General features: G+C 49.5%; 48 protein-coding genes and 1 riboswitch (2 of these 49 only partly in view). Of the genes, 10 read left to right on the top strand and 38 right to left on the bottom strand.

Annotation, left to right across the window (positions count from 1 at the left end; all coding sequences use genetic code 11):
* From B4V02_RS04075 to B4V02_RS04065, 3 genes are all read left to right on the top strand, one after another.
* Nucleotides 1-1112, top strand: partial view of an MFS transporter gene (locus B4V02_RS04075; protein WP_094153841.1) — the 3' portion only. Its footprint begins 121 nt before the window's first position; 1112 of the gene's 1233 nt are visible here — the last part of the coding sequence; the start codon falls outside the window, past its left edge; it ends in the stop codon at nt 1110-1112.
* 211 nt (nt 1113-1323) lie between these two features.
* Nucleotides 1324-2457 carry a virulence factor gene (locus B4V02_RS04070; RefSeq protein ID WP_094153840.1) on the top strand — a complete coding sequence of 378 codons (1134 nt, stop codon included), beginning with the start codon at nt 1324-1326 and terminating at the stop codon, nt 2455-2457.
* A gap of 122 nt (nt 2458-2579) precedes the next feature.
* A riboswitch (Lysine riboswitch) is annotated at nt 2580-2782 on the top strand.
* Between the two features lie 135 nt (nt 2783-2917).
* On the top strand, nt 2918-4384 hold the full coding sequence (locus tag B4V02_RS04065) for an amino acid permease (protein WP_007432151.1): 1467 nt from the start codon (nt 2918-2920) through the stop codon (nt 4382-4384).
* A gap of 110 nt (nt 4385-4494) precedes the next feature.
* On the opposite strand, the gene B4V02_RS04060 is transcribed toward B4V02_RS04065, so the two are convergent.
* Together B4V02_RS04060 and B4V02_RS04055 are read right to left on the bottom strand one after the other, a co-directional pair.
* Entirely contained in the window at nt 4495-5877 is a 1383-nt protein-coding gene (locus B4V02_RS04060) for an MFS transporter (RefSeq protein ID WP_094153839.1), read from the bottom strand.
* A 49-nt stretch (nt 5878-5926) separates the two neighbouring features.
* On the bottom strand, nt 5927-7054 hold the full coding sequence (locus B4V02_RS04055) for a transglutaminase domain-containing protein (RefSeq protein WP_094153838.1): 1128 nt from the start codon (nt 7052-7054) through the stop codon (nt 5927-5929).
* A 280-nt stretch (nt 7055-7334) separates the two neighbouring features.
* Between B4V02_RS04055 and B4V02_RS04050 the strand changes: the two genes are divergently transcribed.
* Genes B4V02_RS04050 through B4V02_RS04040 form a run of 3 tightly spaced genes read left to right on the top strand, consistent with a single transcriptional unit; the run spans nt 7335 to nt 9793 of the window.
* Nucleotides 7335-7580, top strand: coding sequence for a FeoA family protein (locus B4V02_RS04050; RefSeq protein ID WP_094156933.1), 246 nt, complete (start codon nt 7335-7337; stop codon nt 7578-7580).
* Entirely contained in the window at nt 7571-9580 is a 2010-nt protein-coding gene (feoB, locus tag B4V02_RS04045) for a ferrous iron transport protein B (protein WP_094153837.1), read from the top strand. Before B4V02_RS04050 ends, feoB begins: the two co-directional genes overlap by 10 nt.
* 36 nt (nt 9581-9616) lie before the next feature.
* Entirely contained in the window at nt 9617-9793 is a 177-nt protein-coding gene (locus B4V02_RS04040; RefSeq protein ID WP_014278129.1) for a FeoB-associated Cys-rich membrane protein, read from the top strand.
* Between the two features lie 116 nt (nt 9794-9909).
* On the opposite strand, the gene B4V02_RS04035 is transcribed toward B4V02_RS04040, so the two are convergent.
* The 3 genes from B4V02_RS04035 to xylA all read right to left on the bottom strand — a co-directional run bounded on the left by B4V02_RS04035 (nt 9910) and on the right by xylA (nt 14124).
* Nucleotides 9910-11034, bottom strand: a complete 1125-nt coding sequence (locus tag B4V02_RS04035) for a transglutaminase domain-containing protein (RefSeq protein WP_094153836.1) — start codon at nt 11032-11034, stop codon at nt 9910-9912.
* Between the two features lie 192 nt (nt 11035-11226).
* Nucleotides 11227-12750 carry a xylulokinase gene (gene xylB / locus B4V02_RS04030; RefSeq protein ID WP_094153835.1) on the bottom strand — a complete coding sequence of 508 codons (1524 nt, stop codon included), beginning with the start codon at nt 12748-12750 and terminating at the stop codon, nt 11227-11229.
* 57 nt (nt 12751-12807) lie between these two features.
* Nucleotides 12808-14124, bottom strand: a complete 1317-nt coding sequence (gene xylA / locus B4V02_RS04025; RefSeq protein WP_094153834.1) for a xylose isomerase — start codon at nt 14122-14124, stop codon at nt 12808-12810.
* A gap of 170 nt (nt 14125-14294) precedes the next feature.
* Between xylA and B4V02_RS04020 the strand changes: the two genes are divergently transcribed.
* The gene (locus tag B4V02_RS04020; protein ID WP_094153833.1) at nt 14295-15467 is read left to right on the top strand and encodes an ROK family transcriptional regulator; all 1173 of its coding nucleotides are present in this window, start codon (nt 14295-14297) and stop codon (nt 15465-15467) included.
* Nucleotides 15468-15532: 65 nt separating this feature from the next.
* Here the strand turns inward: B4V02_RS04020 and B4V02_RS04015 are convergent, their stop codons facing one another.
* Together B4V02_RS04015 and trxB are read right to left on the bottom strand one after the other, a co-directional pair.
* Nucleotides 15533-15763, bottom strand: coding sequence for a glutaredoxin family protein (locus B4V02_RS04015; protein WP_094153832.1), 231 nt, complete (start codon nt 15761-15763; stop codon nt 15533-15535).
* Nucleotides 15764-15823: 60 nt separating this feature from the next.
* Nucleotides 15824-16765 (bottom strand): thioredoxin-disulfide reductase, encoded by a 942-nt coding sequence (gene trxB / locus B4V02_RS04010; protein ID WP_094153831.1) that lies wholly within the window; start codon nt 16763-16765, stop codon nt 15824-15826.
* Between the two features lie 280 nt (nt 16766-17045).
* On the opposite strand from trxB, the gene B4V02_RS04005 reads away from it, so the two are divergent.
* Nucleotides 17046-17777, top strand: coding sequence for a ZIP family metal transporter (locus tag B4V02_RS04005; protein WP_007432164.1), 732 nt, complete (start codon nt 17046-17048; stop codon nt 17775-17777).
* A 78-nt stretch (nt 17778-17855) separates the two neighbouring features.
* Here B4V02_RS04005 and B4V02_RS04000 read toward each other — a convergent pair whose 3' ends face one another.
* Nucleotides 17856-18341 carry a hypothetical protein gene (locus B4V02_RS04000; protein WP_094153830.1) on the bottom strand — a complete coding sequence of 162 codons (486 nt, stop codon included), beginning with the start codon at nt 18339-18341 and terminating at the stop codon, nt 17856-17858.
* A gap of 10 nt (nt 18342-18351) precedes the next feature.
* Nucleotides 18352-18906: an NAD(P)H-dependent oxidoreductase gene (locus B4V02_RS03995; protein WP_094153829.1), complete on the bottom strand. Its 555-nt coding sequence runs from the start codon at nt 18904-18906 to the stop codon at nt 18352-18354.
* A 131-nt stretch (nt 18907-19037) separates the two neighbouring features.
* Between B4V02_RS03995 and B4V02_RS03990 the strand changes: the two genes are divergently transcribed.
* Together B4V02_RS03990 and B4V02_RS03985 are read left to right on the top strand one after the other, a co-directional pair.
* Nucleotides 19038-19673: an HlyD family secretion protein gene (locus tag B4V02_RS03990; protein WP_094153828.1), complete on the top strand. Its 636-nt coding sequence runs from the start codon at nt 19038-19040 to the stop codon at nt 19671-19673.
* Between the two features lie 9 nt (nt 19674-19682).
* Nucleotides 19683-21206 carry a DHA2 family efflux MFS transporter permease subunit gene (locus B4V02_RS03985; protein ID WP_094153827.1) on the top strand — a complete coding sequence of 508 codons (1524 nt, stop codon included), beginning with the start codon at nt 19683-19685 and terminating at the stop codon, nt 21204-21206.
* 139 nt (nt 21207-21345) lie between these two features.
* Here B4V02_RS03985 and B4V02_RS03980 read toward each other — a convergent pair whose 3' ends face one another.
* The 29 genes from B4V02_RS03980 to B4V02_RS03845 form a co-directional block, all read right to left on the bottom strand.
* A complete protein-coding gene (locus tag B4V02_RS03980; RefSeq protein ID WP_244188527.1) occupies nt 21346-23328 on the bottom strand; it encodes a heavy metal translocating P-type ATPase in 1983 nt (660 codons plus the stop codon).
* Between the two features lie 320 nt (nt 23329-23648).
* Complete coding sequence (locus B4V02_RS03975) at nt 23649-25100, bottom strand: PEP-utilizing protein (protein WP_094153825.1); 1452 nt, start codon at nt 25098-25100, stop codon at nt 23649-23651.
* 336 nt (nt 25101-25436) lie between these two features.
* Nucleotides 25437-27767, bottom strand: coding sequence for a heavy metal translocating P-type ATPase (locus tag B4V02_RS03970; protein ID WP_094153824.1), 2331 nt, complete (start codon nt 27765-27767; stop codon nt 25437-25439).
* Nucleotides 27768-27953: 186 nt separating this feature from the next.
* Nucleotides 27954-28322: an ArsR/SmtB family transcription factor gene (locus tag B4V02_RS03965; protein WP_007432172.1), complete on the bottom strand. Its 369-nt coding sequence runs from the start codon at nt 28320-28322 to the stop codon at nt 27954-27956.
* 157 nt (nt 28323-28479) lie between these two features.
* Entirely contained in the window at nt 28480-29601 is a 1122-nt protein-coding gene (locus B4V02_RS03960) for an NADH:flavin oxidoreductase (RefSeq protein ID WP_094153823.1), read from the bottom strand.
* Nucleotides 29602-29786: 185 nt separating this feature from the next.
* Nucleotides 29787-30122 carry a cytochrome o ubiquinol oxidase subunit IV gene (gene cyoD, locus B4V02_RS03955; RefSeq protein WP_007432174.1) on the bottom strand — a complete coding sequence of 112 codons (336 nt, stop codon included), beginning with the start codon at nt 30120-30122 and terminating at the stop codon, nt 29787-29789.
* Nucleotides 30123-30731 carry a cytochrome o ubiquinol oxidase subunit III gene (gene cyoC / locus B4V02_RS03950; RefSeq protein ID WP_007432175.1) on the bottom strand — a complete coding sequence of 203 codons (609 nt, stop codon included), beginning with the start codon at nt 30729-30731 and terminating at the stop codon, nt 30123-30125. It lies immediately after the preceding gene.
* Complete coding sequence (locus B4V02_RS03945; RefSeq protein WP_007432176.1) at nt 30731-32707, bottom strand: cbb3-type cytochrome c oxidase subunit I; 1977 nt, start codon at nt 32705-32707, stop codon at nt 30731-30733. Before B4V02_RS03945 ends, cyoC begins: the two co-directional genes overlap by 1 nt.
* A gap of 25 nt (nt 32708-32732) precedes the next feature.
* A complete protein-coding gene (gene cyoA / locus B4V02_RS03940) occupies nt 32733-33710 on the bottom strand; it encodes a ubiquinol oxidase subunit II (protein ID WP_094153822.1) in 978 nt (325 codons plus the stop codon).
* Between the two features lie 340 nt (nt 33711-34050).
* Nucleotides 34051-34299: a hypothetical protein gene (locus B4V02_RS03935; RefSeq protein ID WP_007432178.1), complete on the bottom strand. Its 249-nt coding sequence runs from the start codon at nt 34297-34299 to the stop codon at nt 34051-34053.
* Between the two features lie 214 nt (nt 34300-34513).
* The gene (locus B4V02_RS03930; RefSeq protein WP_007432179.1) at nt 34514-35860 is read right to left on the bottom strand and encodes a GH1 family beta-glucosidase; all 1347 of its coding nucleotides are present in this window, start codon (nt 35858-35860) and stop codon (nt 34514-34516) included.
* On the bottom strand, nt 35857-38337 hold the full coding sequence (locus B4V02_RS03925) for a glycoside hydrolase family 95 protein (protein WP_094153821.1): 2481 nt from the start codon (nt 38335-38337) through the stop codon (nt 35857-35859). The genes B4V02_RS03930 and B4V02_RS03925 overlap by 4 nt, the downstream gene beginning before the upstream one ends.
* A gap of 103 nt (nt 38338-38440) precedes the next feature.
* Nucleotides 38441-40135 (bottom strand): ABC transporter substrate-binding protein, encoded by a 1695-nt coding sequence (locus tag B4V02_RS03920; RefSeq protein WP_094153820.1) that lies wholly within the window; start codon nt 40133-40135, stop codon nt 38441-38443.
* Between the two features lie 49 nt (nt 40136-40184).
* Nucleotides 40185-41087 carry a carbohydrate ABC transporter permease gene (locus B4V02_RS03915; protein ID WP_068503294.1) on the bottom strand — a complete coding sequence of 301 codons (903 nt, stop codon included), beginning with the start codon at nt 41085-41087 and terminating at the stop codon, nt 40185-40187.
* 15 nt (nt 41088-41102) lie between these two features.
* Complete coding sequence (locus B4V02_RS03910) at nt 41103-42116, bottom strand: ABC transporter permease (protein WP_094153819.1); 1014 nt, start codon at nt 42114-42116, stop codon at nt 41103-41105.
* A 497-nt stretch (nt 42117-42613) separates the two neighbouring features.
* Entirely contained in the window at nt 42614-42778 is a 165-nt protein-coding gene (locus tag B4V02_RS25810; protein WP_157739704.1) for a hypothetical protein, read from the bottom strand.
* A 232-nt stretch (nt 42779-43010) separates the two neighbouring features.
* On the bottom strand, nt 43011-43796 hold the full coding sequence (locus tag B4V02_RS03905) for an ABC transporter ATP-binding protein (protein WP_094156932.1): 786 nt from the start codon (nt 43794-43796) through the stop codon (nt 43011-43013).
* Nucleotides 43797-43814: 18 nt separating this feature from the next.
* Nucleotides 43815-44633, bottom strand: a complete 819-nt coding sequence (locus tag B4V02_RS03900) for an ATP-binding cassette domain-containing protein (protein ID WP_244188447.1) — start codon at nt 44631-44633, stop codon at nt 43815-43817.
* Nucleotide 44634: 1 nt separating this feature from the next.
* Nucleotides 44635-45438 (bottom strand): nickel transporter permease, encoded by an 804-nt coding sequence (gene nikC, locus B4V02_RS03895; protein ID WP_094153818.1) that lies wholly within the window; start codon nt 45436-45438, stop codon nt 44635-44637.
* Complete coding sequence (gene nikB / locus B4V02_RS03890; protein ID WP_094153817.1) at nt 45435-46376, bottom strand: nickel ABC transporter permease; 942 nt, start codon at nt 46374-46376, stop codon at nt 45435-45437. The genes nikC and nikB overlap by 4 nt, the downstream gene beginning before the upstream one ends.
* The gene (gene nikA, locus B4V02_RS03885; RefSeq protein ID WP_094153816.1) at nt 46373-47884 is read right to left on the bottom strand and encodes a nickel ABC transporter substrate-binding protein; all 1512 of its coding nucleotides are present in this window, start codon (nt 47882-47884) and stop codon (nt 46373-46375) included. Before nikA ends, nikB begins: the two co-directional genes overlap by 4 nt.
* A 209-nt stretch (nt 47885-48093) precedes the next feature.
* Entirely contained in the window at nt 48094-48510 is a 417-nt protein-coding gene (locus tag B4V02_RS03880) for a cupredoxin domain-containing protein (protein WP_094153815.1), read from the bottom strand.
* Nucleotides 48511-48640: 130 nt separating this feature from the next.
* A complete protein-coding gene (locus B4V02_RS03875) occupies nt 48641-49309 on the bottom strand; it encodes a response regulator (RefSeq protein WP_094153814.1) in 669 nt (222 codons plus the stop codon).
* Complete coding sequence (locus B4V02_RS03870) at nt 49306-50145, bottom strand: sensor histidine kinase (RefSeq protein ID WP_094153813.1); 840 nt, start codon at nt 50143-50145, stop codon at nt 49306-49308. Before B4V02_RS03870 ends, B4V02_RS03875 begins: the two co-directional genes overlap by 4 nt.
* Before the next feature lie 216 nt (nt 50146-50361).
* Nucleotides 50362-52170 carry a thiol reductant ABC exporter subunit CydC gene (gene cydC / locus B4V02_RS03865; RefSeq protein WP_094153812.1) on the bottom strand — a complete coding sequence of 603 codons (1809 nt, stop codon included), beginning with the start codon at nt 52168-52170 and terminating at the stop codon, nt 50362-50364.
* The gene (gene cydD / locus B4V02_RS03860; RefSeq protein WP_094153811.1) at nt 52151-53956 is read right to left on the bottom strand and encodes a thiol reductant ABC exporter subunit CydD; all 1806 of its coding nucleotides are present in this window, start codon (nt 53954-53956) and stop codon (nt 52151-52153) included. The genes cydC and cydD overlap by 20 nt, the downstream gene beginning before the upstream one ends.
* Nucleotides 53956-54969, bottom strand: coding sequence for a cytochrome d ubiquinol oxidase subunit II (cydB, locus tag B4V02_RS03855; RefSeq protein ID WP_094153810.1), 1014 nt, complete (start codon nt 54967-54969; stop codon nt 53956-53958). Before cydB ends, cydD begins: the two co-directional genes overlap by 1 nt.
* Nucleotides 54956-56362 carry a cytochrome ubiquinol oxidase subunit I gene (locus B4V02_RS03850; RefSeq protein WP_094153809.1) on the bottom strand — a complete coding sequence of 469 codons (1407 nt, stop codon included), beginning with the start codon at nt 56360-56362 and terminating at the stop codon, nt 54956-54958. Before B4V02_RS03850 ends, cydB begins: the two co-directional genes overlap by 14 nt.
* Nucleotides 56363-56734: 372 nt before the next feature.
* Nucleotides 56735-57671, bottom strand: the 3' portion of a protein-coding gene (locus B4V02_RS03845) for a response regulator transcription factor (protein WP_094153808.1). The gene runs 704 nt beyond the window's last position; the window shows 937 of its 1641 coding nt (coding positions 705-1641); its start codon lies beyond the right edge, outside the window — the gene reads right to left on this strand; its stop codon occupies nt 56735-56737.

Genomic DNA, 57671 nt, shown 5'->3' with positions numbered 1-57671 from the left:
CGGTGCCTCTGGTTCCCCTCTTTGCCGATGTATTTGGAAAAACGCTTGCCGAAGCAGCCTTGCCGGGCAGTATCTTTTCCTTGGGCTTTGCGATGGGCTGCCTTATTTATGGGGGACTGTCTGACCGCTTTGGACGAAAGCAGGTCATCGTCTCCGGACTGCTCGCATTAACGATTATTTCGTTATGCCTCGGCTTAACCAGTCAGTATCCGGTATTAGTGGCACTACGCCTGCTACAGGGCTTGGCGGCGGCCACCTTTTCTCCCGTAGCTCTCGCTTACGCTGTAGATATGTTTCCGACCGAAAAGCGGGTAACGGCTATCGGCTTTATCAGCACCGGTTTTCTGATAGCAGGTATTGCCGGACAGGTATTTAGTATTGTCATCAGTGAACAAATGGGATGGAATATGGTCTTTTGGATGCTGGGGGTACTGTACGCCATAACCTTCCTGATCGTCCTTTTTTTCCTGCCTAAAGCTCCCTCGCCTCAACGAGGCGTCCGCATTTTAGCAGCCTTCAGTCAGTTGGGTACTGTTGTGCGCTCGTATCCTTTGTGGCTAAGCTACACGGTCGCTTTTGTGCTCCTGATGTCCTTTGTGAGCATGTATACTGTTTTGGGCAGCTATCTGGGCGGTCCCGAATTTGGCCTGAACAGCACGCAGATGCTTTATGTAAGATCCGCTGGCATCATCGGCATGCTTCTATCACCTTTTGCCGGAAAGCTAGCCCAAAAATTGGGTGTGCATCTTATATTACGAGCAGCCCTAGCTCTCTCCATTCTCAGCTTGGCGCTGACGGGAATGACGCATTCTCTTATTGCTATCGTCGTGTTGAGTGTATGTTTTGTAAGCGGCATTGCCTTGAGCGTTCCTTCACTCATTGCAATTGTCGGCCAGCTGGGAGGTTCAGCAAGAGCGATAGCGGTCTCACTTTACACCTTCATTCTGTTCGCAGGTACGAGCCTGGCACCTATGCTTTCTATTCGTTTGATGAGTAACAGCGGAAATCAGGCGGCTACATTTATGCTGCTGGCAGCTGTTCTGTCTGTGGGCTTTATCGCCTCCCTACTCATTCGTCAGAAGCAAAATGATTCATTGAAGCGGAGTGCATAAAGCTATAAAGTGAACTTAAAAGTTACTATAGTGCCACTGCGCAGTGGCGCTATAGTAACTTTCATCAGACATGTTTATATGATTTATGTGAAATATGTCATTGCATTTCCCTCAAGATTACAAACTATCTCTTTGGAGACATCCATAGAATGAGGTACAATACAGATAAGCTATATATGGAGAACTTTTGAACAGGAGGCTGTACCGAGCTATGAAGATCACATCTATCGAGCCGACTCCCAGTCCGAACACCATGATGCTGCATCTGGATGAACGACTGGAAGCAGGTATCCGCAGAACATATACACGGGACAATGAGCGTTCCGCCCCCCCATTCATCCGGCGCATGCTGGCCATTGAAGGGGTCAAAAGCGTGTTCCACACGACGGATTTTGTCGCCCTTGACCGCAAAGGCAATGCAGACTGGTCTACCATTCTGGGTCAAGTCCGGGATCAGCTGGGCGAGGAAGGCGCTGACGCCAATTGGGATTTGCCGGAAGAAACCTCCGGGGAAGCGTTTGGCGAAGCACAGGTCTTTGTGCAATTTTTCCGCGGCCTTCCGATGCAAATTCGGGTTAAGGCGGGACAGAAGGAGGAACGGATTTCCTTGTCCGACCGCTTTGTGCAAGCCGTTACGCGTGTAGCGAGTGCTACACTGATCAAGGAGCGCAAGCTCAGTGATTACGGCGTTCGTTATGGTGAGCTGCCGGATATTGCGCGCGAGGTCGAGCAGGAGCTGGAAGCCGCCTTTCCGCAGGAACGGCTGGAGCAGATTATCCAGCAGGCGATTGCCCACGGCGCGAACAACAGCGAATTCGTGGAGGAACGCCGCGAATGGAGCGATGCCGAGCTGGAGCAGGCCCTGCAGCACGAGGATTGGCGCACACGCTACGCTGCGCTGGATCGGCTGGAGCCGACACCCGAGCGCTTGCCGCTTATCCGGCAAGCGCTGCATGACGACAAAATGCAGCTGCGGCGGCTGGGTGTCGTCTATCTGGGCGATATCCGCTCACCGGAGGCGATGGAGCTGCTGGCCGAGGCGCTGCGCGATCCTTCCGCCGCGGTGCGCCGTACCGCAGGCGACACGCTGTCGGACATCGGTGATCCGGTCGCTACCGGTGCGATGATTGAAGCGCTGTCGGATAGCAGCAAGCTGGTTCGCTGGCGGGCGGCCCGTTTTTTATACGAGGTCGGGACCGAGGAGGCGCGTGACGCGCTGGAGAAGGCTGTCGATGACCCCGAATTCGAGGTCAGTCTGCAGGCTAAAATGGCGCTGGAGCGCATCGAGTCAGGCGAGCAGGCCGCAGGCACAGTCTGGCAGCAGATGGCCAAGCGCAATTCATGATTTTATACTTTACAGCGGCAAATTCAAAAAATTGTCGATTGTCAGAAGATGTACAGGTACGATATACTGTAGTTCGCTATACAATAAAATATCATGTCATACACCTCATCAACCCTGTTTTATGATGAGGTAGAGGTCGCGGATGTAATCAGTACACCGGAGGAGACGCCAAGAGCCGTCTGTGATTCCAGTGGAAAGGTACACCCGCCGAAGTATGCGGAGCTGACTCTTTGTAAATACTCCGAATGCTGGGGCTGCTGACCGAAAGGAGCAGAACTGTCACGCGATGTCCTGACACAGACACGTGTGTTGAGCTATCTTGTTATAGAAGAAGGTATGGTGCGGAATGCATAGACAAGACCGCAGGCGTATTTCCTGCGGTCTTTTGATTTATATACTTCCCCCTCCTTCTGGCTCTTGCCCTGACATGAAATACAATTTCATGAAGGAGTGTTTGAACGTGCAACACAAAGCAACACCTGACGCAACCTTGCGGAAAAGTCTCAAAGCCCGACATATGACGATGATCGCCCTCGGGGGTTCCATCGGAACAGGCCTGTTCCTCGCCAGCGGAGGCGCGGTTGCCGAAGCCGGACCCGGCGGAGCCCTGCTGGCCTATGCTGCAGTCGGACTCATGGTCTACTTCCTGATGACCAGCCTCGGTGAATTGGCTACATTCATGCCTGAATCCGGCTCTTTTAACACCTATGCAGGTCGCTTTGTTGATCCGGCTTTCGGTTTCGCCATGGGCTGGAACTTCTGGTATAACTGGGCGGTGACGATTGCCGCCGAACTGGCGGCAGCAACAGTGCTGATCAAATACTGGTTCCCGGAAAGTCACTCCGCCTGGTGGAGTCTGCTATTTTTGGCCGTCATCTTTACGCTGAACGCGTTGACCGTCAAAGGCTATGGCGAATCTGAATACTGGTTTGCCATGATTAAAATTGTGACTGTGGTCATCTTTTTGGCTGTGGGTGTGCTAATGATCTTCGGCATTATGGGTGGCCCGGCGGTTGGCTTCGCCAACTTCACGGTCGGAGACGCTCCGTTCCATGGCGGATTCTTCGCCGTATTGGGTGTATTCATGGCTGCAGGCTTTTCCTTTCAGGGAACAGAGCTGATCGGGGTAGCGGCTGGAGAAAGCGAAAATCCGCGTGAAAATGTGCCGCGGGCCATTCGCCAAATCTTTTGGCGCATCCTGTTCTTTTATATTCTGGCGATTCTCGTCATTGGATTGATTATTCCGTATACGAATCCGAACCTGCTGCGGGGAGATATCAGCGACATTGGAGTCAGTCCGTTTACGCTTGTGTTTGAAAAAGCCGGGCTTGCGATTGCCGCCTCTGTCATGAACGCCGTTATTTTGACCTCCGTATTGTCAGCAGGCAACTCGGGGATGTACGCAGCAACACGTGTGCTGTTTGCTCTGGCACGCGAAGGCAAAGCTCCCCGCTTCCTCGGACACGTCAATCGACGCGGCATTCCTATGAATGCCTTGCTGATCACGACTGCAGTCGGTATGCTGGCCTTTCTTGCCTCTCTGTACGGGGATGGTGTCGTCTACAACTGGCTGCTAAATGCCTCCGGAATGTGCGGGTTTATTACGTGGGTCGGTATTGCGGTCAGTCACTATCGTTTCCGTCGTGCCTTTATGGCACAGGGGCATAGTCTGAGTGAGCTGCCATACACAGCACGCTGGTTCCCGTTTGGGCCGTTGTTCGCCTTCGCGCTGTGTATCATCGTTATTATCGGGCAAGGTGCGGATGCCTTCACCGGACAGGAGATCGACTGGAAAACGATGATTGCTACGTACATGAGTGTGCCACTGTTCCTTATTCTGTGGTTTGGCTACAAATGGATCAAACGTACCAAGGTCGTTCCATTAAAAGAATGTGATTTGAGCTCAGATGCTTCTGCGAATAAATAAAATAGTAAAAAGCCCGTCTCCACATATCATGGAAAACATGCTGTTCATTCTGGTCCCAGAACGCTCAGTCGCATGTTTACCTATAGATGCCCGGAGACGGGCTTTTTGTTTTATTTGGAGGAAGGAGCTGCGGCTACTGCAGCTGTTAAAGACATATCTAAGGCACGTCGAGTGAAGATGCCATAAATTACAGCGATCAGTGTCAATAATGAGGAAAACAAGTACAAATTAACGATGCCCAGATGATCTGCAATCCAGCCCATTAAGAGCAGCGAAATGCAAAAGGTCAGACTGGTCAATGTGGCCTGGGCCGACAGTACCTTAGGCAAATCATGCACAGACACGCTCATTTGCATCATCGTGCGGCGGGATACGACCGACATTTCCGCAGGCAATCCCATCAACAACACGATAAGCAGCGTCAGCGGCGGTAATGTGTTCAGCGCATACCAGGCTGTCAGCAGGCCGTAGCCTGCCATCCCCGCCAGCATGGCGGGCAGCAGTCTGGGCTGCAAATGCTTGACGCAGGCGAGGACAACGATGCCTCCACCGATCGCGCCCGCAAAATACGCTGCATTAATGTATCCCCACCATGCCTCGCTCTTGTGCAGAACCTGCTGAGCGAAAGCAAGCGTGAACGCGCCGACCCACACGGATCCCCCCAGCAAGTCAATCATATCCATGAAAATAAGAGCTTTGAGCCTTCGACTGGCTCCGATAAGGCTCCAGCCTTCACGCAATATTTCTTTTTTACGCTTTGGAGGTAACGCCGGGCTTTCCGACTCCGGGCCATGAAGCATTTCTTCCAGCTGTACGGGAGGCAGGTCATAATGTCCTTGCCCCGACTCAGATACAGCCTCGGACGCTAAATCCTCCCCACTTCGTACCCGTGTTGCGGGCTGCAGCAAGTAATGAGCCTTGCCCTCTAATGGATCTCGGATCAGGCTGGTGAACATCAGGGCTATCATATATAGTCCGCCGGCCACCAGCAGTGTCTTTTCAGAGCCCAGCATGGCTACAAGCACGCCACTAAGCCCCCAGCCCGCTAGTTGTACCGTCTGATCGCTGACGGATACAAAACTGTTTGCCCGCATCAGCTCTTCGCCGGAGGCAAGACGAGGAATCAACGCATTACGTGCAGGTGTAGTCCAGCCGTCCAGAAAAGACATGGCTGCTACCATCGTAAATACGATCACCCATATCGGCTCCGTGCCCGCTAACCACAGGTGGCCCAGCAGAACAGCAAAGAAAGCCAGTTGCCCAAGCTGGGAAACGAATAAAATAAAAGGCAGCTGGAATCGGGCCAAAATCAGCGGTGCCAAAAAGCCGCTAATCATCTGTGCTCCCATCCGCAGCAACGGAACGAGCACCGAGGAAAAGATCGAATCCGTCTCATGAAAAACGAGCGATACAAGTGCCATAATATAAAGAATATCGGCCGCATTTGACATGGTCTGGGTGCCAAGCAGATAAGTAAAGGAACGCTTGTGCATATCAATAAAATACTCCTTTAGTAGTGTAGCTTTTTTACTGCAAGATGGATTAGGTCCATTTCAACGTTACACGAAGATTCCCGGTACTGCCTAAATTCGTAATCTGATAGGAGATGGACTTCAAACCGAGCTGATATAATGGCTGCAAATCTTCCTTGAGGCTTCGCTCTGTCCCCTGATATCCGAAGGTAAGCGTCGCCCCGCCTTTATTTATAGCCGTGCGAACCTGCTCCTTGATGTCGGCCGATGATTTAACCAAACCCTTGCCGTCCTGGAGCGGGTATTCCAGGTTATTATACAGCTTTTGATACACAGCGGCCTTCGGTCCTCCCGCAGCGATCATTGCTGATAAGGTTTGCCGGTACGATGTGTTCGCCTGAGGATACGGTTTAACCCATGAGTGGTCCCGGCGCATTTCGATGTCGGTCAGCAGATAATAGGAAGTGCTTACCTCGTTCCCGCGATCCGGGGTTGGATCATCCCAGGTCGTATCCATGTGATACCAGTGACCATCCAGCAAAACAAGATTCCATGCATGCAGCTGGCCCCCTGCTCTTCCTTCTACAATCCGGTTCGTAATCCCTGCGCGTTCCAGCATTTTGTAGGCTAGCAAGGAATATCCCTGACAGACGGTGCTCCCGGTTTTCAGACCATCGTAGGCTGTATACTTTTGTTGTGTTTCATCGTATTTCAGACGAACCACAATCCAGTCATGAATGGCCTTCACCTTCTCATGATCGGTCATGCCCTTCGTAATGATATCCCCCAGCACGGATTGAACGGTGCTATTCACGTAGGCCGTCTGTTCCTTCGTTTCACGGTAGCTCAAACGAATCGTGACCTCAGCGGACGTGGTAGTGCCAGTATAGCTGAATGCATAGCTTTTGATCGTATAATTCACATACGGATCGCTCTCCATGGCCTGTTGAATGGCCGTCTCCAGCTGCTGCTTGAGACCGTTCACCCGCCCTTGATATGTAAAGGTCAGCGTTTCACTCCGTGTATCCATGGCCTGTAAAAGCTTATTCTGAAGCTGCTGCGACGATACGGATGAAGTCGGCTTGACCGACGCCGCATATACACTGTTGCCCCACTCCACAGCCTGCGGCAGCAACACAGCCAGCGCTGCACCTGCAACCAGACATTTTACAAGCCTAACCCCGATTTTTCTGTTCATACAGAGCGTTCCTGCCCTTCTTAACATAGTTGTTAACAGCTCTATCTTACCATAAAAACAGTTGCCCCAAACGCTCTAGTTTTGTCGGTTGCAGACGAGTAAGACACCTGGCTACAGACAAGTTGTGACACCATGCCCACCTTTATAACAACGGAGCAACAGGTACAAATATCGCTCTCAGAGAATTTTATCACAGCAACAAAGCACTTCTTATGATATGGTACTTGCATTGGAAGTAAATGATATTGATTCTCATTCTACATCGGAAAGGCTGAGCACCATGCCAGAACATATCTCTCTCCTTCGTATACCAATGGGCCAGACTGTGCGTTTGCAATCCCTTGCCTCTCTCCATCCCTCATTGCGCCGCCGTCTAACGGACATGGGCATTGACGAAGGTTCTATTATACGATTAAAAAAAATCAGTTTGTTGGGCGGTCCTATTGTCATTGAATGCAACGGTCAATTGATCGGCCTCCGTCAAAATCAAGTGAAGCAATTGGAGGTCGTCCCAACATGGACATGATCGCTCTGTTCGGCAATCCCAACACAGGAAAAACCTCATTATTCAACAAGCTGACTCGTACCTATGCTGAGGTAGGCAACTGGTCCGGGGTCACGGTGGAAAAGAAAACAGGGCTTCTGCGCGACAAGTCTGCCGTTTTGGTGGATTTACCGGGTGCCTATTCCTTGCTTCCACTTTCGCTGGATGAGGGTGTCGCAACTCGGTATTTGCTGGAGGAACCGCCCGCGGCCCTCATTAACATCGTGGATGCCTCCCAGCTCCAGCGAAATCTGTATCTGACCGTACAGCTACTGGAGTATGGACGCCCGCTTGTACTCGGCCTCAACATGACCGACGTAGCCGATGCGACAGGTCTTTGCGTAAACAAAGAATTGCTGGCTGAGCAATTGAACGTTCCTATTATTCCGATGGTGGCTCGCACAGGCAGCGGAAGCAAGCAAATGCTCGCCACTCTTCGAGAGGTACGGCGTACATCGAATAATTTCCAACTGGATTACGGCCCCGCCGTCGAAGCCGCCATTACGGATATCAGCAGCCTGCTGACGGATGCACCTATACCGCAACTGCGATGGGCCGCACTGCAATGTCTGGAAAACAATCCTGTCGTTATGGAATGGATGACCACTGAGGTGCAGCGTGAAAAGGTAACTGCACGTATCCAGCGTTGCGGGGAAGATCTTCTCGGCGAAGGCTATGCAGCCACCCCTGCCCAGCATATCCGTTCTGTACGTGCAGCATGGATCGCTGACCTGTGCACCAAGGCGCTCGACACCTCCAGGTTCAAGCCACACAGTCTGACAGATAAGCTGGACGCAGTGCTAACCCATCGATATCTGGGGCTTCCGATCTTTTTGCTGCTGATGTACGCTACCTTCAAGTTTACCTTCGATTGGGCAGGTACGGTCCTTTCAGATATGCTGGACGGATTCTTTTCAGAGACACTAAGCAGCTGGATTTCGGAAGTGCTCGTGCAATTGAATGCATCTGCTTTTACACAAAGTCTGGTCGTGGACGGCATCGTGGCGGGCGTCGGGGGCGTACTCGTGTTTCTGCCTCAGATCGCTATTTTATTCTTGATCATCTCGGTGATTGAGGATTCCGGATATATGGCACGGGTCACGATATTAATGGATCGGCTGATGCAGGCTGTTGGCTTGAACGGGAAAAGCTTCATTCCCTTTATCATCGGATTTGGCTGCAATGTTCCGGCGATTATGGCGGCACGCACCATTGAGCAGCCCAGAGAACGCCTTATTACAACGCTGCTGGTGCCATTTATGTCATGTTCGGCCCGCCTGCCGGTATATGCGTTGTTCACGGGAGTGTTTTTCCCGACACATGCGGCCAGCGTTATCATGCTGATGTACGTGCTAGGAATTACCGTGTCGCTCATACTTGCCAAAATTTTTTCCAAGGTATCCATTTTGTCGGGCGAGCCGTCCCTCTTCATCGTCGAGCTCCCTCCCTATCGGATACCGCAAGCTCTCACCCTGTTTCGCAGCACATGGGAAAAGGTCAAGGGCTTCGTCCGCAAGGCCGGAACGATTATTCTTGCCGGCTCCGTCGGCATCTGGCTGTTGTCCAATTTCGGACCACAGGGCTTCGGTGCCGAAATGGATGACAGCCTGCTCGCCACGATTGGAGGATGGTTTGCGCCCATATTGGCTCCTCTCGGTTTTGGCACCTGGCAAGCAGGGGCGTCCCTGCTCACAGGCTTTATGGCCAAGGAGGTCGTGGTATCGACGATGAATATCATTTACCACGTTCCGGACATGCAGGGACTAGAAATGCAAGTAAGGCATGCCTTTACGCCGTTAGCCTCTTTTAGCTTCATGGTGTTCATTCTGTTGTATGTACCATGTCTGGCTACGGTAGCGGTCATTCGTAAAGAAACCCTTTCGTGGCGCTGGACCGGATTCTCTGTGATCTATCCTTTGACCGTTGCGTATCTCATTGCCGTTGTGATCTATCAGTGTGGCAGGTTATTAGGCTGGGGTTAAGTTAGAGCCCTATGAAAATAGAAGGAAGTGGATTCCGTGATCAATATCATCATTTTATTGGTGATTCTCGGTTATAGCGCGTGGGTGTTTGTTCGTTTTTTACGGAAAAGCCGTCAAGGTGCTTGTGCCGGATGCTCATCAAGCAAGTCATGTCCGGGATGTGCCGGAAGTTCTATGAATGAGGATCATACGAAAATCAAAGAAAATATCTAATCAAACCCACATCAAATAAATAAGCTGCTTCGGATCTATCCTGCAACCGAAGCAGCTTTTTTATATTTTATATCAGATAAAAGTAATATAGTTCTTCGTTCTGGATATGACCCTTCTTATCGTGTCCAAGTTATACTTACACGCAAGTTCCCCGTGCTTGGCACTAAGGTATATTGATAATTCAGATTTCTGATACCTAGCTGATACAGCGGAGTCAAATCCTGTACTAAATTTCTTTCCGTCCCCTGATAGAGAAAGGATACCGTGGATTGCCCATTGAGGACAGCCTGTCGGGTCAATTCCAAAATCTCACGCGCAGATTTAGGGGCGCTATCACCATACGATGCATACTTCAGATCATCATACAGTTTTTGATACGCATCCGTCCTGCTACCACCCTCCGCGATCAGTCCTGCCAAGGTCTGCTGGTACGATGTGCTAGCGGCTGGATATTTGTGAACCCATGTATGATCCTGACTCAATTCATCATCCGTCAGCAAGTAGTAAGACGTATTTACCACATTAGCGCGATCTGGCACAGGATCATCCCAAGTCGTATCCAGATGGTACCACTGACCATCAAGTAAAACCAGATTCCATGTATGGTCCTGTCCACCTGCAACCCCTTGCACTATACGGTTCTCAATTCCCGCGCGCTCCAGCATTCTGTATGTGAGCAGCGAATAACCCTGACAAACCGTACTGCCGGTGGTCAACCCTTCGTAAGCTGTGTACTTTTGCTGTGGAACATCATATTTTAAATTTAAAACAACCCAGTCATGAATAGCCTTCACCTTCTCATGATCGGTCATGTCATTCGTAATAATGTTACTGAGAACGTCCTGAACCGTATTGTCCACATAATCCGACTGCGCTTTGGACTCCCGGAAGTTCATACGTATGGTCACATCAACGCCTGTAGATGTACCCGTATAATTGAATGTGTAGGTTTTGAGTATAAAATTTACATATGGGTCACTTTCCATCGCCCGATTGATCGTATTTTGTAATTGCTTCTGGAAGTCTCTCATGTCACCGGAGTATGTAAAAGTAAGTAATTCATTACGCGCAAGCATAGCTTGCAAGATTGTGCCCTCCAACTGCTGTACTGACGACGCTTGTTCGGCCTTGACCGAAGCTGCGGATACGCTTTCCCAAATCATAGTCTGTGGCAGTGCGGTAGCCAGAGCGGCTCCAACAACCAGACATTTCACTACCTTAACCCCTATTTTCCTATTCATATAAAATGTCCTTTCCCTTCTAGTTAAAGTTATAAACAGGTATATATTACCACGAATGATCATTTGATAAAAAAACATTATTTTCCAGTTTTAAAAGAAAGATACGTTTAAAATGAAAAAGCGGCTTGGGGTCTATCCTGCACCCGAAGTCGCTTTTTCATTTCATATGAAGTTTGAGGAGATTTGCAGTATTCAGCGATATTTCGCCAAATGTCCGTTGAGCTCCCGCGTGTGCGGGTAAACTACACGATACAGCTCATACAAACTTTCATACCGTGCCACATGCTCCGGGTTCGGTGAATATCTCGCAGCCTCACGCAGAAATGCTTCAGCACATGCCTGCAGCGATGCAAACCAGCCGCTGCCGTATGCAGCCAGCATGGCCGCCCCCAGGGCAGGTCCCTGCTCACTCTCCAGCTTGATGATATCCGCATCGAAAATATCCGCCTGCATTTGCAGCCACGCCTCGTTGCGCGCTCCACCACCGATGGAGATGACTTCCTTCACCGTTTTGCCCGTGCCTCTGAGAATATCAATGGATTCCTTAAGCGAAAACGTAATTCCCTCCAGCACCGCCCGTGTAAAATGCACAAGCCCATGCCCCGCATCCATCCCGATAAAGCTGCCCCTGATGGTTGCATCCGGATGAGGGGTACGTTCGCCGACAATATAAGGCGTAAACAACAGTCCGCTGCTGCCCGGTTCCACAGAGCTGACACCTTCCAGCAGCGCATCAAAAGAAAGCCCCGGCGCAAAGGTTTCCTTAAACCAGGTTAGGCTGTATCCGGCCGCGAGTGTAACCCCCATGATATAATAAGCATCCTGCTCACTATGATTAAAAAAATGCGCCCGTCCCTGCACATCAATATCCTTGCGCTCCTCATAGGAAAGCACAACACCCGAGGTGCCGATGCTGCACATGGTGCGGCCTTCGCTCAAAATGCCTGCGCCAATCGCGCCACATGCGTTGTCCGCTCCCCCTGCATACACCTTGGTTGCAGGCGAAAGCTCGCTCTGCTCCGCAATCTCCGGCAGCAGTGTCCCCGTCTGGTCAAAGGATTCCACCAGCGGCGGGAACAACGACAACGGCAATTCAAACGCAGCGGCGATCTCCTGGCTCCACTGCTTTTGAGCAACATCCAGCAGCAGCGTACCCGCCGCATCTGAATACTCCATCGCCAGTTGTCCAGTCAGACGGTACCGCACGTAATCCTTCGGCAGCATAAAATGCGCTGCACGTGCCAGCACGTCCGGCTCATGCTCCTGCACCCACAGCAGCTTAGGCAGGGTGAAGCCCTCCAGCGCGCGATTGCGGGCGATGCTCAGCAGCTTCGGCCCAAGCTGCTCTTCAATGCGGCGACATTGTGCCGTCGTGCGCGTGTCATTCCACAGAATGGCCGGGCGAAGCACTTGGCCTTCCTTGTCAGTCAGCACAAGCCCATGCATCTGTCCCGAAAAGCTAATGCCGTCCACGGCATCGGTACCGCCGATTCCGGCCTTCTCCACAAGCTCCTTCAGAGATGCCAACGTACCACGGACCCAGTCCTCAGGATGCTGTTCGCTGTACCCAGCCTTCGGCTGATGGAGCGGATAGGACTGGGAAGCTTCATAAGCCACTTGTCCCTTGCGGTTGACCAGTACCGTTTTGACTGCGCTGGTCCCTAGATCGATGCCGATGACATGCCGCTCCTGCTCCTGTTTTGGCTCCTTCTGCATCGAAGTTCCCCCTTCCCTGCTAACGTGTAGCCTTTATTTTATATATAGATCCTGGTTCTAATCCACCAAAATGTATTGATTTAATGTCGCCTTCAAATATTCCTGACGACCAGACGCGTTTTTGCGTGGAGCTTCGTTCGCCAGTGCATATTCAGCCAGCGAAGCAAGCGTTGCTTTTCCAGAAACGATGTCTGCTCCAATGCCTTCTTTAAAGCTGCTGTAGCGCTTCTCGATAAAGTCCTCAAATACACGATCCTCGATCAGCTTGGCGGCGATCTTCAAGCCTTTTGCATACGTATCCATCCCTGCGATGTGTGCGAGGAACAAATCCTCCGGCTCAAACGATGCTCTGCGTACCTTGGCATCAAAGTTGATACCGCCACGGCCCAGGCCCTCGTTTTGCAGCACTTCATACATGGTCAGGGTCGCATCATACAGGTCAACCGGGAATTCATCCGTGTCCCAGCCCAGCATCAAATCTCCCTGGTTGGCATCCAGTGATCCCAGCATACCGTTAATCCGCGCCACACGCAGCTCATGATCAAAGGTATGACCTGCCAACGTCGCATGGTTAGCTTCCAGATTCAGCTTGAAATGCTGATCCAGATCGTATTTTTGCAGGAACGCAATCGTCGTCGCCGCATCGAAATCATACTGGTGCTTGGTTGGCTCCTTCGGTTTAGGCTCGATCAGGAACTGAGCGTCAAAGCCGATTTCACGCGCATAATCCACAGCCATATGGAACATACGGCCCAAATTGTCCTGCTCCAGCTTCATATCCGTATTCAGCAGTGTTTCATAGCCTTCACGGCCGCCCCAGAAAACATAATTGTCTGCACCCAAGCGCTTGCCTACTTCTAGGCCCTTTTTAATCTGGGCGGCTGCATGTGCGTATACGTCCGCATTGCAGGTTGTCGCAGCTCCATGCAAATAACGAGGATGGCTAAACATGTTCGCTGTGTTCCACAGCAGCTTTTTCCCCGTAGCCTTCATATGCTCCTCAATCAAATCCACGATCGTATCCAGATTGCTGTAAAATTCCTTCAGGGAAGCGCCCTCCGGGGCAATATCCACATCGTGGAAAGCAAAATAAGGCAGATTCAGCTTATCCAGCAGCTCAAAGGCAGCTTCCACACGAGCCTTCGCCAAATCCAGCCCGGTGAACTTGGACCACGGACGTACCGCTGTCTCTACTCCAAACGGATCGGTGCCGCCTGCGACGAGTGTATGCCAATAAGCCATGCTAAAACGCAAATGCTCTTCCATCGTTTTTCCTGCCACAATTTCCTGTGGATTATAAAATTTAAATGCAAAAGGATTATTGGATTGCTTGCCCTCAAAATGAATTTTGGATACCTGCTCGAAATAAGCCATCAATAAGTTCCTCCTTTGTAGTAACCGTTATAGCAATCGTTATAATAAAGAATGAAGTAACCGTTTACAAAAAGATTCTAGCACAGACAAATAACTTTGTCTATTGCTTAAACTAAGTTTGTTTTTATGATATAATATCGGGAATTACACCAACAGGAAGTGAAAAGGTCATGAATGTCACCGGCGATCAGGCGCTTGTCAAAAAGCTGAATAAATCCATTGTGCTGGAGCGTATCCGCCTCCATGCCCCGCTATCCCGGGCACAATTATCAAGTCAAACCGGGTTAAACAAGGCCACCGTATCCAACCTGGTAGCAGAGCTAATCACCGAGGGACTTGTATATGAAACAGGATTAGGCGAATCCAGTGGCGGGCGTAAGCCTTTAATGTTGCTGTTTAACAGCCGCGCCGGTTTTGTGCTTGGCATCGAGGTTAGCGTGCAGTATATCCAGGGTGCTCTGACTGATTTGGCAGGAGCCATTGAGGCAGAGCTTGTCCTCCCCCTGGGGCAGCATGATCCTGCCTTTGTCATGGAACAGATTCGAAAGCTGGTTCAGCAGCTCATGCAGGTCACTCCTCCCTCCCCTCATGGCATCGTTGGCATTGGACTGGGAGTACCGGGTATGGTGGATGAATCGGGAACTGTTTTGTTCGCACCCAATTTGGGCTGGGAAGAGGTTCCACTGCAGCAGCAGCTTGAGACAGAGCTTGGCCTGCCCGTCGTAGTGGATAACGAGGCCAACGTCGGCGCTCAGGGCGAGCTGTACTATGGTATGGACGGCGAGCATCGGCAACTGGTGCGGGATCTGGTTTACATCAGTGCAGGTTCCGGGATCGGGGCCGGAATTATCATTGACGGCAAGCCGTATCAGGGGGCTTGGGGGTATGCCGGAGAGACGGGTCATATGACCATTGACTGGAACGGACGTTCCTGCACCTGCGGCAGCCGGGGCTGCTGGGAGCTGTATGCTTCGGAAAAAGCATATACAGCGCCCGCCCTCTCCCTGCCCGCACACAGTACAGCGAAATTACTGCCGTTTGCCCGGCAAGGTGACGCGGATACGTTAAGCGTCTTTCGTGATATCGGGCGATATTTGGGTGTGGGCATTACCAACATTGTGAACAGCCTCAACCCCGGCATGCTTATCATCGGCGGTCCACTGGCCGAAGCCAGACCTTGGCTGGAGCAGAGTATGCGTGAGGTAATTGATGAACGCGCCCTGCCCTATCACCGTCGACAGCTGCAAATCCGTTTTTCCACACTTGGCAGCCGTTCGACTATGTTAGGCGCCGCCTATGCAGCGACAGCCCCTTTTCTCGGGCGTGTACGGGTATCTCTGTAAAAAAAGGCGTACAGGAACACTAAAGTTCCTATACGCCTTTTTATTTTCAATATTCCCTAAGCTGATTAAGCGTTCAACACTTTTTCAAACTTGGTTTTGTTCATACCGGAAATACGTTCGTCCCCGATCAGAGTTAATGGAACAGCACGAATTCCCATATCCCATACTTCTTGCGCGAAGGCCTCATTCGTTTCGATGTTGCGTTCTTCGTACTCTACGCCCTTTTCACTCAAATAGCTTTTGACTTGACGGCAATGCGGGCAGTTTGTAGATGTGTATACAATTGCTTTTTCCATGAATATCACCTCATCAATTATGGTTATAAATATTATATTTATTCGGACCTGAACGAATTATTACAGAGCCATTGCGCTGTGCTCCAGGCTTTCGATATACTTCTCGCTGTCCATAGCGGCCATGCAGCCGCTGCCTGCTGCTGTAATCGCTTGTCTGTAGCGTGTATCCTGCACGTCGCCGCAAGCGAATACGCCAGGTATGTTCGTTTCAGAAGTGCCAGGTTTCACCACGATATAACCGTTCGCATCAGTTGTTATTTGACCTTCGAGGAAGCCTGTGTTCGGATGGTGACCGATCGCCACGAATACGCCGCTAACCGTAATGATTTCCTCTTTGCCTGTTGCATTGTTCAGCATTTTCAAGCCGGTTACCCCGTTCTCGTCAGCAATCACTTCTACAGGCGTACGGTTGAGTGCCCACTCAATTTTGCTATTGGCACGAGCACGATCCTGCATAATTTTGGAGGCGCGCAGTTCTTCACGGCGATGTACCAGCGTTACTTTGGAGGCAAAGCGTGTCAGGAAGTTGGCTTCCTCCAGCGCAGAATCCCCACCGCCGATAACCACAATTTCCTTGCCGCGGAAAAAGAACCCGTCACAGGTTGCGCAAGTGCTCACGCCGCGTCCGATGTTGTCCTGTTCGCCGGGAATCCCCAGGTATTTCGCAGTTGCGCCTGTGGAAATGATCAGTGTGTCGGTAACCAGTTCACCCAAACCCTCAACATCCAATGTAAAAGGGCGAGCGGTTGTGTCTACCTTGTTCACCCAGCCTGTACGGAATTCAGCGCCAAAACGCTCCGCTTGCTTACGCATATTATCCATCAAATCCGGTCCCATGATTCCTTCAGGAAATCCAGGGAAGTTTTCAACCTCTGTAGTTGTGGTCAATTGTCCGCCTGGCTGTGGTCCCTCGATCACCAGTGGGTTCATGTTGGCACGTGCCAGATAGATCGCAGCGGTCAGACCGGCAGGGCCTGTACCTATAATAATAGACTTGTACATATCTTGGTTCCTCCTAAAATATCATAAGTATTATATAGCCAGTTTTCGGTCCCGGGCGCTAGGCTGCTGCATATACTCTAAAAGCAGTTCTGCCAGAAGCTCATCCCAAAATATGGGCACCGGCTGTTGCAAAAACAAATCTCTTGTTTAATAGCTTCCTGTGACTTAGACTGATTCTAAATCCTAATTTCATTATGCGGAAATAGCTGTAAACAGTCAAATGAAGTTTTCATGAAGCGACGCTGGAAGATTAATCAGGTATGGAGGGGTTATCCCGATTATGAATGATGTTTTTGTAGGCAGTCTTATTTCTGCCCTGTCCACTGGACTAGGCGCTGTGCCCATATTATTTATGCGCAATGTTACGCATCGGCTTCGCGATGTTCTGCTGGCTTATGCCGCAGGAATCATGACCTCTGCATCCGTGTATAACCTGATTCCCGAAGCCATCCGGCATTCCAATTGGTTTGTGCTGTCTGCCGGTATTTTGCTCGGCTGTCTCGTATTATTGGTGATGGAAAGGTATATCCCCCATGCCGACCTGGAGGACCCGGATTCCAAGACCTTTCAGTTGGAGTCCAAATCTTTTCTCATCATTGCGGCTATTACGCTGCACAATTTGCCGGAGGGGCTTTCCGTCGGAGTCAGCTATGCAAGTGAAACCCAAAATCTCGGCGATCTGATCGCCTTTTCAATTGGCTTGCAAAATGCCCCGGAAGGCTTTATCGTAGCCTTATTTCTCGTGAATCAAAATATCGGCCGTTTCAAGGCATTGGGTATTGCCACCCTTACCGGAGCTGTGGAAATCATCACGAGTCTGATCGGTTTTTATTTGAGCAGCTGGGTGAACGGATTGGTGCCTTATGGCCTTGCTTTTGCCGCCGGAGCCATGATGTTTATCGTCTACAAGGAGCTGATCCCCGAAAGTCATGGAGACGGCAACCAGCGGATCGCCACATTCTCTTTTATTCTCGGCCTGATTACGATGATTGGGCTGACCGAATGGCTATAGCCGGACAGCACAAAAAGGCTGCCTTCTGCCTGTAATCCAGACAGAAAAGCAGCCTTTTAGCATGTTCAATGAACAATCTTATTTGTTCCGGTTCATGGAGCGCAGTGCTTCACGGTACTGCTCGTCCTTACTTTTCGGAGTCTCATTCTCTCCATGGGTCATTTTGGAGCGTCCATCCTTTTCCTCGCTCTTTCCAGCAAATCCACGTAAAGCCGCCCGATAATCCTGATCATCGTAAGTATCCTGAGAAGTATCCCGGTAAGCATCCTGGTGATCTCTACGCTCCCCTTCCAGCTTCACATCCGCATGGGTATCAGGCACTTTGTGATGCTCCTCGGCATGATGTTCGCTGGCATCAATAGCCTTATGCTGTGCCTCTCGCGCATGATCCGGCAGCTCCCGTACCTCGGGCTCCACCTGCACAGGATAAGGACGCTTGCTTCTTTGCCGTGAAGCCTCATCGGCTTGGCGAGCCTTGGGTGAAGACTTGCGCACCATCTTCGTATTAAATACCAGCAAAAAAATAAGGGCAACCACAGCTACTCCGATAAAAGCAATGGTCATGGGCGGCCTCCTATTCTCTTGCAGCGCTACGGTACCGTCCCGCCATCTCAGCGACCCGTTTGCCCAAAGAGCGACCTAATGCAAGATCATCGCCTGTTGGAAAATTTGGCGGCCCATTGGGGTCTGTCTCCACCGGACAGGTTACCCCTACGCCGTAATATGAACCGTAGAGTGCATTTTCCGCAATATTGGCGGGCAGTCCTACAATAATCATGCCTTGATGAAGCATCGGGGTGATCAAATTCAGAAGTGTTGATTCCAGGCCGCCATGAACTGTAGCGGTTGTGCAGAACACCGCGCCGATCTTATCCACCAGCTTGCCCTGCGCCCACAAATACCCGAGCTTATCAATCCAGCTTTTCAGACCACTGCTGATCGTGCCAAAATGGCCCGGGCATCCCCATATAATGGCGTCTACATTCCCCAGCTCTTTCACATCGGCCTCATTCACATGCTTTAGCAGCACTTCCGTGTGCTCCTGGCGCGCGCCCTCTGCGATTGAACGAGCAAGACGCTCGGTATGCCCATTTTCACTGTCATATACAATCATGATTCTGGTCGTCATTATGCGCATCATCCTTTGTCTGCAAAATCATCCTTTTCGCATGCGCTCTTATCCTCTCCCGAAATCCATCTGAATATTATGAAACATATGGCGCATACTTTGAAAATCCAAGAACTAGGGAGGCATGCAACATGAATTCACGCGCCATATTAGTCAATCTGCTGGTTATTATCATTATTCTGGCAGGAGGCGGAGCCGCCGCCTATTACTACAATCAATCCGCCAGCTACATAAAGACCGACAATGCCCAAGTAAGCGGACAAGCGGTTACCGTTGCCTCTCCAGGCGCGGGCAAGCTCACAGGCTGGAATGCCGAGGTCGGCAAAACCTATACCGCCGGAAATACACTCGGTACGGTAGAGGGAGGCGGAGGCCGGATTAGCATCACAATTCCAACCGATGGCACCATTGTGCAGCAATCAGCGGTGAACAACTCGATTGTTGGGGTGGGTACACCCTTGGCGAAGGCTTTTGATCTAAACAATTTGTGGATAACCGCCAATATAGACGAAACAGCTGTAAAAGATCTTCAAGTTGGACAGACAGTGGATGTATATATTGATGCATTTCCGGACACTTCCCTTTCCGGCAAGCTCGAAAAGATTGGCCTGGCGACCGCATCGACCTTTTCGCTACTGCCTACCTCCAACACTACTGCCAACTATACCAAGGTGACACAGGTCGTACCTGTCAACATATCCATTCAAGGCTACAAAGGGTTGGGTATTATCCCGGGGATGAGTGCAACCATCAGAGTTCACAAGTAGGAGGCTGTCATGGATCAAAAAATGTCCGTCGGACGCATTCTGTCCGTACTGTTGCTGGGAGCCTTCATTTCCATTTTAAACCAAACACTGCTTAACGTGGCTATTCCACACCTGATGAATGATTTCAATGTGTCAGCTACTACCGTTCAGTGGCTATCCACCGGATATATGCTGACGAACGGGATTCTGATTCCAATCACCGCTTTTTTGATTGAATCATTCGGAACCCGTGCGCTTTTTATCTCCGCGATGGGGCTGTTCACCGCCGGGTCTGTCGTCTGCGCTGCCAGTACCGGCTTTGCACCGATGCTGGTCGGACGCGTCATTCAGGCCAGCGGAGCGGGCATCATCATGCCTGTGGTCATGAACGTATTCCTGACGGTGTTCCCCCCAGAAAAACGTGGTGCGGCCATGGGGACGATGGGCATCGCTATGATGTTTGCCCCGGCGGTCGGACCGACTTTATCCGGCTGGATTGTAGAGCATTATAGCTGGAGGCTGCTATTTTTGCTGGTTATCCCGCTGGCAGTCATTGATATTCTGTTCGCCGTACGCTGGCTCAAAAATGTGTCCAAGCTGACGAAGCCGCATTTTGACCTGATGGGAACCATTTTTTCCACGCTGGGCTTCGGCCTGCTGTTGTATGGCTTTAGTTCCGCCGGAGACAAGGGCTGGAGCAGCAATACAGTTATACTTTCACTCGCTGTCGGGGTCGTATTTATTGTATTTTTTGTCGTACGTGAGCTAAGCATGTTAGAACCTATGCTGGAATTTCGGGTGTTTAAATACGATATCTTTACGGTTTCTACACTGGTTGGGGCTACCGTCAATATGACAATGTTCGGCGGGATGCTGCTACTGCCGATTTATTTGCAAAATATACGCGGCTTCACGCCGCTGCAATCCGGTCTGCTGCTGTTGCCAGGCGCATTGCTGATGGGGGTAATGTCACCGATCTCAGGGGCGGTTTTCGACCGTATCGGTGCGAGGCCATTGGCGATTATCGGATTGATCATTACAGCAGTGACGACATGGGAATTCAGCCTGCTGACCGATGCCACCACCTACGGACACATTATGGTGATCTATACGATTCGCAGCTTTGGTCTGTCGCTGCTGATGATGTCCGTACAGACGGAAGGGCTTAACCAGTTACCTCCCCATCTTGGCAGCCACGGCACAGCCATGTCCAATACAGTGCGGCAAATCGCCGGTTCCATCGGTACCGCTTGGCTTATTACCGTCATGAGCAGTCGGACTACGATTCATTTGGCCGATTATGCGAATGTCGCTACCACGGCCAATGCCTCTGTTACGGAAGGGGTGGCACAACTGGGACAAACTCTCGCGCAAACGGCTGGTGTTTCGCCGGAAACCGGCTCTGCGCTGGCACTGCAGCAGGTATACCGAAGTGCCGTTACGGAATCGACGATCCATGGCATTAATGATGCCTTCATCATCGCTACAGGGATTGCGTTAGCGGGACTCGTCTTTTCCCTATTCTTGCGGCGCTCTACACCGCGCCGAAGATAGACGTCCAGCATCGGCGAGCCAGATGTATAGATGGGCTTACTTTGTATACAAGATAGGCTGGCACGGCACAAGAAGGAGCATTCACGCCCTTGGATATTAAGGGAGTGAATGCTCCTTCCTGTTTTGTGATTTTATTAGCTTATGACCTCAGCAAGCGCAAGCCGTTTAAAATAACAAGCAACGTGCTGCCCTCATGCCCAATCACACCAAATGGCAGAGCTATATCCTGCACAAAGTTGCTGACCACCAGCAGCAGAATGACGCTTATGGCGAAGATCATATTTTGCTTGACCACCCGCTGCGCCTTGCGCGCCAGTGCTATCGTCGGAGCGATCTCTTCAATTCCGTCGTTCATCAGCACGACGTCCGCAACCTCGAGTGCAGCTCCGCTGCCGTTCATTCCCATGCCGAGTCCGACAGTTGCTGCTGTCAACGCCGGAGCATCATTCACACCGTCGCCGACCATGACGACATGCCCGTATTGCTCCCGCAGCATGCGAATATGGCTGACCTTGTCCTCCGGCAGCAAGCCGGCATATACGGCGTCGACTCCAGCCTGCGCCGCGATCACGGCGGCGGTTTCCGGCCGGTCTCCGGTCAGCATGACGACCCGGATGCCCTGTGCTTGCAGGCGTTTCACGGACTCCTGCGCCTGTGGACGCAGCTCGTCACGCAGCGCCAGCATTCCGGCAATCCGGTCATCCGCGAGGATGATCGATACCGTTTTGCCCTCAGCCTCCAGCCGGGTGCGAGCCTCTATCCACTCCGGCTCTGCCAGAGGGCCGGGTTCATCCAGCACATCTGTGCGACCGATTTTCCACTTCACCCCGCCGATGATGCCTTCCATCCCCCATCCGGTGAGTGCCTGCACTTGCTCAGCTGCGAGAAGCTCCCTTTGTCCCAACTTGGCTTCGGCTTTATCTACAATCGCTCGGGCCAGCGGATGCATTGAATAGCTTTCAATCGTGGCGACAATGTGCAAAAGCTCGTCGGAATCGTAGTCTGCAGCGGTTATCCAATCGGTTACGACAGGTGCTCCCATCGTTAGCGTGCCTGTTTTGTCAAAAGCAACAACAGAAGTCAATGCCATATTTTCCACATGCGCGCCGCCTTTGAACAGGATACCCCGGCGGGCACGGTTGGAAATGGCCGACAGCATCACTGGCATAATGGATGACACAAGGGCACATGGCGAGGCTACGACGAGAAACACCATGGCCTTGTAAAACGCCGCTGCCCACGTCCAGCCTAATGCGATAGGTGCACCTGCAATGACGATCAGCGTGGCCACAACAACAATCCGGGCATACATCGACTCGAACCTTTTGATAAACCGTTGCGAATCAGGAACTTCAGTCTGAGCTTCTTCGACCATGCGAATGATTTTCGAAAATAAAGTGTTTTCAGAGGACTGGCTAACCTCTACGTACAGCACGCCTTCCCCATTAACGGTGCCTGCATATACCTCGTCACCCTCCACCTTATTCACCGGAACGGATTCCCCGGTAATGGATGCCTGATTCACCGCCGACACGCCCTTGGAAATTCGGCCGTCCGCCGGAATCAGTTCGCCCGGCTTTACCAGCAGCAGATCACCTGGCAGTAATTGCTCAATGCCGACTGTTTCTGTTCCCTCAGAGGACAATCGCAAGGCTGTCTCCGGCTTCAATGCCATCAGTTCGGAAATATCCTTACTGCTGCGCTCGGTGGTATAGCTTTCCAGCGCACCGCTGAGTGCAAAAATAAAGATCAGCATGGCTCCTTCATTCCAATAGCCGATCGTCGCAGCCCCCAGGGATGCTGCAATCATGAGCAGATTAACATCCAGATCACGCTCACGGATCAGTGTTTCTACTCCTTCTCTGGCCTTGGACCATCCCCCCAGGGCATAGGACACCACATACAGGATGACCGATAGCCATTGCGACCAATGCGAAATGCCCCATGCCATCAGCATCAGCATTCCGCTGCCGAGAGCTGCCTGCATCTCCTTGTTTTTTAGCATGCTTTTAAGCTGAAACTGTGGTTTGCGATTCGGGCCGGGCCGCCCGCTGCCACTGCTTTTTGAACGTATCTGAGCAGAAGAAGATAAGGTCTCTTGAAGTTGTTGAACAGCTTGCATCATGTCACATTCCTTTCCGTATTTGATCTTTTTACCTGCATCTCATTGAGAATGATATCCATTGTTAAGGCCCTTAAAATAGCACATGCTGCTTCGGGAAGCCCGAAGCAGCATGTTTGGCAAATGAGAATGATAATCATTTTTGCATTAATACAATTATTTTGGTTTAATGAAACTTTTGTTTTATTATATACCCTCTTTTTCTGGTTGTAAACCCGCAAGGTCCCAAATTAAAAGGATACCCACGTAAATAACGCAGGCACCCTTTTGATTTTACAGCAGTCCGCATTTGAATTTCGTGTTACCTTCGAGCTTTGGTACTACAGTGGAAATTGCTGCGCATGTTTGTGTAAAGCATCCGATGAATGCTGCTGCTCCGAGCACTGCAGAATTCCACAACGCGCAGTCCCTATGCGTGCAGCCGGAACGGCTTCATTCGGACAGATGATCCCCGTCAGCTCGTTTTCCCAGATTGCAGCCCCATCCAGAAACGGATAAATTTCAGCTAACGCCAACCAGATCGGAAGCTCAGGCTTTACACACCGAATAGCCTCCGTTATGCCATTGAGCGCAGCGGCACTGTTTCTACGATCATTCGCGCAAGCCGAATTTAACCGCTCCTCAGCCTCACTGTTAGCGGATACAATCGGGGTGACCTCTAAAATCATCATATCAGCAAAGCGTGTCATATCCGCCGCTTGAGACGCCTGCTTGATCTGTTGTGCGTTCACTTCCGGCATATGATTGGCGCTGGCGTGCTCCCCGGAATGTCCATTCCGCGGTTGGCTTTCGTCAGGCTTCATAGACACATCTACCGTCAATAAAACGCCTACCCGATACGGAATACAACGCAGGCGTCCACATAAGGTTTGCTCGGCAACACCGTCAATCCAGTCCCGGGTTACCCGAAATTGGCTAACGTCAGCCGGATTGCGCACCAAAATCTCCAGGCGAGGCTCTCCTCCCTGGCGAACGCTTCGCAATGCTGCACGCAGCAATGCTTCCAATTGCATATCTTGCAGGCTGCCGATGCCCACTGCGTTATTCTGTTCGATCAGGGCTATACTGAGCGGTGATCCGTTCAAAGATTCGAACAAGCCTTCATACTCCGTTTCCAGCAGACCGATGATTCGGCGGGACAAATGTTCACACAAACCAGGCAAGCCAGACGCCTTATTAAACGTTTTGTACGTGTCTGATGCACAGGAGCCTGGAATAGGGATGGGGTTGGGCTTCCCATTAGGGACAGGATTCATCTGTCCAGATTCTGCAGCATCCAGATAGGCATAGCATAATTCCCCAACACGGCTGGACGTCTGTGACAAGGGGCCGTGCAAAAGGCTGTAGCCGTCAAAGCTTTCTATATCTGGGATAGATGCCGGCATGGTGCTTAAACGATTCACATTTTCAGGAGCATCCCCATAAATCCGTATCGGTGTATGTCTGTATTCATCGCTCCATTTTAACAGTGTATCTATCGCTTTCCTGCTATCGGTGTTACCCTTATTCAGCGTTATTTCCCCAAGCAACTCCGGGGTCACAGCCAGCAATGCCTCCTCTTGGCTGATCTTGCCCTGTTCGACTATTCCGATCAGCCAGCCCAACGGGTCTTCCTGCTGTGAGGCAGATACTTCATTGCGCCCGGCGAGCACCGACTCGATAGCCAGTCTCTGTGCAGCAGCAGCCTCCCTTCCCGGCTCGGGGTCTTCGCGATCCCCGCTGTTTTTGCTATCCCACAGCCCTGTGAATATATGCATCAGTTTAGCCTCCATGCTACTAATCCTTCCTTTCTTCCGCCAGCAGGTTGGCATACAAGAATTCGAGTATCCCACCAAAAAAAGAAAACGCTTACTAATTAGACGCCAAATGGAATTCAGATGAGCTTTGCTGTAAAGTCCCTACCTTAACGTATTAGGTACAGCCCACATTTATACATCTCTGTACAACGATCGGAAATCATAAAATCAACCTCCATTACTGCTGACAACAAACACCATTCAAAACGTGCTGGTTAAAAAAAAACACCCCCGGATTTCACAGGATGCATACATCCAATGTTAATCCAGGAGTGTTTGATTTTGTACTACGTAAGTTTTAGTTCGTAAGTTTTATTCGTAAGAACGGGCCTTTAATACACGCATCACATTCAATACAGCCAGCAATGTTACACCTACATCGGAAAATACAGCCTCCCACATGGTAGCAATACCGAACGCGCCCAACGTGAGAAATACCGCTTTGATACCTAACGCAAATATAATATTTTGCCATACGATACGACGTGTATGCTTGGCGATATGAATCGCCGTAACCAGTCTTGCAGGCTCATCGTTCATGATTACGATATCCGCTGCCTCAATCGCAGCATCCGAACCCAAGCCGCCCATCGCTACACCTACGTCCGCCAGCGCCAGTACAGGGGTATCATTGATCCCGTCGCCCACAAATAAAACCTTGTCGCCTGTTTTCTTAGTTGCAGACAGCTGCTCAATTGCTTCGGCTTTATGCTGAGGCAACAGCTCTGCCCGTACTTCATCCAGGCCCAGTTGACGCCCTACAGCCTCAGCAACCGTCCGATTGTCACCCGTTAGCATGATGGTTTTCACCACACCCAGCTTTTTCAGTGAAGCAACCGTCTTCGCCGCGTCCTCCTTGACCTCATCCGAGATCAGAATACATCCGGCATAAACACTATCCACAGCCACATGAACGACCGTTCCCTCATCCAGCGTCCCTGCCTGCTGCGCTGCGTCAAAAGCAACATGCTCCCGCTCCATCAGCTTCGCATTCCCGGCCAACACCAGACGACCATCAATCTGTGCCTGAATCCCGTGACCGGATATTTCACTATATTGCTGAACCCGCTCAGGTTGAAGCTCTTGACCAAAGGATTCGCGCAGAGATGCTGCGATAGGATGCGTGGAGTGCAGTTCCGCCAATGCAGCAGTTTCCAGCAAGCTTTCCTTCGTAAAGCCATCCGCAGGGTAAACCCCTGTCACGCGGAAAACACCTTTGGTGAGCGTACCTGTTTTATCAAAAACAGCATATTTTACATGATTCAGGGCTTCAAGATAGTTCCCGCCCTTGATCAGGATACCTGAACGTGAAGCTGCCCCGATTCCGCCAAAGAAGCCGAGCGGAATGGATACCACCAGCGCACACGGACAAGAGATAACGAGGAAAACGAGCGCACGATATACCCAATCTGCAAACTGTGCACCCGGTACGACAAGCGGCGGAATGACCGCCAGCAGCAGCGCGACGATAACTACAACAGGAGTATAGTATCTGGAAAACTTGGTGATAAACTTTTCAGTCGGCGCTTTTTTGGCGCTCGCATTTTGTACCAGCTCCAAAATTTTGGAGACTGTGGATTCACCAAATTCCTTGCTGACCTCTACGGTCAGAAGCCCGTTCGTATTCATAAATCCACTCAATACGCTGCTTCCCGGCTCAACGGTACGAGGCACAGATTCACCTGTCAACGCCGAGGTATCCACATGCGACTTACCGTCCACAACCTTGCCATCGAGCGGAATCTTCTCTCCCGGCTTAATTACGATCAAATCACCTATCCGAACGTCCTCTGGCGAAACCCTCCGTACAGAGTCAGCCGTCTTCAGGTTGGCATAGTCCGGTCGAATATCCATCAGATCACTGATGGATTTGCGGGAACGGTTGACAGCAATGCCTTGGAACAGCTCTCCGATTTGATAAAAGAACATGACGGCTACGCCTTCCGGGTATTCCCCGATTGCAAAGGCTCCAACAGTTGCCAGCGTCATCAGAAAGTACTCATCAAAGGCCATTCCCCGTACCAAGCTGCGTGCAGCCTGTAGGACCACATCACCGCCGACGATGATATATGCCAGCAAGAACAGCGCCAGCTTGCCTATACCTTCCACGGGCAACCACCAGGCAACAGCTGCAATGACTGCACCTGCAGCCAAACGTACAATCATGCGGCGCATACCGTCCGTACCGTGATCATGTGTATGCCCGGCATGGCTGTCATCTCCATGCGAATGAGCATGGGTGGCATGGTCATGCCCGTTGTGCACATATGCTTCCTCGCCATGTGCTTCATGGCTATGAGTATGACCAGCATGCTCATGACCGCATGCGCAGTCCTCCGTGCTGCCTGTATGCACTGTGCCAGCTTCACTTCGGCTATCTTCACGCAACCGTCCCCGAGCATTTTTGACAATCATCCGAACATGAGGCTCCAGTCTGTGAACCTTTTGTTCTGTTTGGCGAAAAATCTCTTCTTTTTGGTCCGAGCTTGCGGTCATCGTCAACGTCTTCGTAACAAAATTGACCGAGCAATCAAGCACGCCTTCTATTTTACTGACTCCATTTTCAATCTTTAGAGCGCAGTTGGCACAATCCAAGCCATCCAGAATCCATTCGTGACGTTCCGTTCTTTTCAGAGCATCCATATTTATTGGCCTCCAATAACTATATATGAGCACTTGTTCATATATGATTTGTTAAGGCCATTATATTCAGAATCAGGATCAGAAGTCAATGATAATGGCCCATGTTCATAAAAAAATCAAATTCACCGGACATACACCAAAAGAGCGCCAATTCTTTGGCGCTCTGCTGATGTTTATCCAATAAACCTATTGATGTGAAATGTGCTGATGGGTTTGCAAAAAGATCTGCTCCACATGATTATCATCCAACGAATAAAACACCGTCTTGCCTTCCTTCCGCCGTTTGACAATACGCAGGTTGCGCAAGTAACGAAGCTGATGGGATACCGCAGATTGCCCCATGTTCAACACCTGAGTCAAATCATGAACACACAGCTCCTTTTGAGCCAGGGCGTATATGAGCTTGATCCGTGTCGGATCACCCAGTGCTTTGAACAGCTCCGACATTTTGTATGCGATGGAATCCTCAACAAGGGAAGATTTTATGCGCTCAATTTCTTGGTCTGAACCGTGACAAGCCGGCTCGCAATCCAAAGCTTCCGTTTCAGAATTCATCCTTTTCACCCCATGTGTTTCGACTTGATACTCCTATTATAGCAAATTCGTAGAGTTTACGAATAGCTTATATTACAGCTTGCCCTGTAACAGGGAAATTTCAAGTCTCCATTGACTGGCTCTGCCCGCGCTCTATGACATTGCATTCAAAGCAAGCTTAATTCAATGATTTCAAAACTTCATCACTGTAAGGGATAATTTCTTCTGTCTGATGATCGCGCAGCTTGACCGCAAATGCCGGGTCTACCAATAAAGCCCGTCCAACCGCAACCAAATCAACCTCTTCCCGCTCTACCAGACCAACAAGCTGTTCCAGTCTCGCCTGTACGCTATTGGATCTATCGTTCTCTCTGTGATTATTTTCCCGTTCACTCAGAAAAGCCTTTTCCAAGCCAACGGAGCCTACCGTAATAACGGGTTTGCCTGTTAGCTTTTTGGTCCAGGCCGCCAAATTCAAATCAGACCCTGCAAATTCCGGTTCCCAAAAGCGCCGGCTAGAGCAGTGAAATACATCCACTCCGGCCTTGACCAACGGAGCCAGAAACTGTTCAAGCTCCTCCGGTGTATGTGCCAATTTTTCATCATAGTGATACATTTTCCACTGGGAAAACCGCAGTACGATCGGGAAATCCGGCCCCACTGCACGACGGCAAGCCTCAATAACCTCCACCGCAAACCGGGTACGCTGAACCAAATCGCCCCCGTATTGGTCTGTACGTTTGTTCGTTTTATCCCAGAAAAACTGATCAATTAAATAGCCATGCGCTCCATGAAGCTCAATACCGTCAAAACCCACCCGCTTGGCATCAGCGGCAGCCTGTGCAAAGGCTGCGATAATATCAGCAATCTCGGTCACGCTCAGCGGCTCAACAACTTTTTCACCGGAAGGTGAGATCCCGGACGGACCGACAGGCAGTGCTTCAGGATTCGGCTGGTTATCCGCACCTATTTGGCGAGCTGTGCCCACATGCCAGAGCTGCGGTATAATCTTGCCGCCTGCCGCATGGACTTCTTCAACGACCTTCGCCCACCCTTTCAATCCATCACCATAAAAGTTGGGAATACCTGTGCTTTCCACAGCCGCTGGGTGATTAATTGCAGTTCCCTCCGTAATAATCAAGCCAACAGCATTTTCCGCACGGCGACGATAATACTCGGCAACCTCAGGCCCCGGGATGCCTTGAGGCGAAAAATTCCGTGTCATGGGAGCCATAACGATCCGATTGGGCAGAACTAAATTACCTGCTTGAAAAGGGCTAAACAATAACTCGGTATTCATTACTTTGTTCCTCCACTCTCAATAGTATTATCGTTTTTACTCATCTGTTATACAATTCCATTTTACACATATGTAAACTTGAGTTCAAGGAGCCACAGTTTGTATTTTTAAATAGATTTCACGAAAAAAGAGGAATCAGCTGAATGCCAATTCCTCTCTTACTACAGTGTTGCTCGCACCATTAATTAGTGTGCTACCATGTTGTATTCCATAATCCACACGGAACCACCCACAATGGTCAACAGGATAACTACCCCGAAGATCAAAGTCATGACATTCCAGCGTGGTCCATTGCTCTCACGGATGTGCATGAAGAAGAAAAGCTGAACCAGGAATTGCAGCACTGCCGTGGCCAAAATAACGACCATGGTTGAAGTGCGGCTCAACATATGATTCATAACCACACCGAGAGGAATGATGGTCAGTACGATGGACAGAATAAACCCGATAACATAGGATTTCACTGAACCGTGAGAATCATCATGACCATGCGAACCTGCTCCTGATTGATGCTGTGCCACCTACATCACCCCCATCAAATAGACAACTGACAGCAAGAAGATCCAGACAGCGTCCAAAAAGTGCCAGTACAAGCTCAATGCTGAGACTTTACCCTTCGTTTCAGGAGTAAGCCCACGCTTTTTCACCTGGAACATGAGTCCGATCATCCACACCAGACCCAAGGAAACGTGAAGTCCGTGCGTACCGACCAGTGTGAAGAATGCCGACAGGAACGCACTGGTTCCAAAATTGGCTCCTTCGTGTACCATTTCAACAAACTCGTAAACTTCAAAACCGATAAAACCAAGACCCAGGATCGCCGTCACGATTAACCAGCTGATTAATCCCTTCAGGCTTCCTTTGTTCATGGCCAACACGGCCAGACCACTTGTAAAGCTGCTTGTAAGCAAGAGGAACGTTTCAATAATAACCCCTGTCATGTTAAACAGCTCTGCGCCCCCCGGCCCTCCGGCCGTATTGTTCCGAAGGACAACGAAGGTTGCAAACAAGGTACTGAACAGGATCACGTCCGTTACAAGGAAGATCCAAAAACCAAGCATCTTCAATTCTTGCGGATCGTGATGCCCGTGGTCATGATCATGGCTGTGATGTGCTGCAGCTTGTGCCATTATACAGACCCCCTTATTGCGGCTTCCGTGCGTTTTACTTCATCTGCAGGAATATAGTAATCGGCATCATAGGAGAAGAACGAGCGGCAAATCATACAAATTGCCACACCGATCAGCCCTGGAATATAGAAGAACGACCAACCGAATACGAACCCAAAGCCTGCGATGAAAAAGAACACTGACATAATGAACGGAATCGCCGAATTTTTCGGCATATGAATTGCTTCAATTGGTGGTTGCTTTCTGAAAATACCTTTTGCACGTTTGTCTTTTTCTGCCCACCAGTCGTCACGTTCTTCTACTTGCGGGATGGTAGCAAAATTGTACTCCGGTGCAGGTGAAGGAATCGACCATTCGAGCGTATGACCACCCCAAGGGTCGCCTGTTGTATCCTTCAGCTTGCGGAAATTCTTGATACCCAGCAAAATTTGAAGAACCTGGAACAAGAAACCGATCCCCATCAGGAATGCCCCAATGGTTGAAACAAAGTTAAGCGGCTGCCAGCCGGTATCCCAGCCGTAAGTGCTCAGACGACGTGTCATACCCATCAGACCGAGGGAATACTGCGGAATGAAACATACATAGAAACCGATATTCCAGAACCAGAAAGCCCATTTGCCAGGCGTTTCAGGCAGCGTGAAGCCGAACATTTTAGGCCACCAGTAGTACAGACCTGCCAGATAGCCGAACACTACACCGCCAATCAGAGCGGAGTGGAAGTGAGCGATCAAGAAGTAACTGTTATGGAACTGGAAGTCCGCAGGTGCTACAGACAACATGACACCCGTCAAACCTGCAATCAGGAAGTTCGGAATAAAAGCAATAGACCACATCATCGGAGTTTTAAATTCGATTTTACCCCGATACATCGTGAACAGCCAGTTAAACACCTTAACACCTGTCGGGATTGCGATAACCATCGTCGAAATCGCAAAGAATGCATTGACATCTGCGCCTGATCCCATCGTGAAGAAGTGATGCGCCCAGGTGAAGAAGGACAGGATCGCAATAATGAACATGGCGTAAACCATGGATTTGTAGCCAAACAATTTCTTTTTGGAGAATACGCTAATGACCTCGGAATAAATACCGAAAGCAGGCAATACTACAATGTATACCTCAGGATGACCCCACATCCAAATCAGGTTGATATACATCATCGGGTTGCCGCCAAAGTCAAGGGTAAAGAAGTGTCCTCCTCCGAAGCGGTCAAGGAATAGCAAAGCCAAAGTAATCGTCAGAATCGGGAACGCGAAAATGATAATAACACACGATGAAAATACGGACCACGTAAAGACAGGCATTTTCATCCAGGTCATACCAGGTGCGCGCATTTTAATAATGGTAACAATAAAGTTGATCCCAGTAGCCAATGAACCTATACCCGAAATCTGAATACCCCAGATATAGAAGTTCTCGCCGACGCCGGGACTAAATTGCAATTCGGAAAGCGGCGGATAACTCAACCAGCCTGCATCTGGCGAACCGCCAATAACGAAGGACAGGTTGAACAACATCGCTCCCATAAAGAAAAGCCAGAAGCTCAGTGCGTTCAGGAAAGGGAACGCTACGTCGCGCGCACCAATTTGAAGCGGTACCGCGATATTAAACAAACCAAACATCAAAGGCATCGCCATAAACAAGATCATGATCGTGCCATGTGTTGTAAAGATCTGATTGTAATGCTCAGGATGCAGCAATGTAACATCCGGTGAAGCAAGTTGAATACGCATCAATAAGGCATCCACACCACCGCGGAATAGCATCAGGATGGACGCGAGGATATACATGATACCGACTTTTTTATGGTCAACAGTCGTCAACCAGTTTTTCCAAAGCCAGCCCCATTTTTTGAAATAAGTGAGCACAAACACGATCCCGATCGTCGCAAGAGCGATGGAAACGTCCGCTCCATAAATCATCGGATCTCCAGTGACGAAGAAAGTGGATGCAAACTCTTTTATTTTATCAAGCATTGGGAGCCTCCTTCCCTATAATCATTTAATTGTGTCCGCTCATATTCATATGACTCATGTCCATTGCACCTTTATCTTCTGTGCCGGACTTGGAAGAATCTTCAGTGGATGCTCCATGTCCTGCATGCGGGTTGGAAGCACCGTCTACTACGTATTTGGTTACGATGTTCTGGAACAATCCGTCGGGAATCGAAGAATACTCATCAGGCTGGGACAAACCTGGTTTTGCAAGCGCCAAATAGCCGTCCTTTGTCAACGGTTTGGACTGCTTCTTGATGTCAGCGACCCAGTTTTTATACGCTTCATCCGACTGGACTTCTACATCAAATCGCATTTGTCCAAAATGCTCACCGCTAAAGTTTGCACCCGAGCCAAAGTAAGTTCCTTCATGATCGGCCTGCAAATGCAGTTTCATAGCCATGCCTGACATGGTGTAGATTTGACCGCCCAATTGCGGAATCCAGAACGAGTTCATCGGGGCATCGGCAGTCAGTTCAAAACGGACTGGAACACCTTTAGGAATGTGAACCTGGTTAACTGTAGCTATACCTTCTTCCGGGTACATAAAGAGCCATTTCCAGTCCAGTGAAGCCACTTGAATGGTTACCGGCTTTTGTGTACTTGCAATTGGCTTGGAAGGCTCCAGCAAGTAGGTATATCTTGCAGTGATCACCGCAATGATGCAAATAACGATGATTGGAATAGCCCACCATACGGTCTCCAGCTTTTTGCTGTCATCCCAGTGGGGTTGATACTTTACTTTGTTAGTCGCTGAGTCACGATAGCGCCAAATGATGAAGAAAGTCAAAATCATGACCGGAACAATTATAAGCGCAGACAAAGCCGTCGTAATAATGATCAGCTCTTTTTGTGCTTGCCCAACGGGTCCTTTCGGATCGAAAACAACGTATTTTCCGCCAGCATAAAAACACGTCCAAATGAGCAATGCTACCGTGAGCACGGTCAAAACCAACGCAATAATCGCTTTTGGTTTTTTGTTCATGTTGTTCCCCTCTCCTTAGAAATAGTAAATTACTCAAAACTAACGAACTCCTGTAATGTTGCCCCTATATAAGATAGCAGAAAAGCGGTCACTTTTTTTATTGTTAACAAAATTGTCGATTATTTGTCCGTTTTTTGTGAAAAATCTCTCTAAAAATAAATTTTCTCTTGCAAATTCAAAAATCATTTATCACTAAGAAAATGACATAAAATACGATATTTATGTATCGCAAAGAAGCTATATTAAAGCAAAAAGCGGGCCTCCGTACAGTTATCACGCTACACTGCTCGAAGACCCACGATGTTGTTTTATTGGATATGTTCTCTCATTTTTATTTATGCTAGCTGCGGCCGTTTTCCTGGTCTTCCTTCTTACGGGCAATGACAAACGCTTTTCCAATGAGAAAAATAAATATTCCGGCAGCGAAGCAGCCAATACCTGTCATTAAATATATATTACGATCGCTTAAATTCCCCAGATCAAACAAAATAAGAATAATACCTGCAATGCAGGCAATCCACGCGATAGCAGATACCATGCGGCTCATTTGGTAGTCAGTTGATCCTGATTTCCTAAAATTCGCAGCCATCCCCTTCACTCCCTCCAGTCTAAAAAATAGTTTCAAACGCCCTCGTCAGGTATTTTTGTCAGTATGCACATATCTTGCTTTTTTATTCCCTTTAGTCTATACATACTTGGAACAACCTGTAACATATCTTGGCTATTATTACCCCGAAGGACCTGCTGTTCAAACCAAAGGTAGTGAAGACGGAACCAGCTCCGCTATTGCAAAACAGATCTTTTTAGCGTCTGGTCTCCAGCCAATTATTATTGACCACATTTTGATACCAGTAATAGCTTTCCTTGGGGGTGCGGACCTGTGTGCGGAAATCGACATGAATCATGCCAAATCTCATATTGTACCCTTCTGCCCACTCAAAATTGTCCATCAATGACCATGCCATATATCCTTTGACATGAAGCCCGTCATGAATAGCCCGGTGTACCTGCACCAAATGCTGACGCATATACGAAATACGACGGTCATCCTGAACCTTGCCGTTCACAATGTCATCGTTGATGCATGCCCCGTTCTCTGTAATGTAAATGTCGATATTGCCGTATTTTTGCAAATAATGCAGTACCTCATACAGCCCACGTGATTCCACCGGCCAGCCGATATCCGTGACTGGCAGTCCCATATTGATCTCTTCGGATTGAAGGAACCCGGCTTCGGGATTAAAGCGATTAACGGACATACTATAGTAATTGATGCCGATCATATCAATCGGTTCACGAATGATGTCCATATCCCCATCTTGAATCGGTACGCTGGCTCCCTGCTCCGCAAACCAGTCTACCAAAAACTGTGGATATGAGCCTTGATAAATAGGCTGGAGAAACCAGTCACTGTGCAGGGAAATCGTGCGTGCACAAGCGGCTTTATCTTCCTCGGAAGTGCTGTAGGGTACAGCCCATGAGACATTGGGCGCGATGCCAATCTGACCACTGGTGCCCAGCTCGCGGAAACGACGCACAGAAAGGCCATGTGCAACCAGCAGATGATGTCCCACATCGATGGCTGTCTGGAGATTCGTCAGACCAGGGGCGTGAACGCCCAGCATATTGGATAAAAAAGCGATGCACCACGGTTCATTAAATGTGAGCCAATGGTGTATTTTTCCGTGAAACTCACGGAACATCGTTTCGGCAAACTGGACAAATGCCTGAATCGTGCGGCGATTTTCCCAGCCTCCCGCATCCTGAAGCACCTGTGGCAAATCCCAGTGATACAGGGTGCAGAACGGTTCAATCCCGTTTTCGTTCAACAAATCGACTACGCGATGATAATAGTCCAAGCCTTCTTGGTTGACTTCACCGTCACCATTCGGGAATATACGCGGCCATGACACCGAAAAACGATATGTACGAATGCCCAACTCCTTCATCAGCCGGATATCCTCCTCGTAGCGATGATAGCTGTCGCAAGCTACATTTCCGTTATCTCCGTTAAACACCTTGCCAGGCGTATGAGCAAAGGTATCCCAAATGGACAGGCTTCTTCCCCCCTCCTGATAAGCCCCCTCAATTTGATAGGCTGCCGTTGCCGTTCCCCACATAAAGTCCTGCGGAAATTGAAAAATGGTCATATTCGATCTTCCTCTCCAAGAATAATAATCATATGTCCGTCCGTTATTTCCTGCTCTTTGGTAAAAATCCATGACAGAATGAATCCACCGTGCTCTGGATCAGGCTGGGCTTGCCGGGCATCTGCGCTAAAGGGCTGTGCACAGCGAATGATGCAGTTACCTGTCGGGACAGATGCGATAAGTTCCGCACGGACGAGCCGGGAACCGGACCATTCTATGCTGACCGTCATCCCGCCACGCCCCCGCAATCCGCTGACCCGTCCCTGCGACCATGCTGCAGGCAGGGCAGGCAGTAAGGTCAGCTCACCCGGACGGCTTTGCAGCAGCATTTCCGCGATGCCCGCCGTCGCGCCGAAATTGCCGTCAATCTGAAAAGGCGGGTGAGCGTCGAATAGATTGGGATAGGTCGAACGCGACAGTAAGGTGCGAACATACCGATGCGCCGCCTCGCCATCCTCCAGCCGGGCGTACAGGTTAATCAGCCAAGCACAGCTCCACCCGGTATGGCCTCCACCATGATCCAGCCGCCTGTGCAGCGATATGCGGGCCGCCTCTGCCAGCTCCGGAGTATCGCGGATATGGATTTGTCGGCCGGGGTACAAACCGTACAGATGCGAAACATGCCGATGTCCCGGCTCCGCTTCCTCCCAATCGACAAACCATTCCTGCAACTGCCCGTGACGGCCCATTTGATAAGGCAGTAGCCGTTGCTGAGTCTCTTCACAGCGGTTGCGGAACTCTTCGTCTAATTCCAGCAGATCCGCTGCCTGAATGCAGTTGCCGAGCAGTTCCCGGATCAGTGTCATATCCATCGTAGAACCCATGGATATACTGCACTCTTCGCCGGACGATGTGATGAATTTGTTTTCGGGTGATGTGGAGGGAGAGGTAACGAGCCAGCCATCCGGGCCTTCTATGAGCCAATCCATACAAAAGGCAGCCGCACCCTTCATCAGCGGATAAGCCTGTTCCGCCAAATAGGCTGTATCCTGTGTGAACAGATAACGTTCCCACAGATGGGCGGTCAGCCATACACCCCCTAACGGCCAAAATGCCCAACTGGCGTGGCCCCCTGACGGTCCGGCGTATCTCCACAGGTCTACATTGTGGTGGGCTGCCCATCCTTGAGCGCCGTAATTGACGGAAGCCACTCTGCGTCCCGTGCGGCTGATTTCTCCAACCATGTGCAGCAGGGGCTCATGGCACTCGGCAAGATTGCATATTTCGGCCGGCCAGTAATTCATCTGTGTATTTATATTGGTTGTATAATTACTGTTCCACGGCGGCTGCACCCGATCATTCCAGATGCCCTGGAGATTGGCGGGCTGACTGCCCGGGCGTGAACTGCCCATGAGCAGGTAGCGCCCATACTGAAACAACAGCACCTCCAAACCCGGGTCCGCCTCCCCTTGCTTATAACGCTCCAAGCGCAGATCAGTGGGCAGAATCAACTCTTCGGCTCGAGTGTCACCCCCAAGCTCCAATGCGACACGGTCGAACAGTGTGCGATGATCCTGCTCATGCCGTTGCCGCACCTGCTCGCTCCCCAGCGATATCGCCTTATCCAAAGTGATCTGGCAGGCCTCTGCTGACTCCGCCGGATCACTATCGGGCATCACGTCGAATCCCCGAAATCCGGTCGCCGCCGCCAAATACACCGTGAGTGTATCGGCGCCCGAAACGATTACTGTTCCGTCATCCTTCGCCGTTACGATTCCTCCCTCGGAAACCATCCTCGCCTGAACCGCAAAAGCCGTGCCCAGATCATGCTCGTAAACGACCGACTGCGGATGATCACCGTGATCATTGGATTCCACATGACTGGGCGCTCGTCCGTTCAGCGTAATACAGTTCCTCGTCGCTTCATCGGATAGCCCCTCAGCCACATCGCTATCCCATTGGGATAAAACAGCAAAATGTTCATCCTCGCCTGACTCATCTTCACAAGGATGCGGCGTCGTTATACGCACTGACGCATTAATCTGCCCAGCCCTATCCGCAGTCAGCGATACCATGATGATTCCATCTGGGCTACTTGCGATAACCTCACGCGTATAACGGATGCCATCGCTATGAAAAGCAACTGCTGCTGTTCCGGTCGGTAAGTCCAGTTCCCGTTCATAATGCGTGATTTCTCCGAAGCCCTTCTGCGTAATCCACAAATCTCCCAAAGGCTGATACGCTTCCGTATTGCAACCCAGCATGTGCGTATTGATCAGATGTTCCGCATCCTTGTATTTTCCAGCTGCAATCAGTTCCCTGACGGGCTTCAAGTATCGCAATGCATCATACTGAACCCCATCTCTTGGAAATCCGGACCAGAGTGTATCCTCGTTTAATTGCAACCGCTCCTCTCTGATCCCGCCAAACACCATAGCGCCGAGTCTTCCATTGCCGACGGGCAATGCTTCCTCCCATACCTCAGCAGGTTGGCGATACCATAACCGCAGGGACTGCGGCTTTTCCCCTTTTGTCACATCAAACCCTCCCCACCTGAGCTAAAACAGAGCGTCAATCCCGTATTGCCTCTAGGACAAGCGCTCTGTCATCCGGCAATCAAAGCTTGGTTAAACGGATTCGTTATTTAGAGGCCTTCCCGCTCCATAGCTCCACTCTGTCCTTCACCAATTGCGTGTACTGCTGTTCCATTTGCACGGCGCCGGCCGCATCCAGCTCTTTAATCATGTTGTCGTACACGGTGTTAAAATTGGAAGTCGGTGCCAAAATAGCCTCCGGTATACGCTTGCGGATAATGTCCGTCGTTTTTTTGAACGTAACGTTATAGTTGGATTCATTGTCTGTCGTCAGGTTATAGGCTGCACCCCATGGCTTGACGTCAAATTCCTTTTCGCTCGGAAAGAGATCCTTCCACGTTTTTACGCCATACGCCTTGAGCGACTCCTTTTCCGGCTCCGAATAGGCTGCGATAATTTGTTCCGGGAATTTGGTAGTATAGTAGTTCCCCGTAGGATCTTTCACACCATCACCATAGTGTCCGCTGATCAGCGTGTACAGATCCATTCCGCTTGTTTTGTTGAAGCTGGTGGCGTTGTTCGTTTTTTGCTCCAGTATATTTGCCGGAATGATGCGTTTGCCGTCCTTGATCTCATAATGCTTGCCTTCGATTCCCCAGTTCACCAGCACCTGTCCTTCATCGGAAGCCAGATAATCAAGGAACTTAATGGCCCGCACCGGGTCCTTGCAGCTCTCTGTAATGCCTACACCATAACCGGACATGAAGCCTGCATCCTGAAAGGAATGATCCTTATATTCCTCCGAAAGTGTAACCGGAAAATGCGCATAGCTGGCATCGGCCTTGCCTGACGTTTTTAACGCATTTTCAGCTTCCAGATAGCCCCACTCCTGGTCAATCAGACCGAGGACGCGACCGCTGGCAATTTTGGATTTGTATTGGTCACTTTTTTGCACAAAGGATTCCTTATCCAGCAGCCCTTCATTGTACATGTGGTTCAACCAGCGGAAATATTCCTTTTCCTCCGGACGCTTGTAATGAAGCTTGGCTTCAAACGTCTTGGGATCAATAAAATATTCGCCATCGTCCGACGCTCCTGTCGTCTGGAAGGCAGGATTTGTTACGGTAATCATGATTCTCCAGTCGTCCGCATCCAGCGTGAGAGGAATGGTCTTTTTACCGTCAATGGTCGGATGTTTGGCTGCATAGGTTTTGAGTACGTTCTCAAAATCCTGTAATGTTTTCACCTTCGGATACCCCAGTTCCTTAAGTACTCTGTGCTGGATTTCAAATCCACCCGTCGCATCAAAGCTCTTCTGCCCCACACCTGCGTACGTAGGAATGACATAGATGGCCTGATCCTTGTTGCTGTATTTCAGCCGATCCATATAGGGACCGTACAGCTTTTTGAGATTCGGCGCGTGCTCGTTAATCAGATCCGTCAGATCAATCATCGCTCCGGCGTCCACCAGCTTGCTGATATTTGCTTTGGCAGAAACCAGATCCGGGTACTCTCCACTCGCTGCCATCAAAGAAATGCGATCATTCCCGCCCCCGCCGCTGACATCAAATTCAGCATTCAGGGTTACACCCGTTCTTTTCGTGATTTCCTTGCCTATTTCATCCTTCATGCCGCTCCATTGCGGGCTTGGATCAGCCCCAAAAAAGCTAAACGTTATCGGATCGGTTCCACTGGATGAGCCTTCCTTTGCTGCGTTTTGGCTCCCGCCACAGCCTGCCAGTGCAGCAAGTGATACCGCAAGCAAGGGAATGAGTGCAAATCTGGACCAGTGTTTTTTCATGTTCCAAACCTCCTGTGTTTTTAATGATTGGACTGTTATGATTTAACTGTTATGATTTCACTGCGCCCAGCGTCATGCCGCCTACAAAATACTTTTGCAGGAATGGATATACCAGCAGGATGGGGAGCGTAACCGTAATCGTAATTGCCATTTTGATGGATTCTGGCGAAATCTGTGCCATTTGCTTCGCCATATCATTGCTGTTGGTCATGCTGGAGCCGCCTTGCTGTGTACTTTGCAGTACCTTCATCAGCTCGTATTGCAGCGTTGTCCATTGTGAAGCTGTCCCGTTGTACAAATACGTATCAAACCACGCGTTCCACTGGTTCACCGCCAAAAACAGAGCAATTGTCGCGAGCACAGGCTTGCACAGCGGCAAAATAATTTTCCAGTATATTGTAAAATCGTTCGCTCCGTCCAGTTTGGCAGACTCCTGCAGCGCATACGGCAAACCATCCATAAAGGAACGAATGACAAATACATTAAACGCGCTAATCAACGTCGGGAAAATATATACCCAGAACGTGCCCAGCAAATGCAAATCACGCATCAAAATAAACACAGGCACCATCCCGCCGGAAAAATACATCGTCAATGCCAGAAACGTGGAAATGAACTTGCGGGCGCGAAAATCGACCCGGCTTAGCGTAAATGCAAGCATAGATGCACAAATGAGCCCCAGCACCGTTCCAACCACTGTACGTAAAATCGATACCTGCAGACCCTGAAGAAGGCCATCGTATTGGAAAATCGTTTTGTAATTTTCGAGTGTAAACTGGCGGGGCCATATATAAATGCCGCCACGAACTGTGTCCGTCGAATTATTCAAGGAAATTGCAAGTACGTTCAGAAACGGATACAGCGTCACTACCACGATTAATGCCATGAGGATATAGTTGAACAGATCAAACATCTTTTCAGACCGGGTCGCGTTAAAAGCCTTGTTCGTCATTTCGCCTCTCCCTCCCTACATGATGCTTTCTTTGGTCAGTTTCTTGAATATGCCATTTGCCGTAAACAACAACAGAATGCTGACCAATGAGTTGAAAATACCGATCGCCGTCCCGTAAGAGAAGCGGCCCAAATTAATCCCGTAATTCAATGCATACAAATCCAGCACTTCGGAATAATCCGTTACGAGGCTGTTGCCCAGTAGGAACTGCTTTTCAAAACCGTTGCTGACCAGATGCCCAATCGCCATAATAAACAGAACGGCAATGGTCGAGCGGATGCCCGGCAGCGTAATATGCCACATCTGTCTCCAGCGGCTTGCCCCATCCACACGCGAAGCTTCATACTGCTCCTGGTCTATTCCAGTGATCGCGGCTAAGTAAATAATCGTATTCCAGCCCGTCTCTTTCCATATGTCGGAAGCGGTTACAATGTACCAGAACCAGCTCCCCTTGGCCATGAATTGAATCGGCTCATCCACAATATGAAGCGCTATCAATATATCGTTAACGATCCCCCCATCAATGGACAGCATCTTGGTAACCAATCCGGCAACCACCACCCAGGATACAAAGTGCGGAAGGTAAGATACCGTCTGCACGAAACGCTTGAACATCATTCCCCTCAGCTCATTTAATAAAATCGCAAAAAAGATCGGTACAACAAAGCCAAACACAATGCCCATCAGGCTCATCGCCAGCGTATTGCGTAATACCAGATAAAATCGTTCATCCTGAAAAAGCTCAACAAAGTTGTCGAATCCCACCCACTTCTGATTCCAGAAGGATTTGGCCGGCTTATAATTTTGAAAGGCCATCGTCCAGCCCCACAGCGGAAGATAACTGAAAACAAACACCCATATGACGAAAGGAATGGACATAAAATAAAGATATTTTTGCTGCTTCACACTGTCCCACAAGCCTTTTTTGCCACGTCCGGGCTCCGGTCCGCGTCCCTTACGCGGTCTGCCCCGATTGGATTCAGGAATCACAGCACCAGTATTGGAAGCGGTTTCAGTTGAAGATTCCATAGCAAGCTCCTCCTCGTATGTAGTTACTATTATCATACTGTGCCGGATCAGAAGCTGATACCCGACGAATTAGGAGAAAAATCAGTTCAAAATTAGATATATGGGGGGTGGAGTTGAAAATTACGTTTGTGCCACTACGCATGCGGATGGTGCTTCCCATCGCTGTTGCTTGTACAGCACCATTCCGCCTGCTCCGTTTTTATGTAAATTCCCTGAGGAAAATCTTTTTGAAGGGAGTAACAACAAAAAAAAGCAGCCTCTTAAGCTGCTTACAGACTCATTTATGATACCCTTACTCTTCTAGAGAACTTCATCTTGAAAATTTAAAATAAGAACAAAAAAATAGAAACCCTTTCAATTTATGTACTTATAATTCTCCAATTTTAAAGCATTCTCCACAAGAAAAGACCTTACAGTAGGCTCATCATCGCACTGAACTGCTCAATCAATTCTTTATCACTTTCACAAATGTACCTATATTCAAGCATACCGGAGGTCTACTTCCTTTTCTCTTTGAATTCACGCATCATTTGGCGCATACGATCCATTCCTACACTTTTAGTTTTAGCCACTTGATTAGCGTAATTATCAAACTTTTGTGCGTCTTTTTCATTAAAAATAGCCTGAGTTGGACGAATAGGTTTAATTTCAGTTACGGGCATATTTTTCTCCTCCTGATTGCTACACACTTCGAGCACCTCCACACAATACTTTTTAGGCTAAAGTATTTACCCAAGTTGTTCGATTCATAAGTATGAATTAAGCAAGTGGTAGTTTCGGTGTATACTTCATTGTACTGCGCAGCTTATAACATGTGCAATATACTGAGGACGTTTCTGGGAGAAAACAGGTATGAAAAAAGACGAATAAAAGACGATACTTGGGAGTGTACCCTCAATCATATTCTGCAACCAATTGGCGGGTATATGGATGTCTGTCCGGAGCAAATAATTCCTCTTTTACAAACTCATCCACCAAACGGCCTTCGTGCATGACCAGCACCCGGTCACACATATATTGCACCACAGGTAAGTCATGGGATATAAACAAATACGAAAATGCCAACCTACCCTGCAACTCCTTGAGCAAGTTTAGCATTTCTGACTGAATTAAGGTGTCCAGGCTGGATGTGGGTTCATCCATTATAATGAGTGCCGGTTCCACGCTAATAGCTCTTGCCATACAAAGTCGCTGCTTCTGGCCACCGCTGATTTCATGCGGATATCTATCCAGCAGTTCACGTGATAAGCCCACACACTCCAGCAGCTTCCCTGCTATTTCTCTTCTGTCTGGACCACAGTCCTTCAAAAAAGCTGGAACCTTTTGTTCCAACTGATCCAAGGGCTCCATGACAGATTCCAATAAACGAAGCCTTGGGTTCAGCGCCGCAGACGGGTTTTGGAATACAGCCTGCATCTGTCCTTTATAACGTTTTAACGATTCCCGGTTGCTCGCTTGTACAGGATTCCCCTGAAACCAGATTGCTCCCGAATCTACACCTTGCATGAGCATGATACAACGTGCCAATGTGCTTTTCCCACAACCGCTTTCACCGATCAGACCCACACATTCACCCGCTCGAATCGTCAGCGATACCCCGTCGAGCACTTTGTTCTTTTTGCGGTAAGATTTTTGAATGTCCTGTACGACTAGAAGTTCAGGTACAAGTTTCGGGTTCATAAACATTTTACCGCCTTTCTATATGGATTCATGCACGGCTTCCGTTGATGGACGCAAGGATGGAATGGCTTCAATCAGCCTTCGGGTGTAGGACTGCTTTGGACTGTTTAACAATGGCAACGTGCTTCCCGTTTCAATAACCTGGCCTTCTCGCATTACAGTGACTTGATCAGCATAACGCTTGACGTTTCTCAGATTATGGGAGATGAACAAAATGCCACATCGGGTGCGTTCTTTCAGCTCTGAAATGATGCGTAAAATTTCGTTGGCATTCGTTTGATCCAATGCTGTGGTAGGCTCGTCCAAAATCAGCAGCTTGGGTTCCAGCATGATGACTACTGCAAGCGAGACCCTCTGTAGCTGGCCCCCGCTAAGCTGAAATGGGTAACGGTTATATATTTCTTTTGGCAATCGGACGTGTTCGAGGGCTTGCACAATGCGCTCTTTTCGATTTTTGCGTTCCGGCATATCCAGCATATCCTGCATATGATGTGCTTTTAGCGTTTCGTCCAATTGTTTGCCTATAGTCATAAACGGAGTAAGCACGCTAGCGTAGTCCTGAAAAACATAAGCGATTTCCTTGCCTCGTAGACGCTCTCTATCTTTCTTGGACAGAGCGAGTAACGAGCTTCCGCACCATTCGATCTTGCCGGATTCCACCCAAACCGTGGCAGGGAGCAGATCGCCAATGGACAGCGAGGTCATACTTTTTCCACTCCCACTTTCACCAATCAATGCATGACACTGTCCCGCGCTAACGGATAAATCGAGATCACGCACAATTGTGCCTTGCCCAGACTTCAGATGCAGGCCGGCTATTTCCAGCAGATTCATCATTTCACTTCCCCCATGGTCGAAGATCCAGACTATTCCGTAACTGATCCCCGATCAGATTAGATAAAAGGACGAACAGCATAATGGCTACACCGGGAATGACCATCGCCAGCGGAGAACTGTGGAAATAAGCCCGCCCTTCATTCAGCATCGCCCCCCATTCGGGAGCAGGCGGCTGTAGTCCGAGTCCAATATAGGATAAAGCCGCGATCATTAAAATGATTTTGCCCATATCCAGTGTGGCTACAACCACAATTTCTCTGAAAGCCGCTGGCAGCAAATGCCGGAGGACCAATCGAAACGTTGGTACTCCGCTCAAGCGGGCACTGTAGATATATTCCTTCTCTTTTTCTGCCATTAGACTGCTTCTCACCAAACGAGCGTAAGCCACCCATTTTACGAATACAATCGCAATCATCAGGTTGACAATACCCGGCCCGAGCAAGCCCGTCAGTACGATGGCAATCAAGTAATCGGGAAAAGCCAAAAAAGAATCCGACACCCGCATGAACAAGCGGTCTATTCCTTTGCCCATCACCCCTGCGATTACCCCGGCTGGAATACCAATACTCAGAGAAAGAATAAGAATCAACAAACTCGCCCCAACCGTATTTCTCCCCCCATATACCAACCGCGACAGCGCATCTCTGCCAAGGCCATCCGTACCCAACCAATGCTCGCCGCTTGGAGATTGAAGTCTTCGTGCGAGCGATACGAGCAACGGATCATTTTTCATAAACTCAGGCAGGATGAACAATGCAGCTATTCCAGCGATAAACAATAATAAAGGAAGCCGGGATTTACTCAATGTCCTCCCTCCTTCAAGCGGATTTCAGGATTCGCGTATCCCACTGTTACATCCGTCACCACATGAAGCAGCATAATGATAGCACCCATAAATAAAATGTATCCCTGAATGATCGGGTAATCCCGGTTATGAATGGCTTCCACAATAAACTTTCCCAGTCCCGGATAGGCGAATATCGTTTCTACCACGACACTTCCCCCCAGCAAGCTTCCCACACTGATACCAAACATGGTCATGACTGGAGTCAAGCTATGGCGACACGCATGCAACCAAAAAATACGCTTCCTTCCAATTCCTCTGGACCTTGCCCCCAGGATAAAATCCTGACTCAAGCTGTTTAACAGACTGGAACGAATAAGACGTACATATACCGCAGCCATCGTCAGTCCCAATGTCAGCGAAGGCAGCACCAGATGCATCAAAGTTCCGTTGCCCATCGACGGGAAGATCGACCACCGCACCGAAAACCCCTCAATAAGCAGAAGTCCTAGCCAAAAGCTGGGGATGGATGCTCCCATGATCGCGAGTACCCGGCTGACTCGATCAATCCACTTCTTGGGATACAAGGCAGAACAAGCGCCTAACGGTACCGCAACTGCGATCAACACCACAATGGAAGTAAATGTCAAAAGAAGCGTCGCAGGCATCCTCGTCCATATTTCTTCTGTTACCGGACGATGTGTCATGTAGGAAGTTCCCAAATCCAAACGAATAAATTTTGAGAGCCATTCCCAGTATTGCACGATAATCGGCTCATTCAGGCCCATAATCTGTCTTTGGATTTCCACTTGCTCGTTCGTAACTGCTACATCATCTACACGAAGCAATTGCCGCACAGCATCTCCCGGAGCAAGCTTGATTCCCGCGAAGCTGATAAGCGATAGAATAAAAATAAACAGAAAAAACTCGATCAGCCTTTTGCCAAGCAACTGAATCATTTGGCTTCAACATCCAACTGATTGGTGAGCATGTAGTATTCGCTTTTACTGGTTACCCAGTTCTTCACACTGTCTTTATAAACAACCAGCGTATTCGGATGCACCATATAGGAATAGTACGTCTGGTCATTAATTCGCGTGAGCGCCTGAGCTATCAGTTCATTTCGTTTTGCTGTATCTACGGTTTGATCCAGCTGGTAAATCCATTTATTCAACAATTCATCGTTTATTTTTCCATAATTCAGCGTTCCGTCCGGTAAAAACGATACATTCAAAAAGTAGCTGGCATCCCCCCGGGGCGCAATCAACGGACTGTACATGCCCAAATCCCAGGTCGTATCGTTCATTAAATAGTCTTCGTAATTTTCAACCTGCTCGATTTGCAGCGTAATCCCTAATTGCTTGGCTTCCGATTGTAACGCCTGTGAGAAGATCGGGAACTCGGCTCTGGATGCGTAGGTCACCAGCTTTAAGGTTAAGGGCCTCCCGTTTTGTGTGACTTTGCCGTTGTCCACCTGAAGTCCGGCCTCCTTAAACCACTTGAGCGCTTCTTCAGTCCCGGTCTTGCGGGTTGGATATTTCGGTACGAACGGGAAATCAGGCAAAAATGGACCTTGTGCCACCGTAGCTTGCCCGCCCATAATGGCGTCCTTCAGCTCCTCGCGATTGACCAAGGCATCAAAAGCCTTGCGCACCTTCTCATTTTGGAGCAGAGGCTTTTTCGTGTTAAAAATCAGCTCATGCGTGCGCAAGCTAACCACGGAGTCCAACCTGAGCTGAGTATCTTGCTTCATTCTGTCCATGCTTTCAACAGGCGGGCGATAAACGATATCTGCGTCACCGGATAAAATAGCGGATAAACGCGCATTCGCATCTTCGTTAAAAGCAAAAACCGCCCGGTCCAGCTTGGCCGCCCCACTCCAATATCCATCATAACGGGCAAGCTTTAATGATGTGCCTGCGGTGAAGGACTCCACTTGGAAAGGCCCTGTACCGATTGGCTTTTTATCCGGCTCTGCTGCTTCCGTGTCCAGAATGGCTGTGTTGGGATGAACAAGCTCGGATGGGAACTGCGGGAATGATTCTTCCGTGACCACACGCAGCGTTTGTCCGGAGGCTTTCATGGATTTAATTCGCAATACCTGCTTAACCCCCGGATTCAGCTCTATCGAGCGTTCCAGCGATTGCTTGACTGTCTCTGCGGTCAGTTTTTTTCCGTTTTGGAAGGTGACACCGTCACGAATCTGAAACTCCCAATTTTGCCCGTCTTTGCTCGACCATTGGGTAGCCAGCCACGGCTGGATTTTTACGTTCTCGTCCAGCTTAACCAACGTTTCCACGACTCCGGCTCTTAACGGCGTGTAATCCAGACTGGGATCAACGGTCTGACTGGCGAAATTAAACAGGAAGGTCAGTTCTTTCTTTGCCTGCTGCGTTGCTTGCGTTGAACTCTCTTTCGTACCGGAACAAGCAGCCAGTAAAGCTATGCTCAAAAGCATACATACCATTGGGATGAATCTTCTTTTTTTCATATTTCCCCTTCATTTCTCTATCGTTTCCTTCCATCATACCTTCCTTTTTCTTGTCATGACCTGACCCACTTGAGCTATATCCGCCTTCTAACATTGAACATTTTGTGACTATTGTCATTGATTCCTTTGTATGAAGGCAAAAAAATAGCCTCCCAGCACAAATATGCCGGAAAGCTGATATTGATTTATTTTACCGTGATCGTCCCGTAGTACATGTACATGCCACAATTATACTCATATACCCCTGGTTTCAGGTCCTTGACGGTAAAATAATTATTTTCGTGATCCAGGAAAACGTCCATTCCGATCTTCAACGACTGTACTTCGTCAATGCAAGTAAAGGATGTCATTTTCTTGAAATTGATTTTGGTCGGAACGCCGGCTTTCACTTCAATATTTTTAGGATAAAAACCGTCCCCTTTTACACCCACTGTAACCATCTCGTATTGGGACTTGTCTGGCTCTTCCTGAGCTTGTTTAGGTTGACTGGCTGGAAACGACGACGCGCTCCCCTGAAAATAGAACAAGACAAACCCGCCCATGATCAGCGCTACAAAACCAATCAGCAGCAAATGCCAATGTTTAGAGATGAGTGCTTTCATTCATATCAGCTCCCTCCAGTTGATTGTCTACATGTGACGCATCAACTCCAACCAGTATATAAAAATTAATCAAAATTTAAAATACCTCATTCGAGCTATATTGTGAAAATAGTGTCACAAAACAACAAGGTTATGGCTTGAATTTGGGATCATCAGGAACAAGCCCCATTTCCAACGCGTATCTCGTCAATTGTACACGGTTCTGAACGTGCAGCTTCTGCAAAATATTTTTCAGATGATTTTTTACCGTATACTCTGAAATACCGTATTTTTCAGCGATTTCCTTATTGGTCCACCCTGCGGCCACCCCATACAAAATATCCTGCTCTCTTGAAGTAAGATAGACCTGCGGTTCCTTTTTCGCCGTTTTTGCCGTTATAGTAACATCTTTCAAGATTTGAAAAGCCAGTTCCCGGCTCAGCGGTGCTTCCTCATTCACAATAGAATGCAGGTACTCCAGCCATGTGGAGGGCGCTATGTTTTTTAACAGGTAGCCTTGGGCACCTCGCTTCAAAGCTTCAAGCAGATGAATCATATCATCCGACACGGTAATCATCACTATTTTCACATATGGATACAAGAGCTTAATCCGCTGTGTAGCCTCCAGCCCGTCCATTCCGGGCATCGAAATATCCATCAGGATCAAATCCGGCAGCCATTGCCCGGTAAATTCAATTGCTTTTTCACCGTTGTCTACCACACCGATGATTTCAAAGCTTTGATCCATGGCTAATATTTCACAGATAGCTTCACGAGCATGAGCAGAATCATCTACGACCAGCACACGGATATGCGTCATTGGTGTTCTCCCTCTTTGGATATTTCCACTGTGGTATACGAAGAATCTGACAAAAACCGGAGCGTCCAGTTCATATCCTCCGCTCTTTCCTTCATGATATTCAGACCATATCGGTCTTTAAACTGAAAAGGATCAGCGGTCAAGCCTTTGCCGTTGTCCTTGACGATAACTTTCCATTGATCTTGGTCACCTTCCCCGGTAATCCATCCTTTGGAAGCCCCTGAGTGCTTTTCAATATTGACAACCGCCTCACGAATGCAAGCCAAAAGCTCTATCTTCTCTTTGGGAGTCAGCGCGGCATCAGGAATCGTCCACTGAATATCTACATGCACAGGAATTTCGTGAATCATTTGCCGCACCTTGTAGTCCAGGGATTCGTTGGTTGCCAGCATTTCGCCCGGGGTCGGATCAAATCTTAAATTGGCAATCGCCTGACGAACATAGCGGTTCACTTCGTGGACGGTCTTTCTGATTTTATAAATATCCTGACGATATTGCCCTTGATCGCCGTTGTGCTCCAGCCGATCCACTTTGACAGACAATAAAAAAAGGGATTGGGCTATCCCGTCATGCAGCTCCCTGGCAAGCTCTTCCCTCGCTTCAAAGGCGGCTTTGGCCGCGCGTTCGTGTTGCAGCTCCATCTGAATACGCTCCAGCATACGAAAAAGCTTGGTCAACAGCGTTACACTGACCAAATACAAGATGACCGGAGTAAGCCAGTTGCCCACATTCATTGAGATATAAGAGAGCAAAAATTGGTGTCTCACATATTCCCAAGCTCCAACCGTTAGTGTAGGTACAAATAAAATCATCCATTTAATTTGTTTATACGTCATACGAGCCTCCTTGCAGCAGTATGAAAAATGCACCAACCAAGCAGATCAGTGGTTTAAACCGTTCCGAGTGTCTTTAGGCCTCACAAGCATAACTTTTTTGCTGATTCAGAACAAGCTTGATCCAACAGCCGATAGAAAAGTAAAAGAAGCCGGACATATCTGCGCCGGCTCCTGATGCTGGAATTATTTTATCGAGGCTTGATCTTTCCTGTGATGTCACAGACGCGGATGATCCAGCTCATACAGGTTACGGTATCGGGGCTGCTCCTGCCAAAGCTGTTCATGACTGCCTCGCATGGAAATGCCGCCTTGCTCCATAAAGATCACCTCGTCCATATGCTCCATGCCTGTCAGATGATGCGTGATCCAGATCAGTGTTTTGCCCTCCAGCACACGAAACATCGTCTGCATAAGCTCATGCTCTGTCAGCGGGTCAAGCCCTACTGTCGGCTCATCCAGTAAAACAATCGGATGATTTTGCAGCAAAATCCGCGCCAGTGCAATGCGCTGCCTTTCTCCACCCGAAAAACGAAGGCCCGTTTCCTGCATCCGGGTATCGTAGCCCTCCGGTAAAGAATCAATCAAAGCTCCAAGCCCCACCTGCTCCGTTACCACACGAACCTCTTCCAGCGAAGCATCGGGTCGCCCCAATCGAATATTATTCGCCACCGTCGTATCGAACAAATACGGCTGCTGGTTTAATACCGCAAACAAGCTGGAGTATGCTCCACCCGTATAGACGGGTGTACCTGCGACGGTGACGCTCCCTTCATCCGGCTGCAATGCTCCCTGAATGAGGTTCAGCAGCGTGGACTTGCCCGCACCGCTGCGGCCAAGCAGCGCAACCTTGCCTCCCTGCGGCACGCGCATGGAAATATTGCGCACGCTCCAAGCCTGTTTTTCCGAATAGCGATAGCTCACGTTGTCCAACAGCAGCTCGCCTGCGTTGCCAGATTGATGCACAGCAGCATGTGCCCCCGTTGCTTCAGCTGTGATATCTGCTGCTCGCTGTCCTTTATCCACAGCAGCTGACGTTGCAAGCACAGCAGGTGTATGCGTATTTTTCTCCGTATCCTTCAATCGTCGCAGCGAATCCTGATACTCCGGTGCATGAACCACCGCTTCTCCGGCACGAACAAAGGCATCCAGCAGCGGAAAGGCCGCCAGCGCAAAGGAGGCCAGCCATGTGGCTTCAAGGTGATTTTGTGCTACCAGCCCTCCGGCCCATACGGTCATGATCACAATTCCGCCGCCGACAACGCATTGTGCAATCCAATGAGAGCGCCACTCGCCCCGTCGAAGGGAATTTTCCACCATAGCAGCCTTGTTTTGCCGCCCTGCAAAGGAAGCGAGAAAATGCTCAGTCCGCCCGCTCAGCACCAGATCACTCATACCGAACAAAGCATCGGTAAGCTCCTGGTATGCTTTGCTCCGTTCCTGCTTGAACGTTCGCCGTTTGGCGAGTGAGGTCCACAGCGATATGGCCGGGGCAATCAAAAGCAAATATGCACAATACAACGCCATCAGCAGAGCAAAAGTTCCGTCCATCCATCCAAGCGCCGAGATGCCTGCCGCATAAATCAGCAGCGCCGATAAGGCAGGCAGGACCAGCTTCAAATAGATATTTTGAAGCTGGTCAATATCCTCCGCCAGCAATCCCAACAGGTCTCCTGTACGGAATTTGCTGCGGATCATCAGCGCTTGCGGCTCCACTGCCCGGTACAGCCGTACCCGCATACGGGACACCAGTCGCAGCGCTGCATCATGTCCTACCAAACGCTCCAGATATTGAATGACAGCTTTACTAAAACCGAATGTTCGCACAAGCACAATCGGTACGTACACCATCAATATATTTTCCGGTTTTAGAGCCGAACGGGTAATCAGATGACCTGACGTAAAGAGCAGAGCACCAGCACAACCAATCGCTAGTGCACCCAAAAGAGCAGCCGCCAGAAAGGCCCAGCAATATTGTCTCAAATAAGACAAAAAACAGCCTTGACCGCTATTGTCCGCCACTCTCATATCGTCCGCCCCCCTCTTCCGTCATTCCTGTCAGCAATCGGAAATATGCTCCCTTGCGTGCAACCAATTGCTTGTGAGTGCCTGCTTCTTCGAGACGTCCTTGATTCATCATCCAGACACAATCCATATCCGGCATCCAATGGAGCCGATGGGTGGCAAGAAAGATTCGCTTGTGCTGCAAAACGGACAAAATCGTCTGCTTCAGCTCCCATTCCGTCTCAATATCCAGATGGGCCGTTGGCTCATCCAATAAAATGACCGGACGATTGCTCAGCAAGGCACGCGCCAAGGCAATCCGCTGCGCCTGTCCTCCACTCAGCGTCCGACCCGCTTCACCAATAGGCTCATTCAACCCGCCCGGAAGTCCATCCACCAACTCGCGGAGTCCTACTGCGTCAATCGCCCATTCCACCTGCTCGTTCGATGCCTCCGGCTCATAAAAGCGGATATTATCCGCCAAAGAAGCGCTGAACAGATATGGATGCTGCGGAATATAGGCAATGTGCCGCTGCCATTCGGCTTTGGCATCACCGGCTAAAGGGCATCCATTCAGGCTCAGTTCGCCCGCAGTCGGATCGGCAAAGCCGCCAAGCAAACTGAGCAGCGTTGTTTTGCCTGCGCCGCTGGCTCCAACGATGCCAATCCTATTCACGTGCGGCTCAATGCTTGCAGATACATGATCAAGCCTTGCCGAGCCGTCCTCATTGAGGAGGCATACATCCGACAGCCTCAGGGTTTCCTGTCCTGTGATAGCTAGGCCATTACCATTGCCGCCATTACCACCATTTTTAGCATTAACCGCGCTGCCATGACCCGTGGAGACATCTGCGGAATCGGTATGTCGTTCATCTTTAGCCAGAATAGATCGCATCGCACCCCAAGCCTCCTTGCCATCTAGCGAGGCATGATAGTCTGATCCCAACTGACGGATTGGCATAAAATAATCCGGTGCCAAAATGAGTACCATAAGCGCTGCCTCCAGGCCCACCGATCCACTAATCAGGCGCAACCCCAAGCCTACCGCTACAAAAGCAACTGACAGCATACTAAAAAAGTCGAGAGCAAACGAGGAAAGAAATGCTACTCGCAGCGTACGCATCGTTGCCGCCCTGTACTGGTCACTAACCTTCCCAACGGTGTCCCCATGCTCTCGACTGCGGCCCAGGAATCGTAAGGTCTGTAGCCCACGCAGCGAATCCGTAAAATGATGCGACAGCAGACGATAGGAACGCCACTGCTTGTCTGCCTGCTTACGCGCCGCCAAGCCAAGCAAAATAAAGAAGCCCACCAGAATCGGCATTGTCGTCGTCAAAATGACACCTGAAATGACATCCAATGTGAAAACATATACAAGCACCAGTAAAGTTACAGCCAGCATATCCATCATACGAGGGATGGACAGCTCCAAATATGTGCGAAAACGGTCCACTCCGTCCAGCGCCAGCGTTACCAGCTTGCCGCTGCCTTCCTTCGCGGCAAACCCCGGCCCACGCTCGAACAAACGTGCAAGCAGACGCTCCCGCAAGGAAGCGCCTGATGCTTCGGCAAAACGGCCTGCTGTCCGGCGTTGCAGCCAGATCACCGTATGCCTTGCTGCAAAAGCCGCCAAAAACAGCGCCAGTGACGGCCAAGCCATCACCAGCGGATGTTGTTCAAATAAAATCGTCACCGCCTTCGCCAAAAAGGTCGCTTGCGCAATCACAGCGGCCCCCTGGAGAAGGGAAAGGGCGGCCAGCAGCAGCATGACCGGCCGAATGCCCTTTAATTCAAACCATGCTTTATCCATTAGTATTCCAAATGATCCTTTTCACTGAGACGCTTATGGAAAACAAAATAGCTCCACGCCTGGTAGGCCAGCACAAAGGGTAAAAGCGTTGCTGCAACAATCGTCATGGCCTTCAGCGTGTAATGACTGGAGCTTGCATTATAAATCGTCAAATCAAATGCGCTGTTGATCGAACTCACCATAAATCTCGGGAACAAGCCGACGAATAATGAAACGAAGCTCAGCAAAATGATGGCACCCGTCATTCCGAAGGCCCAGCCTTCACGACGTTGCTTCAGGAAATACCATGCGAGCACATAGGCGATAATTCCGACCGCAACCGCGGCATACATAAAAGGACCACGACGTGCGAATAAGTCTGTTGCAAAATAAGTCCATACCACCATTCCGGCAAGTAAAATACCCAATACTGGCAGGAATTTGGACGCGATCATACGAGCGCGATCTCTCACCTCTCCAACCGTCCGCAAAGAAACAAACGTCAGTCCATGCATCAGGCACATCCCGACTACGGTCAGTCCGATCCATACCGTATATCCGTTGAACACATCGGAAAATCCCGCTTTTAAATCCATGTTTTGCTGGATAGGCACACCTCTCACCAAAGCGGCAAAGGCCATACCAAATAGCATCGGCGGCAGGAAGCTGCCTATTAGAATGCAAGCATCCCACGTGTCTGTCCACCACTTGCCTTCTGCCTTGCCACGGAATTCAAAGGAAACTCCACGCAAGATCAAACCTAGCAGGATGAACACAAATACCAGATAATATCCGCTGAACATGGTCGCATAAAAGTGCGGGAAAGCGGCAAACATCGCACCTGCTGCTGTGATCAGCCACACCTCATTGGCATCCCAAAACGGGCCAATCGTATTGATCATCAAACGTTTTTGCTGGTCATTACGCGGCACCAACCCCGTCGCCATCCCTACGCCAAAATCAAACCCCTCCAGAAAGAAAAAGCCGGTAAACAGCACAGCGATCAACAAAAACCATAAATCATTTAACGACAATGGTGTCACCCCCTTGAGCAAATGGATCATGAATGACCGTATGCTGATGCGGCTCTATATCTGGACCTTTACGAGCTGTACGAGCAAACAGGAATGCCAGTACACCCGTTAAAACGAGATACAGCGTCGTAAATGCAATCAACGAGAACAGCACTTCTCCTGCTACAACGGTAGGTGAAACAGAATCCTTCGTTTGAAGCAAGCCAAACACCGTCCACGGCTGGCGGCCCATTTCGGTCATAATCCAGCCCGCAGTATTCCCGATGAATGGGAGCGATATCCCCCACAGCATCAGACGATAGAACCAACGATGAGAGCCCTCCAATTTTTTGCGAAAACTCAGGTAAGCTCCGTACAGAGCAAGTGCAATCATGGCACATCCCGCCGCAATCATAATGCGGAAGCTCCAGAAGGTAGTACGTACTGGTGGAATATAATCCCCCGGACCATAGGTTTTTTCATACTGTGCCTGAAGCTCCTTCATACCAGGCACGGAGCCGGAAAACTTGCTATACGACAAAAAGCTCAGTGCAAACGGAACTTTAATCTCAAAGGTATTTTCCTGCTGATCAGGATCAATATCTGCTACAACCGTCCAAGGCGCCGGGTCACCACTGTTTTCCCATAAGGCTTCACTGGCAGCCATCTTCATGGGCTGTGTTTTGACCAAATATTGAGCCTGTCCATGACCAAACATAGGAATAGCAATAGCACTGATTAATCCAACAATAATGCTCAATTTAAAAGAAGGTTTAAAAAAGTCCATATTCTTTTTATGCATCAGCTTCCAGGCACTAATGCCTGCTACGAGGAAAGCCCCGGTTGCAATGGCGGCAAATATGGTGTGAGGATACTCCCACAAAAGCTGCTCGTTCGTTAGCAGAGCAGCAAAATCCTGCATTTCTGCACGTCCATTTTCGATCCCGTATCCTACGGGACGCTGCATGAACGAATTGGCAGCCAGAATCCACAAAGCCGAGAGCATCGTACCGATAGAAACCAGCCACATACAAATTAAATGGACACCCTTGGACAGCCTTTCCCAACCGAATACCCATAAGCCGATAAAGGTGGATTCCAGAAAAAATGCAAGCAGCGCTTCAATCGCCAGCGGTGTACCAAATACATCGCCGACAAAACGGGAAAAGTCGGACCAGTTCATCCCGAACTGAAATTCCTGCAAAATCCCGGTTACCACGCCTACTGCAAAGTTGATTAACAGAAACGTCCCCCAAAATTGAGCCATTTTTTTGTACAAATCATTTTTTTTGATTACATACATGGTCTCCATGATCGCCACCAACAATGACAATCCAATGGAGATCGGCACGTAAACAAAGTGAAGAATCGTAGTTGTCGCAAACTGCAACCGTGCCAATTCTAATACGTCCATGATGTTATTCCTCCCCCTGTGCTTCTCTTAAGAACCGCATGCTAAATTAGTTTCTGAAGCCAACATTCAAACTTTGTGATAATATTCACGTTATTGTATATGAATGGATCATTTTTTATCATGACCCGACTTCAGAATAACAACATTATATAGAATAGATTTGAATGAAATAGAATCGAAAGTGTGAACATCGTGTCAAAGTTGTGTCGTAACGATGGCAAATTTATGAATTCAGCTCAAATTCTCTAATGAGTGTGACATTTGCGATTGATCTACTTATTTTTTTCGCACAAAAAAATCTCTCTTCGTTCGGAGAATCTTCCTCCGACATCTAACAAGAGAGACTTCATAGAGTGAAACCAAGGGAATCGATTAACAGCCATCCGTCCCTCCGTCATTCTGAACCCGATTACGGTAGGAGGAAGGCGACATCCCAGCATACTTTTTGAATTTACTATGAAAATAATCAGCATTCGCATACCCCACACGACCTGCTACCTGATGCACCTTAATTCCCTGTGCAAGCAATTCCCTGGCTCGCTCAATCCTTACTTTATCCAGGTAGGCATTAAAAGCCTCGCCGGTATGGCTTTTGAACAGTTTGCCCAAATAACCACTGTTGTAGTTGAACATGTCTGCCAATAACTCCAGCCGCAAATTTTCATCATAGTGACTATGTATGAAATCTACCATTTGCTTCATAATGATCTCCTTGTCGCCTGAATCAGTCTGACCTATCCATTGCAAAATATGCTCAACAGAGTGATCGACCAGCTCTCCCAGTGTAGAATGGGCATATACATCGGTAATCAAGCTGGAATGCTCCTCCAACACCGCTCGGCTCTGATCCTGTCCAGTCGCATACTTATTGAGCGCCAATGTAAACGCCTGGGCAAATGCCGCCTTAATTGCAGCTTCTGTGCGATAAACCTGAGGAAATTGGACTTTCATTTCCTTTAATACACGCAGCGCCGCTTCCCGGCTTGCCATGTCCAGCGCATAGTACAGCTTTTCTGCGTAACGCACGGGGTCTGCAGTTTTATTGGACGCCTCGTCCATATCGGCGTTCATCGCTTCCAACTGATGCAGATCACTGGAGAGCATCACCCTTTCCATCCCAAACAGAAAGGTACGCTCTAATAGCCGCAGCGCCTGTTCAAAAGAGCTGGGAATATCGGTTAATTTCGCCACCGGATCACCAGCAGCCGCATAAATCTCGGTTGCCCACGGCTTTAGCTCTTGTCGCCAGGCTGCCAGCAGCGCAGCAGCCTTTTCCTCCGTTCTCACCGTGGCGGGAAGCAGCAGACCT

The organism is Paenibacillus kribbensis (assembly GCF_002240415.1).
Classification (GTDB): Bacteria; Bacillota; Bacilli; order Paenibacillales; family Paenibacillaceae; genus Paenibacillus; species Paenibacillus kribbensis.
This window is presented reverse-complemented; position numbering and strand designations above follow the sequence as displayed.

Bases quoted from the DNA above. Each gene is read 5' to 3' on its own strand.
- B4V02_RS03945 (WP_007432176.1), bottom strand. From the start codon at position 32,707: ATGCTTGATAAAATAAAAGAGTTTGCATCCACTTTCTTCGTCACTGGA.
- B4V02_RS03875 (WP_094153814.1), bottom strand. From the start codon at position 49,309: ATGACGCATATCCGTGTGCTGGTCGTAGATGATTCTGCTCATGCTCGT.
- xylB (WP_094153835.1), bottom strand. From the start codon at position 12,750: ATGCAGAAGGAGCCAAAACAGGAGCAGGAGCGGCATGTCATCGGCATC.
- nikA (WP_094153816.1), bottom strand. From the start codon at position 47,884: ATGGTATGTATGCTTTTGAGCATAGCTTTACTGGCTGCTTGTTCCGGT.
- B4V02_RS04050 (WP_094156933.1), top strand. From the start codon at position 7,335: ATGCCAGAACATATCTCTCTCCTTCGTATACCAATGGGCCAGACTGTG.
- feoB (WP_094153837.1), top strand. From the start codon at position 7,571: ATGGACATGATCGCTCTGTTCGGCAATCCCAACACAGGAAAAACCTCA.
- B4V02_RS25810 (WP_157739704.1), bottom strand. From the start codon at position 42,778: ATGCCCGTAACTGAAATTAAACCTATTCGTCCAACTCAGGCTATTTTT.
- B4V02_RS03995 (WP_094153829.1), bottom strand. From the start codon at position 18,906: ATGACGACCAGAATCATGATTGTATATGACAGTGAAAATGGGCATACC.
- B4V02_RS03980 (WP_244188527.1), bottom strand. From the start codon at position 23,328: ATGCAAGCTGTTCAACAACTTCAAGAGACCTTATCTTCTTCTGCTCAG.
- B4V02_RS03985 (WP_094153827.1), top strand. From the start codon at position 19,683: ATGGATCAAAAAATGTCCGTCGGACGCATTCTGTCCGTACTGTTGCTG.
- B4V02_RS04070 (WP_094153840.1), top strand. From the start codon at position 1,324: ATGAAGATCACATCTATCGAGCCGACTCCCAGTCCGAACACCATGATG.
- B4V02_RS03930 (WP_007432179.1), bottom strand. From the start codon at position 35,860: ATGACCATTTTTCAATTTCCGCAGGACTTTATGTGGGGAACGGCAACG.
- B4V02_RS04035 (WP_094153836.1), bottom strand. From the start codon at position 11,034: ATGAATAGGAAAATAGGGGTTAAGGTAGTGAAATGTCTGGTTGTTGGA.
- cydD (WP_094153811.1), bottom strand. From the start codon at position 53,956: ATGGATAAAGCATGGTTTGAATTAAAGGGCATTCGGCCGGTCATGCTG.
- B4V02_RS03965 (WP_007432172.1), bottom strand. From the start codon at position 28,322: ATGAATTCTGAAACGGAAGCTTTGGATTGCGAGCCGGCTTGTCACGGT.
- cyoA (WP_094153822.1), bottom strand. From the start codon at position 33,710: ATGAACAAAAAACCAAAAGCGATTATTGCGTTGGTTTTGACCGTGCTC.
- B4V02_RS03880 (WP_094153815.1), bottom strand. From the start codon at position 48,510: ATGAAAGCACTCATCTCTAAACATTGGCATTTGCTGCTGATTGGTTTT.
- B4V02_RS03975 (WP_094153825.1), bottom strand. From the start codon at position 25,100: ATGGAGGCTAAACTGATGCATATATTCACAGGGCTGTGGGATAGCAAA.
- B4V02_RS04005 (WP_007432164.1), top strand. From the start codon at position 17,046: ATGAATGATGTTTTTGTAGGCAGTCTTATTTCTGCCCTGTCCACTGGA.
- B4V02_RS04015 (WP_094153832.1), bottom strand. From the start codon at position 15,763: ATGGAAAAAGCAATTGTATACACATCTACAAACTGCCCGCATTGCCGT.
- B4V02_RS04020 (WP_094153833.1), top strand. From the start codon at position 14,295: ATGAATGTCACCGGCGATCAGGCGCTTGTCAAAAAGCTGAATAAATCC.
- trxB (WP_094153831.1), bottom strand. From the start codon at position 16,765: ATGTACAAGTCTATTATTATAGGTACAGGCCCTGCCGGTCTGACCGCT.
- B4V02_RS03960 (WP_094153823.1), bottom strand. From the start codon at position 29,601: ATGAATACCGAGTTATTGTTTAGCCCTTTTCAAGCAGGTAATTTAGTT.
- B4V02_RS03915 (WP_068503294.1), bottom strand. From the start codon at position 41,087: ATGACGAACAAGGCTTTTAACGCGACCCGGTCTGAAAAGATGTTTGAT.
- B4V02_RS03905 (WP_094156932.1), bottom strand. From the start codon at position 43,796: ATGAACCCGAAACTTGTACCTGAACTTCTAGTCGTACAGGACATTCAA.
- B4V02_RS03935 (WP_007432178.1), bottom strand. From the start codon at position 34,299: ATGGCTGCGAATTTTAGGAAATCAGGATCAACTGACTACCAAATGAGC.
- nikB (WP_094153817.1), bottom strand. From the start codon at position 46,376: ATGATTCAGTTGCTTGGCAAAAGGCTGATCGAGTTTTTTCTGTTTATT.
- B4V02_RS03920 (WP_094153820.1), bottom strand. From the start codon at position 40,135: ATGAAAAAACACTGGTCCAGATTTGCACTCATTCCCTTGCTTGCGGTA.
- B4V02_RS03990 (WP_094153828.1), top strand. From the start codon at position 19,038: ATGAATTCACGCGCCATATTAGTCAATCTGCTGGTTATTATCATTATT.
- cydC (WP_094153812.1), bottom strand. From the start codon at position 52,170: ATGAGAGTGGCGGACAATAGCGGTCAAGGCTGTTTTTTGTCTTATTTG.
- cyoC (WP_007432175.1), bottom strand. From the start codon at position 30,731: ATGGCACAAGCTGCAGCACATCACAGCCATGATCATGACCACGGGCAT.
- B4V02_RS04055 (WP_094153838.1), bottom strand. From the start codon at position 7,054: ATGAACAGAAAAATCGGGGTTAGGCTTGTAAAATGTCTGGTTGCAGGT.
- B4V02_RS03970 (WP_094153824.1), bottom strand. From the start codon at position 27,767: ATGGATGCTCTGAAAAGAACGGAACGTCACGAATGGATTCTGGATGGC.
- B4V02_RS03870 (WP_094153813.1), bottom strand. From the start codon at position 50,145: ATGACGTATAAACAAATTAAATGGATGATTTTATTTGTACCTACACTA.
- B4V02_RS04060 (WP_094153839.1), bottom strand. From the start codon at position 5,877: ATGCACAAGCGTTCCTTTACTTATCTGCTTGGCACCCAGACCATGTCA.
- B4V02_RS03900 (WP_244188447.1), bottom strand. From the start codon at position 44,633: ATGATGAATCTGCTGGAAATAGCCGGCCTGCATCTGAAGTCTGGGCAA.
- B4V02_RS03850 (WP_094153809.1), bottom strand. From the start codon at position 56,362: ATGGACGTATTAGAATTGGCACGGTTGCAGTTTGCGACAACTACGATT.
- xylA (WP_094153834.1), bottom strand. From the start codon at position 14,124: ATGGCTTATTTCGAGCAGGTATCCAAAATTCATTTTGAGGGCAAGCAA.
- B4V02_RS04000 (WP_094153830.1), bottom strand. From the start codon at position 18,341: ATGACCATTGCTTTTATCGGAGTAGCTGTGGTTGCCCTTATTTTTTTG.
- B4V02_RS03910 (WP_094153819.1), bottom strand. From the start codon at position 42,116: ATGGAATCTTCAACTGAAACCGCTTCCAATACTGGTGCTGTGATTCCT.